Here is a 57,671-nt window from a genome sequence, read left to right as displayed (position 1 = left end):
TTGGCCACTTCGTAGGTACTGGATTTAATTCCTACCAAACTGTCCAGTTTGGCATAACCCTCCATAAAGTTTTTTGCAATTTCCGTATTGGAAGATAAGCTGGCATAGGTTCCCATCATTTTTTTGGAGGTTTGGTAATCGCCAATACTCTTGAAACTTTGGGCAGCCCTGTAGTAATAAATAGGGTCTACATCATTAGGGAATTTCTCCATCAATTTTTTATACCACTCCGCAGCTTCGGTATACTCACTATTAAAATAGTAGGTATCCCCTAATTTTTTAAGTACCTGTGGGGACTCATAACCGTCATCTACAATCTTTAGATAAATTTCCCGGGCATCTATGAAATAGTAGGAGTCAAAATCTTCATTGGCTTTTTTAATAACGCTTTTTTGAGGGTATGAAATGGATATGGTAAAAATGATACATAGAATTCCAAGGATGGTTTTGTGGTTCATAAGGCGAATTTTAAAAGAATCTAGGTGTAAGGACTTTGTCTGTTTTATGGAATAGGTCAAATCGGAGCAGTGCTTCATAGGAACCACTATTGTAATCTTTGATCGAGGTTGAGTCATAATCATAGGCCACTCCCAAGAACATGGATGGGGAAATCTGAAACCCTGCCATGGCACTTATGGAGGAATTCCACCGGTAAGACGCTCCCAAAGCAACCTTTTCATTGATCAAAAAATTGGCGGACATGTCCCATTGCAGTGGTGAGCCACTCACAAACTTTACCATGGTCGCGGGTTTGAACTTTAGGTTGGGGGAGAGGTCAAACACATAGCCCGTGATAAAAAAATAGTGCAATCGCTCTATGGCTATACTTTCCAAGTCCGCATCGTTCAATGAACCCTCATCAAAATGCGTTGAGTTCATGAAATTAGGTACAGAGAACCCGGCATAGAATTTTTGGGTATGGTAATAGATTCCGGCCCCGACTTGGGGTTGCAGTTTATTGTCCACTGTATTTTGAAAAAAGGGATCATTGGGGTCATAGATGTTCAACTTGGTGTAATCCACATCCAAAAGGTCTATCCCCGCCTTAAGTCCGAAGGATAGTTTGCTGATATTATGCCGGGCCAACTGGATGGAATACGAATAGTCCACAATGACATTGGACTCCGTGGCCGGACCAATTTGATCATAAATGATGGAGAGCCCAAGCCCCATATTCTTTGAAACACCAATGGGCGAGTTGAGCGTAAAGGTACCTGTTTGGGGAGCACCTTCCAGGCTCAACCACTGGGTACGGCCCAAAACCCCAATGCTCATCACCTCTCTGGAACCGGCGTAGGCGGGGTTTACAATCTGGGTGTTGTACATATATTGGGTGTATTGGGGGTCTTGTTGACCTTGAGCGTTGTATAGCGCCAATAGAAATAATAGTGCAATTAAAAATCCTTTCATATTGGGTATTCTGAATGTTGACGTCATTATATAATGGCTTGGTTGCATTAATCCCGGTTGATATAGAGGTACCCAGAATAAGCGGCCTCACCCGGATTCTCGGTTTCAAATTCCAGAATGTAGAAGTAAGTGCCACTAGGCAGGCTTCGGTCTTTCATGATTGTGGCCTGACCTTCGGATACACCTGTGAACACTTCATTTCCTATGCCGTAGCCATCGGCTTCGTAGACCAAGGCCCCCCATCTGTTGAAAATTCTAAGGGTATTATTGGGATAGGCCTCAATACCATCAATCCTAAAGAAGTCGTTGATACCATCCCCATTGGGCGTGATTCCGGTGTAGATTTCAAAATTGGGGTCGGTTCCCTCGCTAGGACAGGCATCACTGGGTACCATGGTTACAGTTTGATCGTTTTCATCAAGGCTGTTGTCATCGGATTGGTCAATGACCTGAGCTTCAAACCCTACGGGTTGCGAAGTAACCATGGCTTGGTTGGTCACCGAACCGTTGTCTATATCCTGTTGGGTAAGGGGGTGTGAAGTTCTAAATGTCCAACTTTCGCCTATGGACAATATGCCATCATTGCCATCGTCCGTTCCAGGGACCGGGCCTGCAATATAGCCTCCCAGTTTTTCATCTTCCAAAAGCAATTCCTCAAGGTCTACCTCTCCGGTATTGGTCACGGTGAACGTATAGGTAATGGAATCCATACAACCATCCCCTTTGGCATCTGCCAAATCACCTTTTTTGATCAGTCCTATTCCTGCGGAGCCGTTGGTACAGGCATTCGCTGGGACATCCGTAATGGTGGGGCCATCGGATAAGGGGTCGCTGGGGTGCGAAGTATCCTGAACGCCAATGGCCGTATTGATTAACTCTGCGGTTACTTGGGCCGTATTTTGGACAAAGGTGTTGTTGATATCGGTATCAAGGATGGCATACAAGGCTTGGTAGGTCCAACTTTCACCTATGGACAAGATACCATCATTGCCCTCATCTTCGCCCGGCAGGGGTTCATTCAAGGTTACACCAAGGACATTGTCCGTGATTTCAACCGTGTCCAAATCCACCTCACCGTTATTGATCACCACAAACGTGTACAGAATACTCTCAAAGCACCCATCTTGGTTCACATCGGCGAGAGCACCCATCTTGGTCAAGCCCAGACTGGCCGAACCTGTGGTACAGGCATTATTGGGCACGGTGGTACTGGTGATGTCATTTTCCAACAGGCTATCGTCATCGGAGTCATCCGTTATTTTTATATCCAGTCCTAGGGGTTCGGCGGAAACCGTAGCTTGATTTTCTTTAGATCCGGCATCGATATCTTCTTGGACCAATTCATATAGGAATTCATAGGTCCAGGTCTCGTTGGGGGAAAGCACGCCGTCCTCATTCTCATCGGTTCCGGGTACGGGACCGGGAATTGCTCCACCCAAGGCGTCATCCATAAGCTCTACGGTATCCAAGCCAACGTCTCCGTTGTTGGTCACGGTAAAGGTGTACAGGATGCTTTCAGGGCAGTTGTCTTGGTTCACGTCCTGAATTATTCCTGTTTTGATAAGGCCAATGCTGGCATTGCCATCCGTACAGGCATCTGCGGGGATTTCTATTTGGGTGGGGTCGTCTTCCGTATTGGAGTTGTCATCCGAAGTATCTACGGCCTGTGCCGTGGCACAGAGATTGGACAGGGTCACGGTAGCGGTGTTCTCCACAAAACCGTTATCGATATCCGTTTGGACAATGTTGTAAACGGCTTGGTAAGTCCAGATTTCGCCTACGGAAAGGATACCGTCTCCGCCATCATCACTTTCTGGGGTAGGACCGGGCACCTCGCCGTTCAGCATATCATCATTTAATACGGCTTCATGCAGGTCTGCATCCCCGGTATTTTCCAAGGTAAAGGTATAGGCCACACTTTCTGGGCAACCATCGTTGTTGATGTCCAACAGTTCGGCTTGTTTTATGAGACCCACGGCCGGGTTCTGGCAACCGCTCAGATCCACTTCGGTGACATCGTCCTCATCGGGGCTATCATCATCCGAAAGGTCTTGCACGGGTAGATTTACAAAGCCCAGTACATTGGCTGTCACTTGCGCTTGGTTGTGGAAACAGCCAAAGTTAATATCGTCAGGGCTTATGGGTTGGGTGGCGGTATAGGTCCATGTCTCATCAGGATCTAGTAAGGTATCGTTGTTTAAATCCCCCACAGGACCATTGATGACCAAGGGCAGGTCCAAATCCGTGACGACCACATTTTCAAATACTTCACCGGTATTACTTTCATTGGTTACCGTAAAAGTGTAGTCTATGGCCGAACAATCTGCATTGACCATGCCTGTTTTGATCAAAGCGATTCGGGGTTCACAATCGGCAAGCAAAGTGACAGTGGGTCTATCCTCGGTGGTGTTTTCAAAATCCGAGGTGTCCTCCACTGTAATTTCTGGAAAGCCCACCATGGTGGCCGTAACTAAAGCTGAGTTATTTACTTCCCCAGCAATACGATCTTCCGTGGTCAACTGATATTCCACGGGATCATAGATCCAGATTTCACCGGGATCGAGTTGTCCAGGGTTAATATCATCTCCAGAATTCGGTAGAGCTGGAACTACAATAGGCAAATTTAAATCAGTAATGACTACATTGTTCACCGCTAGCCCATCTGCACCTAGATTGGTTACACTAAAAGTATAATCAATATACGCACATCCACCTTCTCCACCTTGGCCATCTTTGGCAACTCCGGTTTTAAGCAAGGCTATTCTTGGTACGCAATTGGAAATATCTGTAACCGTGGGGCGGTCTTCATCCACATTTTCAAAATCGGACCAATCTTCTACAGTAAGGCCCAATAAAGGATCTTCTCCCGAAACATGTGCTGTATTTTCTACCTTTTTTGCTGCAAGATCTTCTGGGGTAATGGCATAGAATCCAGTATATTCCCATGTTTCACCAGCTTGCAGAATGTTATCACCATTGTCTCCCGAAGTATAACCAATATTCCCCACCAAATCATCCGTCAGGGTTATGTTATGCAATGGATTGCCATTTTCGCCTTCATTGGTCACCAAAAATGTATATCGTATTCTAAAACAGCCACCATCATTGCCCATATCGTCTTGGGCAATACCCGTTTTAACAATGGCAATGTCTGGAGCACAGGCAGACAGGTCGGTAACAGTTTCCCGGTCTTGGTTAGGGTCACTGGGGTCGGAGGCATCTACGGATATAAGAGGAGGGATAATATCTTTGGTTTCTGCCTTTACATAAGCTTGGTTGAGTACTTCCCCGTCTATGATGTTATCTGCAGTTACATTGTACACCTTGAAGTAAGTCCAAGTCTCCCCTGGCTCTAGCACGTCATTGGTTGTAATACTTTCAATAGGGGCATCTAGGAAAACCCCACCAAAAGCTGGGTCTTCAACAGTGATGTTGATATAACTATGGGGAACATTATTTAAATGTATTAGTGTAAACGTATAAGTAATGTTATTACAGGAATCATTGTCTTCCGCAGTTTTAATAAGGGCAACAGCTCCTTTTTCACATTCAAGAACTATGTCCGTGGTGGCATCATCAAAAAAATCACTGGGATGGGATAGGTCACTGACCGTGGCTAAGGGATTACCATCCACTGTTGCGGTAATATCTACCTGTTCAGCCAGCGTATTGGGGTAATAATCATTTTGGTCCAAGGGTCGGGTGGCGGTGTATTCCCAAGATTCACCGGAATCAAAAAGCGTATTGTTGTTTGCATCCCCAGTAACGAATGTAAAGTTCAAGTTTGGGTTTAAACTAGCAATCTGTACATTGGTCAAGGCTTGGGCTACTGCACTTAAGTTTCTGACTACCAATTGATATTCAACGGTCTCACAGCCTGGGGCATTGCCAAACCAGTCTTTGGTCTCAACAGAGAGTACCGCACCTATGCTCCGGCAGCGCGAAATATCGGTAAGGGTGGGGTCATTACTGCCCGGTAAAGCCAAATCATCCGAGAGAAAATCTGTGCCGCCAGCGGTAATCGTAGCTTGGTTTTGGATTTGGTCCAAGTTTAAATCTATTGTGCTAATGGCCCGGGTCGCGGTGTATTCCCAAGAATCCCCGGGGTCAAAAGATGCAGGCGTGGCATCCCCGGTCTTATCCGAAGGCACCATGTTAACTATGAAAAGAGGGTCATTGCTATCTCCAATGGTGATTTGGTTCTCGGAGAAAGATTCACCTGCTGTACTCGCATTTCTAATGGTTATGGTATAATCTATCGCACTGCAATCCGAGTTAACGATTCCCGCCATAAAGACCAATAGATTGGTTACATAAAGATTCTCTGCCTTGGCACTCAGGTTAGGTGTAGTGGTGGAAAGAGTTCCTTTGGGTTCCATAGCACCTCGGCCGAGATGAAAAAAGCTTAGTCCAAAAAAGGCCAGCAACAGCCCAACAAGACTTTTTCTATACGGTATTAGATTGCGTTTTAGGGAGTACATAGTTTTTGAGTTTGTAGGTTTTGGGGGTTGAGAAGCCTCCATCTGAAGGGAAGTGCCCCAGATGTTTTCGTTTCCAATAGGTGTAACATAAGGTTGTTGATCATGGATAGATCATTTTGTCCGCTTTTAACCTACTATATTAAGGTGTGGGGGTATTTTTACAGGGTGTAAATTGATGGATGCCCCTTACGAATTGACGAAATGGGGTTTTGGGTTGATGGGAAAAATCAACCTATATGAAAAAGAGGGGTGCCATGACCTAGGCTTTTACCAAAGGATCATGCAATAGGGAAACGTAAATGGATCAGAGCTTTTCACGCAAATAGACCGCAGTATGGGAGGCTTGGTTTTGGACGACTTCCTCGGGTGTGCCTTCGGCCACCAGATGCCCCCCGTTTTCCCCGCCTTCGGGACCAAGGTCTATCAGGTAGTCGGCACATTTGATGAGTTCAATATTGTGTTCGATCACAATCACGGAATGCCCCTTGGCAATGAGTTCGTCAAAGGACTTCAAGAGTTTTTTAATGTCATGGAAATGCAATCCCGTGGTAGGTTCATCAAAGATGAACAAGGCTTTCTCCTTGGTGTTTCCCTTGACCAAAAAGGAGGCGAGTTTTATCCGCTGTGCCTCACCCCCGGATAGGGTGGAGGAGGACTGCCCCAAGGTCACGTAGCCCAACCCCACATCTTGTAGGGGCTGCAACTTGGTCACAATTTTGTCCTGCTGGTGGGCCTTGAAGTGTGCCACGGCATCATCAATGGTGAGATTAAGGATGTCGTCAATGTTCTTCCCTTCAAACTGTACTTCCAAGATCTCCTTTTTAAAGCGTTTGCCGTCGCAGGCATCACATTCCAGATGGACATCGGCCATAAACTGCATTTCCACCGTGATCTCGCCTTCACCCTTGCATTTTTCGCAGCGGCCTCCGTCCACATTAAAGGAGAAATGCTTGGCTTGGTAACCCCGAAGCTTGCTCAGTTTTTGTGATGCAAAGAGGTTTCGGATATCGTCGTACGCCTTGATATAGGTGACCGGATTGGAACGGGACGAACGCCCAATGGGGTTTTGGTCCACAAATTCCACATGTTTGATATGGGCATATTTGCCTTCCATGGAAGTAAACTGGCCCGCTTTTTCGCCATACCCCCCCACTTCCTTTAATATAGAAGGATAGAGTATTTTTTTGACCAAGGTACTTTTGCCACTTCCTGAAACTCCCGTGACCACTGTCAACATATTTAAAGGAAAGGTGACATCTATATTTTTAAGGTTGTTCTCCCGAGCCCCCTTGATTTGGATATAGCTTTTGGAATTGCGACGCTCTTTGGGTACTTCAATGGCCTTGGTGCCATTCAGGTAGTCCGCTGTGAGGGAATGGGCCTTGAGAATGGCCTCCAAACTTCCAGTGGCCACCACCTCTCCACCCAAGGTACCTGCCTCGGGACCTATGTCGATGACCTCGTCCGCGGCTTTCATGATGTCCTCGTCGTGTTCCACCACAATCACGGTATTGCCCAAATCCCGAAGGGATAACAACACCTCTATCAGGTTTTCGGTGTCCTTGGGGTGCAGACCAATGCTGGGCTCGTCCAAAATATACATGGAACCCACCAAGCTACTACCCAACGAAGTGGCCAGGTTGATGCGCTGACTTTCCCCGCCCGAGAGGGTATTCGATTTTCGGTTGAGGGTGAGGTAGCTCAATCCCACCTTGTGCAAAAAGTCCAAACGGGTGGTGATTTCCTTGAGCAACCGATTGGCAATGGTCCTGTCGTGCTCCGAAAGTTGTAGTTCCTCAAAGAAGGGGATCAACCGTTTGATGGGAAGTTCAATGATATCCGAAATGGATTTCCCGGCAATCTGCACATAATTGGCCTCGGCCCTGAGTCGTTTTCCTTTACAGACAGAACATTTTGTCTTCCCCCGGTAACGGGAGAGCATGACCCTGTTCTGGATTTTATAGCTTTTCTCCTCAAGCTGTTCAAAGAATTGGTTGAGGCCCGTGAAATGCTTGTTGCCCTCCCACACCATTTGTTTTTGGGCTTCGGATAGTTCAAACCAGGGTTTATGGATGGGAAAGTCAAATTTGTAGGCCGAGTTGACCAATTGGTCACGGTACCAACCCATACTTTCGCCCCGCCATGGAAAAATGGCATTTTCATACACCGAAAGTGCGGTGTTGGGGATGACCAAGTCTTCATCGATACCAATGACATCGCCATACCCTTCGCATTTGGGGCAGGCTCCGTAGGGATTGTTAAAACTAAAGAGGTGTACATTGGGTTCCAAAAACTTTAGTCCATCCAGTTCAAACTGGTTGCTGAATATTTTGGCCTCCCCATTTTCCAAATTTTCAATGGCACATTGTCCCTTCCCTTCAAAGAAGGCATTGTCCACCGCATTGGCCAAACGGTTGTAAAAATCCTCATCATCCTTTATAATGATACGGTCCACCACCAAATCAAAGGTGCGCCCGATATCTTCGGGTACTTGATCTATTCGGATGACCTTGCCGTTGTGTTTTATCCTTGCGTAGCCTTGCTTGGAAAAAAGTTCCAGAGATTTTACGGGGTCGCGGTCTTCCTTAATGGTCACTGGGGCCAATAACAATAGTTTGGCACCTTCCTGCAATGACTTTATATAGTTGATGACATCTGTTACCGTATGCTTTTGCACCTCTTTTCCAGAAATGGGGGATATGGTCTTCCCGATACGGGCATACAATAGTTTTAGGTAATCGTAGATTTCGGTAGTGGTGCCCACCGTAGATCTTGGGTTGGTGGAGTTCACTTTTTGCTCAATGGCGATGGCAGGGGCTATACCTTTTATATAGTCTACTTTGGGTTTGTCCAGTTTCCCCAAAAACTGTCGGGCATAGGAAGAAAGGCTTTCCACATAACGGCGTTGCCCCTCGGCATAGAGGGTATCAAAGGCCAAGCTGGACTTTCCCGAACCGGACAATCCCGTGATTACCACCAGCTTATTTCGGGGGATGACCACATCGATATTCTTGAGATTGTGCAGTTTGGCACCTTTAATGATAATATTCTGCTTGGGATCTACGTTTATAGGGGTTGCCATCTGTTAAAATTAGATCCCCAAAGATACGATACCCCCCACTTAATACGTATATTGTATCAGTTAACATATAAAAACGGGCAAATCACAACATAGATTTTTAGGTCACCTACCTAATTTTCTATATTTGGGATGTAATTAAAAATCTGATAGGCCTATACAGCGATAATTACTTTTTTACAATAAACTAAATACCTAAAGGCTTTCCTTGGAAAAGGGAGACCCTAGATGTTAACCAAAAAAAAGTAATTTGTATGGAACTACAGATTAATGACTCGATCTTAGTAAAGAGCTATATTGCCGGTGACGAAAAGGCCCTTGAGACCTTGATCAACAGGCACAACCAAAGAATCTCCAGTTTTATTTACTCCAAAGTTTTGGATAGGGATGTTGCAGAGGACATCTTCCAAGACACTTTTATCAAGGTGATCAAGACCTTGAAAAGGGGTAAATACAGTGAAGAAGGCAAGTTTTTGCCTTGGGTAATGCGAATTGCCCACAACCTGATCATTGACCATTTCCGTAAGAACAAACGGATGCCCAAGTTTGAGGGAAGTGATGACTTCAACATCTTTTCCGTGATCAAGGATGAGAAGCTCAATGCAGAGAAACAACTCATCAAAGATCAAATAGACAGTGATCTTACCCTTTTGATCGAGGAATTGCCCGAAGATCAAAAAGAAGTGTTGATCATGCGTATCTATAAGGATATGAGTTTTAAGGAAATCTCCGAAAACACTGGGGTGAGCATCAACACAGCCTTGGGAAGAATGCGATATGCCTTGATAAATCTTCGAAAAATCGTAGATCGTAAGAATATCGTTTTAACGAATTAATCGGGCATTACATCGAAGCCTGCAATATTTCCATTCTAGCGGCGTTATCTATTTGAAACATTAATGCTAGAATATGGAAAACATTTACTCTGAAGAACAAAAAGCCGTTACATCGGTAAGAGCTAGCCAAAAGACTATCGATTTTTTGCTTAGCTATTCCAAATCGATTCATGTAGTTGATTGTAAAAAACATGCATTTGAAGTTACCTTGAACTAAGTACTTCAAAAGAGAATTAAAAAGAGCCGCGATCAGCGGCTCTTTTTTGTTTTATAATAGTCGTCAAGAACCGTTTTTCTGCCAATGGTCTTGGTAATGATGTCTTTTTCCAGATTCCAGCCTCTTGCCGGTGAATATTCCCTTCCGTACCAGATAACCTGTAGATGCAAACGGTTCCATATTTCCTTTGGAAACAGGCGTTTGGCATCCCTTTCGGTCTGGACCACATTTTTTCCGTTACTGAAGCCCCAACGGAACATCAGCCTGTGAATGTGTGTATCCACAGGGAAAGCGGGTATCCCAAAAGCCTGGGAAACCACTACACTGGCGGTTTTATGCCCCACACTGGGCAACTCTTCCAAAAGTTCAATATTTCTGGGTACCTCACCGTTGTATTTTTCAATCAGGATTTGGGACAGCCCATGGATTCCCTTGGATTTCATGGGAGAAAGCCCCACGGGTTTTATGATCTCCCGTATCTCGTCCACGGAAAGTTTTACCATATCAAAGGGATTATCGGCTCGTTCAAAAAGCAGTGGAGTAATCTGGTTGACCCGTACATCCGTGCTTTGGGCCGATAACAATACCGCAATCAACAGCGTATAAGGGTCTTTATGGTCCAGAGGAATGGGAATGGTAGGGTAGAGCTCATCCAAGGTTTGGATAGTGAAATCAACTTTTTCCTGTTTAGTCATTTTTGTTTAATTTTGAAATATAAATATTAAACAATAAAATTAAGACCATTCGCATATGAACATGTTAAAAGTAGGGGATAAAGTACCTGAATTTTCTTCAAAAGACCAAGATGGAAACACAATTAATCTGAGCGACTACAAAGGCAAAAAGCTGGTGGTCTTCTTCTACCCGAAGGCCAGTACGCCAGGTTGCACCATGGAAGCCTGCAATTTACGGGACAATTACAAGGTCTTGACCGATGAAGGTTATGAACTCTTGGGCGTAAGTGCCGATACCGAGCGCAAGCAGGCCAATTTTAGGAATAAGTACAAATTTCCGTTTCCCTTATTGGCCGATGTGGATCATACCGTGATCAATACCTTTGGCGTATGGGGACCCAAAAAATTCATGGGGCGGACTTTTGATGGTATCCATAGAACCACTTTTGTCATTGACGAGCAAGGTGTCGTGGAAAAGGTCATTGAGAAAGTGAAGACTAAGGACCATGCGGCGCAATTGCTGGATGAAGGATAGATTTGTCGGGTTCAAATATCGGATGTCAGACTTCTGATAAAAGACAAAAGGTGCAGGAACCAAGAAGAATTCCAAAAATATAAAATACCAACAATCCAAATTCTACCTCATAGCTCAACTTTTGAATATTCTGGAGGGAGAGTGAATCGGTGTTTGTTATAGCAGGGAATTATGCTTTTTCCTTTTCTTTTTTCTGTTCCGGAGATTCTCCTTCGCTAAGTTCCTTTTGGGAGAACAGGTGTTTTTCCTTGATGATTTCAGCAATTCCTTCCGGAAGCTCATCTTCCCAACCTGGTTCTCCGTTCATGATTTTCTTCAAAACATCCCTGGAGAAAATGTGCATTACATCAGGATCATAGTCAATAATGTCCATTACCTTACCGTTGTACTTGAAGAACTTGTAGAGTTCCTTCATCCGCGGATGCACCTTGACATTGTTGCTGGTCATGATCTGTCCGGTTTCTGGATCTTTCATGGGGTAGAGGTACACTTTCAAATCCTTGAAGAACAATTTTCCAAAGGCCTCCAAGATACCACCACTTAAGTGGCGATAGTATTTTTCATCAAAAACGTCCACCAAATTGTTCACACCCATGGTAAGACCAATTCGGGCCTTGGTGTAGTTGTTGAAATACTCCACCAACTTGTAATATTCCTGGAATTTGGAAATGAGAACCGTATGGCCCAACGAGCACAACAGTTCTGCACGGTCCATGAAATCTTGTTCGTCAATTTCCCCAGCAGCCTTTAGATTGGACAGGGTTATCTCAAAGACCACAATAGTGTTGTCCATGTCAACCGTCTGTTCCCGGATAAAAATATCGTAAGACTTCTGGAACATGTCCATATTCACCTTGGTCACAGGTCTAAAACTTCCCCGTAAGGCCAAGATGTTCTTTTTATAGAGGGCAGCTGCAGGCAACAGGTTGTTGCCATCAGGACCAAACATCACGGCATCCGTCATGTCGTTCTTGATCAACTGCAAGCTCATCAATCGGTTATCGACTTCTTTGAAATTGGGACCTGTAAAATTGACCATGTCAATTTCAACGGTGTCCTTGTCGATATGATCGTAAAGATATTTTAGAAGTTTTTTGGGCTTGTTGAACTTAAAATACGCCCCATAAATAAGATTTACCCCCAAAATTCCTAGGGTTTCCTGCTGCAAACGGGCTTCATTCTGCTTAAAGCGAATGTGCAGGACAATCTCATCGTATTCTTTTTGATCGGGATCCAATTGAAATCGGATACCAACCCAACCATGGCCTTTGTAGCGTTTGGAAAAATCAATGGTCGCCACGGTATTGGCATAGGTAAAGAACAAATAATTGGGGTTGTTATCCCTACTGATACGCTCCTCAACCAGCTTCATCTCATGGTCCAACATCTTTTTCAAGCGGGACTGGGTCACATACCGTCCGTCTTCCTCAATCCCGTAGATGGCATCACTGAAGGATTTGTCGTAGGCACTCATGGCCTTTGCAATGGTCCCTGACGCACCACCGGCCCTAAAAAAATGTCTTGCGGTTTCTTGCCCCGCACCAATTTCGGCAAAGGTTCCGTAGATGTTGGGGTTAAGATTTATGCGCAGCGTTTTTGCCTTTATCGAAGGGATGTTTTCAAAAGCATCTTCTTTGCTGAGTACAGTAGGCATATCCGGTATTTTATTGACCACAAAGTTACACTCTTCATTCAATCTATTAAATAAATAAGTTATAATTTTGATTTTAATGGACGACGTGATGACCATCACCTTTTTGGGCACCGGAACCTCACAGGGAATACCTGTCATTGGCAGTAACCACCCCGTGTGCCTAAGCCAGGACCCCAAGGACAAGCGATTGCGGGTATCGGTCTTGGTTTCTTGGAGGGATTACCATTATGTAATAGACTGTGGCCCCGATTTTAGGCAGCAAATGTTGACCAACCCCATAGATCGTTTGGATGGTATTTTTTTTACCCACGAACATGCCGACCATACCGCAGGAATCGATGATATCCGTCCTTTTTTCTTCCGGCAAGGCGATATTCCCATTTATGCCCATGAGCGTGTCATAGCTTCTTTGAAAAGACGTTTCGACTACATTTTTGCCGATGAAGACCGATATCCCGGTGCTCCCGCGGTTCAAGTAATCCAAGTATACAAGGACACCCCCATTCAATTGGAAGACATGGACGTCATCCCCATAGAAGCGTACCATAACCGACTGCAGGTTTTTGGTTACCGTTTTAAAGATTTTGTATACCTGACTGATGTAAAACGGGTGGATGCCCATGAAATGGCCAAGATGAAAGGCGTTAAGGTTTTGGTGGTCAATGCCTTGCGGGAAGAGCCCCATCATTCCCATTTCAACTTGGAGGAAGCCTTGGCCTTTGCCGAAGAAGTAGGAGCGGAAAAAACCTATTTGACCCATATTAGCCATATGTTGGGATTTCATGCGGAAGTGGAAAAAAAACTTCCCAAGAACGTACATTTGGCCTACGATAATTTGAAATTGAAGATTTAATCCATGAAGAACAAGCTTTTTTTATATCTATTTGTATTTGCAGCCCTTTTGGCCCTGTATCAATTTGTGAGTGCCAATAACCTACAAAAAGCCATGACTGCCGATGTGAATGAGTTGCAAGCCAAGGTGGAGCAGCTTGAGGATTCCATTCAAAAAACCCAGCTGAAGTTATTGGACATGCAGTACTTTTCCTTGGAAAACAATGATGATGCCTTGGCCTATTATGATCATCTCAACCTGGAACACCCTGCCCGCTACATCGAGGACAAGCTTTTGGAGACCAATGAAAAATCCGGCGACAATCCACTGATTCCTTATGCAGGGATGGAAAGTGATTTTAAAATCAATAAAATCAAGGTATTGAATCATAAATGGATCTTGGCCGATTTCTCGGATGGGAAATACTGGGGAGATCTCATCATCAAGTATGAACTTAAGGACGACCTGAGCGTAGACTTTACCCTATTGGATCATTTGTTGTACACCCGTAGCAATTAAAGGTGCTCCACCAACCACTTCCGGAAGGAATAAAAGTTTTGTTGTGAAACCCCATGCCCAATGGGGAACTCTTCGTAGGTAATGTCTATGGAAAGTTCCTTTAAAAAATCCGGGGTCCTTTGGGCCCATTCCAAGGGGATTACCTGATCTACCTGACCGTGGGAAGCATAGATGTGTAGATGGTTAAAGTCGTTGTTGACATACCCCTGCTTTATTATTTTTTCATCGATATAACCGCTTAGAGCGACTACATTTTTCACTTTCTCAGGATAGGATAAGGCCACGGCATAGCTCAGGATACTCCCTTGACTAAATCCCAAAAGAGTAATGTTTTTTGGGTCGATATCATAGGCTTCAATGGCCTCATCGATGAACGCAACGATTTTTTCACGGGATTCCGAAGCTTGTTCCACATCATTCCATTTGCCATGGGTCGCATCAAAATTGATGGCATACCAGGCATATCCAAAAGGATCTAAGTGGTAGGGTGCCCTTACTGAAATCACCAAAGGTTCCTCGGGGAGTTCAGAAGCAAAGGAAAAGAGATCTTCTTCATTGCTGCCATACCCATGAAACATAAAAATAGCGGGCTTTTTACCAGATTCAACAGATGATGGGCGTATAAGATATTCCAGGGACAATGGGGTGGGGGACATGGTATTGTTTTAGGAAATAAAGGTAAACCATTTTTGAAAATGCTCCCCAAGAATAGGCAGGGGATTGCTCTTTCCGGATGAGGCTTGGGTGATTCCGTATATGAGTCCTACAATATATAATCCATAAAGCGGGAGGGTCAGAAAAACAATCTGGCTGAAGGAAAGCACGATGGCCATGGCGTGGAACACCAAATGCATACCAAAGGCCTGTCTAATATGAAAGCGCGCAAACGTATTTCGGGGTTCCATGTTCCTACTCATGGCAATCAAAAAACCCACCAAGGTGATGTAGGCTATTACTGCAGTGGTCTTACCGGATTTGGTTTCGTTCAAAATATCAGATTAAAATATGACTGTTGTTGATGATACCGTATACCTTACCCTTCAAAGGTGCTCCCAAGAACATACTGTTTTTGGAAGTGGACAGAATGTCTCCCATCCCAAAGGTGTATTCCGTTTCTGGGTCGAACAAGGTAAGGCAAGCTTTTTGGCCTTCTTCCAAGGAAGGGGATTGTATACCAAATCGCTCATGGCCTTTGGTCAATAACGCCACAGTTTCCTCCACACCAAATAAGGGGTTCAGGGCCCCAAAAGCCGATTCCAGACCCAGGGTTCCATCGGCGGCATTGTCAAATTCCACCCGTTTTTCCTCAACATCCATGGGAATGTGGTCCGTAGTGATATAATCAATCGTCCCATCCTTGAGTCCTTTGATCAACGCTTTGATTTCTTTTTGTGTCCTCAGGGGAGGGGATACCTTGTAGTTGGTATCAAAATCTTGTAAACTTTCATCCGTGAAAACTAGATTATGAACCGCAACACTGCAGGTTACATCCAGTCCTTTTTTCTTGGCATTGGCAATCAATTTTACCGATTCTGCTGTGGAAATCGTTGGGATATGTAGTTTTCCGCCGGTATATTCCAAGATAAAGAGGTCACGGGCAATCTGAAGTTCTTCGGCCAAAGCCGGAATGCCCTTCAGTCCCAAGGTAGTGGAAACTACTCCTTCATGGGCCACACCTATCCCTTTAATGGAACCTTCTTGTGGAAAGGAAAAGACCAATCCACCAAAATTCTGGGCGTATTGCAGCGCTATTTTCAGTAGATTGGGGTTACTGATCTGTTGTTTAAAATCGTAGTAGGCCACGGCTCCGGCATTTTTCATGTCGAACAGTTCGGCCAAATCGTTTCCTTCCGAGTTCTTGGTCAAAGTTCCCAAGGGATATAGGCTGGTAGCTTTTCCTTGTCCACGTTCCTTCAAAAAGACCACATCCGAACTGGTGTCCGGTACGGGGCTGGTGCTGGAATACAGTACAATATCGGTAAAACCGCTTTTGCCGGCCACATGAAGCCCGTGGGAAATGGTTTCCCTTTCCTCATGGCCAGGCTCCCCAAAACTTACCCCGGTATCCAACCACCCCAAGGAGACATGAAGATTTTTCAGGTCAACCAATTTGGTATTGGACGGTGGATCAATGGATGCGGCAATCTTTTCGATGATGCCTTTTTTTATAAGGATGTCGCGTTTTTTCAAGTGCAGTTCCCTGTTCTCGGGGCACACTATTTTTGTGGACTTCAGCAGAATGTTCATGGGATTATTTTTTGGATGATTACCTCTACCAGTGCCAAAAGCAACGCTAAAATAACAAACCATTTCCAATAAGCGGCAATGTTGTTTTCAGCTTCCAAATAGGTAAAAAGTGAGTCAATGGATTCTTGGGTATCGGTCTGGTTCAAACTTTCCACATCCATATAGGCCAATTGGCTCTCGGATCTTGGATAATTAAAGCTTATGTTCGTTAAGGCCTGCCCATTTTGGGTGATGGTGTAAATGCCATCGGTGGTAGGGTTCTGTTCAAAAACAAGTCTCACTTTATTGGGGAGACTCTGTTGTAGTGGAATAAAGGTCTCATCCCCTTTGGATACGCTTAAAATGGCATCATTGGTCAATTGGGTGGATATGTCAACCGATTCCACTTGGCCCAAAGTATGTTGAATCTGGGGTAGTTTCAAGCTGGAGGTGGCCATGTTGTAAAACGTGGGAACAATCAATGGGGAAGCCGTAAAATTTGTGTTTTCCGGTTCCAAGGATGCGGTGAAGCAATACCATCCATCACTTCCCAATAAAAATGGTTCATTGTTATCCAAAGACAGTATCCGTGGTAAATTGGAACGGATTCTGAAATACTGCTCTACCTTCGGATACTGGAAATTGGCCACTTCCTTTTCAAACACGTTTTTGTATAAAGGATGGCCAAATGAAATAGCGGTGATGTTCACACTATTATCTACTTTTTCAAGAAATTGGATATTGGAAAGCTGGGAAAACAGGCTATTGTATGAAGTGAGATCACTATTTTCTGAAGGCGCCACTACCAATGTACCCCCATCCTCTTTAAAAGAGGCAAGCACATTTTGCAAACTATTGGGAATGGTGTTCAAATTATCAAGAATAACCATATTTTGTCCTTCGACGGTACTATAGTCCAATTGGTCCAGAGTTACCTTGGTCAGGTCAAAATCTTCTTCGGGAAATAAGCGTTCCAAATAATCACCAGTGCCAGCACTTATGGCCAACACCTTTATTTTTTCCTTGGTGTTGATATTGAAATAGAACTGGTTGTCGTAGCCCAAACCATTGTCTGTGATGATGATCCGCCCATTGATCTCTTGTCCACTGGGAATAGAGAACATCACTTCAGATGTATGGGCAGTGTTGAACTTGGCGGCAGTTTTTGCAATCAGGGACGAGCCATTATAGAGCGAAATGGGCAAGTTTTGCCCATCGGAACCGCCACTCAAGAGAATATGGAGTCGGGTCTGATCTGAAAAATCATCCTCAAGGTATATGGAATCTATGGAAACATTGGTGCGGTCCTGTGGTCTGATCGGTACGTAATAGGAATGGACGGTGGAATCCGATGGGATTTGTCCAGCCGCCATACGTTGCTGAAAATCGGAGATGACGATCAAATTTTTTATGGTGGCGTTGGAGTTGGAAAACAAGGTATTGGCCTTCAACTGGATATCTTCAAGGTTCAATTGCCTATCCGTATAAGGAAGTGACAATAGCTGGTTTTGAATATCCTTTACAGAAACATCCCTAAAAGTGTTTTCATTGGTGAACAAACTAAAAACAGTCTCTGCATCCATGTTTTTGATAAGATCTTGAATGGCCTTTTCCATCAGCGAAAGACCATTGTTCTTGGCCTGCATACTAAAGGAATTGTCCAAATAGACCACAGTTTCCTTTTGCTGTAATGCCGTAACTGTGGAAGAAAAGGGTTGGGCAAAGGCTATGATCAAGGCGGCCAATAAGAATAAACGGGTTATAAGCAACAACCATTTTTTTAGGGTATTGCTCTTTCGCGATTCAGAGACCACCTTTTGTAGCATGGCCACATTGGTAAAGGGTGTTTTTCTAAACCGTCTTAACTGAAATAAATGGATTAGAATGGGAATACTGAGGAGAAAAAGGGCCCAAAGGATTTCTGGATGTTTAAACTGCATTCCCAACTTTGATTGGACAAATATAGGGATTAAAATAGTGCAGCCCCATAAATTTCAATGTTAAGGGAGTGGTAAATGTGATTGAAGGTTAGGGGAGTTGCTTAACAAAAGAAATAATAATCCTCCATGGGGTTTAGGCCCATATTGGAAAAATATGCTGTGATTTCCCGTTGTGCTTCCTCGTTGGCTACGGTAACAATACTTTGGGGTTGTTCCAACGCTTTAAGCATCTTAAAATGGACCAATACTTTCCCATAGATTTTTTTTCCGATTTTTTTTGGGTTATCGCACAACCATGTAAAGTCAATATGCCGTTCCAAAAGGGTTTTGGCAATGGTTTTTCCCTTGAATCCGGCACCCCATATGACCAATGGGCGGTTGGACTGATAATCCAATTTTAGAAAATAATGGAGTTTGATGTCCAAAAAATAGTTTTGGGCATAGTGCTCATGGGTACGGGAAGTCCTGGTATCATAATCGCGCCATAAATGGAGTACTTCATGGCAAGGAATGATTTTCAAATCGTTTTCATAAAAACGAAAAGTAAGGTCATAATCCTCTGGATATCGGAGAGGGCGAAATGCACCGCTGGTCTCAAAATCTTCCCGATAGGTCATCCAACAGGGAGAGGGAATGACACATTCCTTATAGATTTCACTGTAATTGGAACCCGTGGACGTCAATTGGTTCAGCCAAGCTTCATAGCGTTCATAGCCATTGCTGATACCACGTTCAGAGAAATAACGGACCTGCCCAACGGCCACATAACCTTTTCCCGATTCCAAAAGAGATTGCACCATGACCTCCAAACGATGGGGTTTCATAATATCATCCGAATCCATTCGGGTTACAAAATCGCCAGTACTTTGGGCATAGGCGGTCTGCAAAGCCGGAATGATGCCTTTTCCTGAATTGTTGAATACTTTTACCCTGGAGTCTTTTTGTCCATAGGAATTCAAAAGTTCAAGGCTATCGTCACTGGAATGGTCGTTTACGGCAAGGATTTCCCAATGGGGATAGGTCTGTGCCCGTATGCTATCCAGACATTCAGGAAGAAAATGTGCGGTATCCTTAAAGGGTATCACAATGCTTACCTTGGGATTTTGCATACTGCAAAGAAACTAAATTCCAGAGGCAAATGCACGGCATCAATCAAAAGGAAGCAAATCTGGAGGAATATAATCCGTTTTTGCCTTTTCATGGGTCAACACTTCAGGGGTGTAATGTTGCTCAAGCAATTCTTTGAAAGCAGTTTTCAATCGTGGAAACGCTTCCATAAAATCGAAAAAGTTGGTGGATTTTGATTTTTTGTTGAAATGATGTACCGCCTTCACGGCTGCAACGGTTATGGTAGCGTGAAATTTATCCCCATTGCCATATATAGCATCAAAATGCGCTATACCCGCGCAAGTCTTCTCCACAGCCTTCTCTTCCCCGTACTTTTGAAGATACACCCATGCCAATCGAATATGGGCCTCATGGTTGAACAGCTTTGGGTGCAAACTGGCTTTTTCAAAAGCTTCCACAAATTCCTCATCACTGAGTTGGGAATGATGGGTATAATTTTTACCATGCCATGAATTTGGACGGGTGCAGGACATATGATTATTTTTTGATTGTGTCATATGCGGCTTCGGTAGCAGCAATAAGAGTATCACCACAGGAAATCAACATGAGATGCAATTGCCTGTGGCGATATATTCAGAAGGTTACGCTTTCTCTGAAACGTCCTTAAACGTCAGCATTTCCCAAATTCGTTTGGAGGCCCCGTTGTAAAATCCCGTTTCGTGCTTATATCCTTTTGGATTGTTGAAGGTTCCAAAAATGATATCAAATAGGGAGATGTCCGAATAGTTATAGGCGTGTATCCCTTTAGCATGGTGAATGGTATGGGCTTCCGGCCTTTGAATGATATAGCCTATCCACGTTGGTGTGGTAATATTGGCATGTTGAAATATGGCCAAAAAGGTAGTAATCAGAATGAACAAGGTTGCCGCTTCCGGGGTAAACCCTGCCACGACCACCAAGCATAGGCTTCCCAATAGGGTAAACCCAATCATGTCCATCGGGCTAAAATAAAAGGCACCATAACTATCCATGCGTTCTGCACTGTGATGCATCTGATGGAAAATCTTCCATAAGGTATCATTCTTGTGCATGGCATAGTGCCAAATGTACAGTCCAAATTCATAGATCATGACCGCAACAAACGCTCCCCAACCGGCCCCCAAAGCGGTAAGGTCAAATAGTTGGTAATCCACCAAATAGGTATCCCATACCAAGGGAAAATAGGTGGATAAGTAAAAAAATACGCCGAAGGATGCCAGCCCCCGTAGTTTCCAGTTCTTTACTTTGGGCAGTTCCCTGGCTGGAAATAAGGCCTCCCAAAGCATCAATACGCCGTACATGCCCAATACGATCAAAGAAATCGGGTCTATGAGCACTTCCCATGGATTGGGTAAACTTTTAATGATTTCAAACATCTTGTCTAGTTTTAATGTGTTGTTCACCCTAATAGGCAAAAGTTTCCGCCTTACATTGTAAGGAAAGTGTCGTAAGGGCCATTAAGTGGTCCACTCATGCGGCGTTTCCGGCTCGTAACTACAACAGGTGCCCGTCTTGATGGAGTTGGTCAAATGCTTGGCCAATTGAGGGTGTACCTTTTCAATTTTCTTGATGGAACTCCGAACACGCCAAGTTACGGCCGCTCTTGCCTTTTCTATGGAGGACCCTGTTTTTCGAATGGAATTGGAGAGTCCGGTTACTTGGGACAAGTGTTCTACCAAGGCATCGTAATCCCCTTTTAGTTCATCTGCCTTTTGGTACAACCCCATTTCTTCGGCATCGCAAATTTGGATTTTTAGGGACCGAAGCTTGGTTTTGTACTCTTTCATGGCCTGCTCATCGATCAGTGAAGTTCCTCTGGTCTCCAACACCACACCCATCAATTCGGCACAGTGGACCTGTTCTTCGGGCTGTTCCAATAATTTGGCAATATCGTGGAGTCCCTTGGAATCTTTTAGGGTTGCTGACTGGTTTAAGTAGTGGAGTTCCCAAAATTCACCATTGTCCAAGAAACTTCCTTTTATGGTAGAGCCGGTTTCTGATTTTGGAAAAGATGTTGCATTAATTTTGGAGGAAGCTCCCGAAATGTATTCCCAGAAAGGTTCCAAATTATTTTTGACCTTATACGGATTCACCACTTTTTGCCATTCCACCGCCTCTTGGTCGGTAGGCTCCTTTCCTTTGTTGATGTTTTGTTTGTGAAGTTCCAAATACTTTTTCCAATAGACCTTCATCTTGTCATACATGGAAAGGTGATAATATGCAGCGGACAAGTACGCCGGGAAATCGGTCCAAATGGAAAGTATGGCCACTTTTTCACCCAACTCTATGGCTTTTTTATAATCTCCCTTTTCAAAATAAACCAACATGCCAATGGGCAGATAGGCTTCGGGTTGTAATGGGTTTAGGTTACGTGCCCTGAGATAAAGTTCCTCGGCTTCCTTCAAATGGCCCAGCCAAACAAAACAATTGGAAATCAAGATCAGGTTGTCCGCATCATTCGGATTCATCCGCAATGACTTTCTCAAAAGGTGTTCGGACTTGTCGTAATCCCCCAAATACAGAAAGGTTCTTCCCAAAACGGCCAGAGACACATAATCATTTTCATCCAAGTCAATGGCCTTAAGGGCATAATCATGCGCCCCTTTATGACTTACTTCCCAACGGTCCCATAACTGGCAACTCCATTCATTGAAATAGGAAAGGGATATTCCGGTATAGGCTCTGGCGAACAGAGGGTCTATTTGCAAAGCGGCCTCAAAATATTCCCTAGCGGTAAGGTCGCTTTCAACGGTTCCTTTTTTTAGTTCCTTGATGCCCAAAAGCCAATTTTCATAGGCAGCGAGCTCAAAAGATTCTTTTTTGTAGGAGTAGGAGAGCAGATCGTGTTCTATCTGTTGCTGTAACACACTGACCATCTGTTGGGTAATAGTGTCTTCGGCATTCAGCAGGGTCTCAAGGGTCTCAATATGATTCCCGGCAAAGACCACTCTATTGTCCCGGGTCCGTATTAGTTGCACCCCAATTCGGTATCCATCATTTGAAGGTCTAAAACTACCTGTAATGATATAATCAGCGCCTAATTGGGCAATGGATTCGGTATCGGAAATATCTGAAATACCCAAAGTGGAGTATTGGGAAATGACCGATAATCCCACAAATTTGGAAAAGTTAATGATAAGATCTTCCGTGAACCCTTTTATGATAGGGCTCATGTCATTTTTCACCCCAATAATCTGAAAGGGCAATACTGCAATTGTAGTTTCCTTGTTGCCAACTAGTTCCACCAGAAAATAATTGTATGATCAAAGATACAAAAGATCACCTATGGTGTACAGAAGAGCAGTATATCCCCAAAGTTTTTGTGTGTTTGGCGTACACGGTTATATAAATGGATAGGAATTCTGTGGCTATGGTCGTAATAGGGCATCGTCTATATTGGCCTTATACAACCTGCTGTTTCCATTTTCGTAGGAATTCAGAAATTGTATAAGTTGCCCCATGGTTTCCAATGTTCCTTCCGGGTTTTGGGTGCGCCGGCTCGTAAAATACAGCACACCTTTAACTTCATCCACATAGGGGCAGTAGTCCATATAAGGCGAGTTAATGGGTTGGGGAAGGGGTTGGGCTTTGGCCCATTGCCCTTCATTTTTAAAACTAATGTACAGATCGCCGCTTCCTTGACCATCCTCACGCGCATATCCCCCAAAAATCAAATAAGAGTCATCCTTGGAGATGTACCCATTGTATTCGAATCCCTTGGAATTGATATTCTCGTCCAGCGAAATAGGCTCACTATATTCCCCATTTTGAAATGCGCTGAAAAAAATATCATCCTCACCTTTGGAGTCTGGACGGTCACCGGTGTAATATAGATTCCCGTTGGACGCTATTGCAGGATAAAACTCGTTATGCTCCGTATTTATCGGTGCTCCAAGATTTATAGGGTTGGACCATTTCTGGTCAGGACCCTTTCGCTCTACATACCAAATATCATAATCTTTGGTTTTGGAAATGGAGTCATGCAACGGGCGGTTCGACACAAAATAAAGCCGAAGACCATCAGGTGACATGAAGGGTTCCATATCCTTATATGTTCCTGAAAAGGATGCAATCTGGGGAGAATCCCATCCATTTTCAGTTTTTGAAGAGATGGAAATCACGGAAACCTCTTCAGTTTGGGATTGAACGGTAAAATAGGCCTCGGTACCACTTGCATCCATGGTAAAGTCCCTAACCTTGTTAAACTCCTTAAGGACATCCATAGCAGGACTTACGGTTATTTTGGCTTGACCAAAAATGGTCAGCGAACAAATGGAAAAGAAAACAAAGAGCCTAGTTTTCATTTTGGATTACTTGAGTAATCGCTTTATTGACCAACTTTTCCATCACGGCATAACCTTCCTTGGTGACATGGACTTCATCCGTGGTGTAGGCTTTGGGAAGTCCGTTTCGTTCATCGGCCATTGTTGAAAAATAATCCAGATAGGTTACATTTTGCTCAGTGACCATTTCTTTTAGGAGTTGGTTGAGTTTAGGAATCTTGATATTGGGCTGTAATCCAGGTCGCCACGGATAATCATAGGCAGGAAGTACGGAGCAGACAATGGAGTGGATTCCATTGGCCTTGGCCAATTGTACCATGGAGAGGATATTGTCCCTAATTTGTTCCAAAGTCATGGGACCCGTATTACCGGCAATATCGTTGGTTCCCGCCAGAATAACCACCGCTTTGGGGTGCAGATCAATGACATCTTGTTGAAACCGAAGCAGCATTTGGGGAGTGGTCTGCCCACTGATTCCCCGATTGATGTATGGATTATCAGTAAAGAATTCTGGATTGGCACTGGACCAGCCTTCGGTAATGGAATTTCCCATAAAAACTACGCGGCTTTCCAAATTTTTGGTCTTTAGTACTTCGGCATTGGCTTCCTGAAACTTTTGAAGATTAGGCCAATCCTGGGCCTGAACAGCTATGGGGAGCGACATTATTAAGACTAAAAGGATGAATTGGATTTTGATTTTGTACATCTATGACAGGTTTTGCTAAAAATAAGCAAATAATCATATTCCAAAATCAGAAGAACAGGTAATAGATCACTATACCCATCGAAATCATGATAAAGATGGCAAGGAAGGTTGCATTTTTTTCCTTTCTTTTCCCCTGGGCTATTTTTCTTCGAATGCGGAGCATATCCAATGGAGTGGACTTCTTCAAGTTCAATTGGGTCTTTACTTCAGAACCATACACATCCCCTTTACTTTTCAACTTGCGTTTCTTCAGTAAATCCCGGTTGGCCTTAAAAGACTTTACCGCATCCAACATGTAACCACCGCCACCCATAGTATTGTAGTATACCTATTGGTAGTAAGTTACAGATTTTTGTTACAAAAAAGCGATAAAATCAACTTAATGTCGACTTTACCGCTTCGAATGTTTTTTTATGATTTACACCCTAATACTTGGCACTCTTTCCATTGGCCTGCGTCCGTACAATGAAGGCTCGGATATCATCGTTGGCCTTTTTTAGATCTTCCCGTCTTAGGTACATCATATGCCCGGAACGATAGCCTTTGAATTCAAACCTATCCTTCATGCGGCCACTAGGGTCTACTTGCGACATGCTATACTTTGCGGCAAAATAGGTGCAGGCCCCATCATAATACCCAGATTGTACCAATACGTTCAAATAAGGGTTTTGGGCCATGGCCTGACGTAGATTATCGCGTACGTCGTCATCGTCGTTGTTCCATGGATGAACGGGGCCGAACATATTGTATTTGATATCTGTTTTAAAATTTAATTCTTCTTGTAGATAGTAGTTGATGGCAGGAGTGAAACTATGCAACCAAGAAGTCAATTCTGGCGAATAATCCGGACTATCACCAAAAACCTGCTTGTCTATACCAAGGTATCTACTATCCAAGCGACCCACCGTATACGCACCTCTTTCCTTCATCAGGGCTTTCCAGAAAAACTGTGTAGGCACATCGAGATTGTGATCTAGGATATCCTGTTCTTTAAGCCCCGTATAATAGGCCATCTTTTTGGCCACGGCCGTTTTTTCGGCATCAGCAATAAAACCCCCTTTGGCAATGGCAGGCAATAAGGTATTTAGGGTATAGTCTTCCACTTCGGGCAAGACCTCCAAAAGATCTTTGCCTTGCAAAGCAGATGGTAAAGCCTTATGGTGCCAAGCGGTGGCGGCGAAATAAGGTAAGTTCAGGGCACTGGAAACGGGATCTTCGGTACGGAACACACGATAGTCTGCGGGAGATACCATAATTACCCCATTGAGGTACATCCATTGTTGATTTTGAAGCGCTAAGGAAAGTCCCATCACCCGGGTTCCTCCATAGCTTTCCCCAACAATATATTTGGGTGATCGCCATCGATTGTTACGTGTCACGAAGGTATTCAACCATTCGGCCAAATAGGCCGTGTCGGCATTGATGCCGAAAAATCTTTCACGATCTACTTTCTCACCCGTTTCAGGAATGGTCCTGGAATACCCGGTATTGGCAGGGTTTACATATACGATATCGGTAACGTCCAAAACGGAGAATGGGTTTTCCTTTACCCCATAAGGTTGAACAGGGTATCCTTCATCATCGATCTTAAGGATTCTGGGACCGGTATAGGCCAAGTGCATCCAAACCGAACCGGAGCCTGGACCACCGTTGAAGGAGATCAAAAGGGGACGGCTGGCCCTATCCTTTACATTGTTCCGGGTGTAATACGTATAATGGAGTGCCGCTATGGGCTCGCCCATTTCATCCCAAACAGGTTGTGTTCCCGTTGTGGCCGTATAGCTAATATTGACACCGTTTATGGTAACGGAATGTTGCGTGGTCACCGTAGTGTCAACAGGTATTTTTCTGTTTTGTGCAAAAGCAATCGATGAGCATAGGACCATGCCCAAGAGAAGATGGATATTTTTCATTTTTAAGGTTAATTAGTCTAAGCCTAAAAATAGGTATTTTGGGTAACATGGGTTGCCACACGACCAAAAAAGAAGGGATTAACATTAAATTCAAATCCTAGAAACACAGAAGCCCCCCAAACTTTACATGCTAACATTGATTTAAAACAAGCATAAACCAATCAATATATAGGGGTAACCCAATCCTAAAGGTTCATATATAGTTTTGGACAAACAGTAACCTTAAAACTAAACTTTATGAATTTGAAAAAATTATTTCTAGGATTGGTATTGACTTCGGTGGTCGCCATTGGCTTTACCAGTTGTGACGGGGAAGACGGAAAAAATGGTATTGATGGCGTGGACGGTGTCGATGGAGTTGATGGTGTCAACGGAGCGGACGGGGAAGATGGCGATGACCTTACCGTTGCCGATTTGGTTCCCCTTACCAGCTCCGTGACCCCAAATACCGTATTTGAATTAAAAGGTGAATTCAGTACCTCGGCCCAATTGGAGATGATCATGTCTTCTGCGGATATCCTTGAATCTGATTCCACTTTCGTTTATGGTGCTTATATGGATGGTGCCGCATTGTATCCGTATGAAGATGGTACTTATGCCTTCATCAACAATTTGGAAGCTGATTATTCCATTGCACGTATCCGAATGAACTCCGATCTTCAACCATTGGAAGGGGATTATATTGTAAACTCTGCAGCCACCGCTTTTACTGCAATGTGCTCCGGGTCTTCCATCACTATGGAAGAGCATGGATTTGGACCTCTATATCTTTCTGGAGGTGAATGGGGAGGAAATGCCAAAGGAGTATATAAAATCAATCCATTTCGTTCCCCTGATGAAAGGGTAGAGGCCGAAAGACTGCCTGCTTTGGGTGAATGGGCCACTGAAAATGCCGTAGCTATCGGTAAAGATGCCTACCCAACCCAAACCGTGGTTTTTATGGGTGATGATGACAGTAACAACACCTATCCCCAAGCGCATTTTGGAATGTACGTAGGCAACAGAGGCGATTTGTACAGTGGAAAGCTATATGTGTTGAGAGGAAAGAACACTACCGAAACCGCCATTGGAGGTGGAGGCCTTAAATTTGAAATGGGTATGGCCGAAGATATTGAATACGATGTGGAGTGGGTTGAAGTCACTGAACGTACCCTTGCCGAATTGAACCAAGAGGCCATCGATTCCGTTGCCATTGGATTCCAGAGAATTGAGGATATTGACTGGAGAAGAGGTTCTGCCGAAAACAACAGGACCGTGTTCTTCAACGCTACAGGAAGAATCCGTTCGGATAATCCTGATTTGGCCAATAGAGGTACTTCCTTCGGAAGGGTATACAAATTGGAACTTGATCCAAGTGATCCCACTGGAGATGCAAAATTGACCGTTGTCGTAGATGGTGATTTGGAAGGTGGAAAAGGAGATGGGATGCACTCTCCCGATAATATCGTGGTAACCGAGAACTACGTATATGTTCAAGAGGACCCTAATGGTTATGCAGATGCCAACCCAGATATACAAGGTTATGCCAAGTTGTGGCAATATGACATTGCTACGGGAACTTTCAAGGAAGTGATGGAGTGTAACCAAACGGTTGCTGCCGGACTTGGTATTGGGAATACCGATTCTTACTGGGAGATCACCGGTATGATCGATGTGACCGATATCATTGGAGCTTCCGAGCCAACTTTTGTGGGTGGAGCACAGGTACACGGATGGTCTTTTGACAGTGGTAACCCCATGACCTATAGAGCAGACGGAAAGAAATTTGTGGATCCAACCGCCATTGATGAGGCAGCGGCCACCTTGGAAGGCTCCTTCCTTTTCAAATTAACAGGGCTTCCCAGATAATCCATTGATTTCGCATCATAACATTTTTTAAAATGAAGAGGTTCCCTGTTATGGGGAACCTTTTTGTTTCCATTTTTAAATTCATCAACCCATGAAATCATCGATATATACTATCTTCTTTGCATTCCTTTTTTTGATGGTGGGATCTTGTAAACAACAAGAAGGAAATCCAAGTCGTACCACTTCAATGGATAAGGAATCCGTATTCAATGAAGACATTAAAAACTACTATTTCCAGACATTGGATAGTGCGGCATACTACATTCAAAAAATGGACACCACCCAAAGCTTGGAAGTAAACCGGGCCAATTTTCTGAAAAGTAGGGAATGGTACAAACGGGCAGAACCCATGATCATCGCTTACGATTATGAAAACTACCTCTCCATGAACGCCCCCAATCTCCTTAAAGTGGAAATCGATGATTACACGGACATTAAAAAATTGAAGCCCAAGAGCTATCAGGTCTTGGAAGAGCTGTTGTATGCCGAAGAACCCATCTCCAATAATGAATTGGAATTGGTATTGACCTATTTACAGGTTCGTATTCCCTATATCCGTAGAAACCATATGCTGTATACCCAAAGGGACCGACATCATCTTAAGATGATGCGTGATGCCATTGTGAATGTCGCCACCAAGGGTATTACCGGTTTTGATTCCCCCATGTTGGCCAATTCCCTGAATGAAGCTATCTATAATTATGAAACCATTGCCCAAATATTGGAAATTTATAAGGAGGCGTTCAAGGACAGATCCCTTATGGATCAGTGGTCCGCTGAAATAGAGAGTACTATGGCAACCTTACAATCTGGGGATTTTGACCATTTTGACCGATACACTTTCATTAAAGACCATACGAACAGGCAATTGGAGTTGATCAATGCAACCGCAACAGATTGGAACATTGCCTTGAATACATCAAGATCATTGAACCCCAAGGCCACCAATCTTTTTGATAAGGACTTTTTCAATATTGCCCAATTTTCCACACCAGGCTCCCCTGACATTACCCCTGAACGCATTGACCTCGGGAGAAACCTGTTCAATGATCCTTCCCTTTCCAGTAGTGGGAACATAAGCTGCGCCACTTGCCACATCAAGGAAAAGGCATTTACGGACGGACATCCCAAAGCTTTGGGTATCAATGGGGTGGAATTACAGCGAAATACCCCTACCATGACCTATGCCGTATATCAGACCACCATGTTCTATGATGGTAGGGCGGATGGCTTGGAGGACCAAATCGTGAATGTGGTCAATGATGAAAATGAGTTTCACATTGATTTGAACACCATTGAAAAGCGAGTAGGGCAGAACACGTTTTACAAAGCCGCTTTCGATAGCTTGTATGGAGGGGAAATCAATAATTTAAACGTACGCCATGCCATTGCCACCTACATTCGGAGTCTTGCCCCGTTCAACTCCAAATTTGACCGAAATATACAAGGAAAGGAGAACTCACTGACCCAGGAAGAAAAACTGGGTTTCAATCTTTTTATGGGGAAAGCGGCCTGTGCCACTTGTCATTTTCCACCTGCCTTCAACGGATTGGTGCCTCCCAAATATGCCGAAACGGAATTTGAAAATCTGGGCCTTCCCAAGAACCCAAGCTTTGAACATCCCATTTTGGACGACGACCCGGGCATGTACCATCCATACAAAGTAGAAGAAAAACGAAATTTCTTCAAGACGGCAACGGTCCGAAATGTAGAGTTGACAGCACCTTATATGCACAATGGGGTGTACAAAACCTTGGAAGAAGTAATCACTTTCTATAATGTTGGGGGAGGGCAGGGAATGGGTCTTGACGTACCCTACCAGACCTTGCCGCCCGATTCATTGAACCTGAGCGATGGTGAGCAAAAAGCGTTGGTGGCTTTCATGAAAACGCTCACGGACAAAGAGTTTGTTGATGGAAAATAACGGTTATAGTCTCGACTAAAACTTTTCAAATACGCCAAGGCCGAAAAGGGCAAAATCATATTTTACCGGGTCCGAGGCATCCAACCTTCGTAGGTTTTGGTCCAATTCAGCCAAAGCTTTGGCATCGTTCTGTTTGCGTTTGAGCAGTTTCAGCTTTCGGGCCACATTGCCGGAATGTACGTCAAGAGGGCAGGAAAGTTGACTTGGTCTCAAGCTTTTCCACAGGCCAAAGTCGACCCCGGTGTTGTTGTCACGGACCATCCAACGTAAAAACATATTGATGCGTTTGGCGGCGGAACCTTTCACAGGGTCCGAAATGTGTTTTGTGGTCCGGGTAGGGTGGGGCAGTTCAAAAAATACCTTCTTGAAACTGGAAATGGTGGGTTGCAGGGAGTCTTTTTCGCTGTTTTGACTGAATATAGGCTCCAATCCACCATGGTTTAGGTAGATATGCCGAATGCCGCGGATAAAATATTGCAGGTCGATTCCATTAAAAGTGCGATGTACAAAGGGAGAAAGCTTTTCCAGGTCATCTTCGGAGTGGTTCATTACAAAATCGTACGGGGTGTTCCCCATAAGTTCCATCATCTTGGAAGCATTGTTGATGATACTTTTCCGATTGCCCCAAGCAATGGTCGCCGTTAGGAATCCACTGATCTCGATATCTTCTTTTCGGGTAAACCGATGGGGTATTTGAAGGGGATCATCCTCCAAAAAACGAGGATGGTTGTATTGGACGACCTTTTCATCCAAAAAAAGTTTTAATTCTGATTTTGTCATGGTACGCTAGGAAACTATCAAACCATCCACCATGGTCAACTTACGATCCGCCATATTGGCCAACTCCAAATTGTGGGTTACCAATACAAAGGTCTGTCCAAACTCATCCCGAAGCTTAAAAAAAAGCTTGTGCAGGTTATCCGCACTTTCCGAATCCAGATTTCCGCTGGGCTCATCGGCCAGTACAACAGATGGTTTGTTCATCAAGGAACGTGCTACGGCCACTCTTTGCTGTTCCCCTCCGGAAAGCTCGTTGGGCTTGTGATGGTACCGGTCCTTCAGACCCAAAAAGTCCAAAAGCTCCATGGCTCTCTTTTCTGCTTCCTCCTTGGGTGTTTTTTTGATAAAAGCAGGAATACAAACATTTTCCAAAGCCGTGAACTCAGGCAATAGTTGGTGAAATTGAAAAATGAAACCAATATGTTCGTTTCGGAAACGGGCCAAGTTCTTATCGTTCAATTGGGTAACCTCGGTATCATTGATCAGGAGTTGGCTTTCCTGTGTGTTCGATGGTGAATCCAAAGTGCCCAAAATTTGGAGCAAGGTGGTTTTCCCCGCTCCTGAAGCCCCAACAATGGATACCACTTCCCCTTTTTTGATTTCCAGGTCGACCCCTTTAAGTACTTTCAGGTCGCCGTATTTTTTTTGAATGTTTGTTGCCTTGATCATGAAAACAGCTTCTTCCGGTGAACGTAACCATTGCACCATGCGGTAACAAAGATTGGAATTTTTACTAAGTTTTTGGGCATCTTTCCGACTGATGTCAGGAAATTAGTTTTTTATCTGGATTGCGGGATACTAAACTTTACCTAATTTTGAAACTTCATGGACAAACAAGTCAACATGGATTGGGAGACCGCCATATTCGCTGGCGGTTGTTTTTGGTGCACTGAAGCGGTTTTTCAGCGCCTCAATGGGGTGATGGAAGTTGTTTCTGGCTATACTGGGGGAACCATTAAGAATCCGGCCTACAGGGAAATCTGTACGGGGCGCACAGGACATGCTGAAGCCATCAAGATTACATTCGACCCTTCAAAAGTTTCTTATGTGGAATTGTTGGAAGTGTTCTTTGCCACCCATGACCCCACTACCTTGAACCGTCAGGGAAATGATGTGGGCACCCAATATCGGAGTGAAGTCTTCTATACAAACCCTGCACAAAAGCAACAAGCGGAGGAGTTCATTGCATTGTTGGAAAAGGAGCAGATTTTTGCTTCACCCGTTGTAACGGCCATTTCCGAAGAGAAACCTTTTTACAATGCCGAGGAAGAACACCAAAATTATTATAATGACCATACACAACAACCCTATTGCCAGGTTATTATAGAGCCCAAGATTAAAAAGTTGAATACTTATTTTTCAAAAAAAATAAATACTATCAAGTAAAGCCTATGGCACCGTATCGCAATCTGGAAGAATACAATATTGAAATTACAAACGAGGTAAAAGACCACTTTGCCAAGATCATGGGGGACATTGGGGAGGATATATCCCGTGATGGTTTGGTGAAAACCCCGGAAAGGGCTGCAAAAGCCATGCTGTTCCTTACCCAAGGGTACAAACAGGATGCTACGGAAATCCTTAAAAGTGCCATGTTCGCAGAGAGCTATGACGACATGGTGATCATTAAAGACATCGAGGTGTATTCCCTTTGCGAACACCATATGCTCCCTTTCTTTGGGAAGGCCCATATTGCCTATATTCCCAATGGACATATTGTAGGACTCAGCAAAATACCCCGTGTGGTAGATGTTTTTGCCAGAAGGCTTCAGGTTCAGGAAAGATTGACCCATGATATTTTGGAGTGTATAAACACTACCCTTAAGCCCAAAGGAGTGGCCGTGGTTATCGAGGCTGCCCATATGTGCATGATGATGCGCGGGGTTCAAAAACAAAACTCGGTCACCACAACATCTGGATTCCGAGGTCAGTTTGAAAAACAAGAGACCAGAAACGAGTTTCTAAAACTTATTAGCTCCGATTTGTCTTAAGGCATTTCTTCAATTCATTTGGATTTTCTATTTTACCACAATGACAGAAGAAAAAGACCCCAAGTACCGTAATCTACTTTTAGGACTTTTGTTCGACGGCATCGGAATGCTGTCGTTCGCGATTCCCGGAATAGGGGAGTTTTCGGATGTAATCTGGGCTCCCATTGCAGGGTGGCTCATGACCCGATTGTATAAGGGCAGGGTAGGGCAGGCTGCAGGTCTCATCACCTTTGCCGAAGAGCTGATTCCCGGTATGGATATCGTGCCCACCTTTACCTTGACATGGATCTACACCTATCTATTGAGCAAAAAAAAGAGCGACAAATCGTAAAAACTATCTGCCGCTCTCCAAATTTTAATTCCGTTTTTACAATCCAATACTCAGATTAAAGGCAATGTTACGGCCAATATTGGCAATGCCATCAGTCTTTAATCGGGATAGGTGTGAGATGTAGGTTTTATCAAAAAGATTATTGCCACTTATCTTGAAACCCACCAGTTGGTTGAAAATGTTGATTTCACCCCCAAAACCCATATTGAATAGGCTATATCCAGATGTAGGTGTCTCAAAAGTGGCCACTTTATTCTGGTCAAACACGGATTGAACCGTGGCAAAGGCATAACTTTTGGATTTCGTCCCTTTTGCCGTGTTCCATTCTACCCGTAGTGTATTGTTCCATCGGTTAGCAGGAATCAACGGAAGGTCGGTCTTGTCTTCCAGTTCCCCAAAGACCATATCAAAACTGCTTTCCAAATGCAGCCAATCCAAAGGATGGGGGTGTAAGTGGAACCCGAATTCCCCTCCGTATAGCTTGGCATCCTGTTGTTGGAAAACGTATATGGGGTTATCATCCCTAAACTCTCCAGTAGGTTGCAAATAAATATAATCACTCACATTGTTATAGAATGCATTGGCATACACCTCAATATGTTGATTGCCATATTCAAGGGCCAGATCTACCTGTACATTTTGCTCGCTATCCAGATCTTGGTTTCCTATCTCAACGCGATTGGCGCCACTGTGGAGGCCATTGGAAGTCAATTCGGATAGGTTGGGTGCCCTGAATCCCGTGGCAATGTTCAAACGGAACAAAATATTGTCCGTTAAATCTGCCCTATATCCAACGGCAGCATTAAAACTATTAAAGTTTTTGTCCAAACTGGGAATATATTCCTCATCGCCAACAATGCCACTTTCTTCCCCATTTATTGACCTTAAATCATATCGTAGCCCAAATTGCAGATCACTTTTATTAAAATGGACATGCGAGGTGGCCAAAACCCCAAAATCATTGGTGATGGCATTGGGAATAAGCACTTCTTCCCCAAAATTCTCGTTCTTTTGATGCATGCCCTGCACACCAAAGATAGTGGTCATGCTGCCCCATTGGGGATTGAACTGCAGGTTGTAGTTAAACGTGCTCAAGTCCATGTCCAAGGCGGGACCCTCTTCCTCTTCATGCTCTTCCTCTTCCAAAGGTTCTTCGCCTTCATGTTCGTGGTGTTCCTCGAACTCTTTCCGATTATTCAAAATGTACCCCAACGTAGCCTCTAAACTCGATTTTCTAAAGAAAAAATTACTTTTTGAGCTTAATATGTGGGTTGCGATTTCTTGATTGGGCAATAGTGGGTCCCTACCATTGTCTTGTACCCCAATTTCTTCGGGGATGCCCAAATTGGATTCGTTGTAATTATACCTCAATTCCGTCTTGAATTTGGTGGCCTGATAGGCTAGTCCGGTCTTGATATCGGCTTCCTTGAATCTGGAGTTGGTCACACCGGTACCATCCCCAGTTTCATAATCGACATTGGATGAATAGGCACCCCTGACCAAAAATTTGAGTTTTTCACCGGAGGTCTTAAAACCCGCGTTGGCCCCATAACCCAAAGTATTGGTAAAATAATTTAGGTTGATGTCACCCGAAGTTTGGTTAGGGAGTTCAAAATTTTCTGGATTTAGGTAGAGTACACCACCTAGGGCATCCGAACCGTAGAGTAGGGAAGCGGGGCCTTTGATGACCTCAATGCTGGAAATCCCGGCGTCATTGACCCCAAGACCGTGTTCCCCTCCAAATTGCTGGTTCTCCAACCGCACGCCTTGGGTATAGACCAAGACCCTATTGAAACTTAGTCCCCTAATAACAGGTTTTCCAATTCCTACCCCCGTGGAAACGGAGGTTACGCCCGGTACTCTGGTAATACCATCGGCCAAGGTAATGGCACCTTCACTTTTGAGTTCTGCGATGGACTTTTGTTCAACTTTCATCACGTTTTCCCGCTGAAGTTTGTGAAAAGGAGTGGAAAGGACAACCTCGTCAATCTCTATGGCCGAGGGAGTCATGGCATAATTGTAGGTGTTGTTGCCCGAGTGGATTTCCAAGGTTGTGGAATGGGTTTCGTAGCCCAAGTAGGCCACTACGAGTTTATAGGAACCTTCAGGAAGGTCTTTTAGGGTGTATGAGCCATCGGTCCCAGTAACGGCTCCTTTCTCCAATTGGGGAATATAAACGGATACCTGTTCCAAAGGTTGTCCATTTTCTGAATCCGATATGTTACCTGTAACTGTGCTCTGCGCAACTATATATAGTGGGGCCAATGCCAAAAGCATTGACGTGAACAATTGTTTCATTATAAAAATTACTACGTTATTGAATGTGTTGAATGGAAAGGAAAACTATAATGAAACAGTAGGGGGACCTCGTAAGGCCAGATATTCTTTTTGGTAAGGCTTAAAAAAGGAGTTGTGAAAATTGTGCTGATGCCCAATAATCGGTATTTCCAGACTCACGTATTCATAGGAAGATGCCACAAATACTTTGGAAACCAGCGTGAAATCATGAAACTCACAATGAATATCCGCCTCATGGATGTGCTTTGTGCCCTCAGCAATGCAACGTTTTTCCTTGGAGTGCCCAAAGAGCGCATGCGATAGCTTTACTGCGGATGGGGTAAGTATCCCCAAGGCAAGTACAAAGGAAACTACAGCAATGATGCGTTTAGGAAGCAGTGAGGTCATCTTCGCAAAGTAACCTATCCGAATACTTTTTCTGTGTTAACAAAACCATAAAACTATGAAAGGAGAAATCCTAATCCCATGCGTCTCAACATTTTCTTTTCAAATTCCCAGAAGAATTTGAACTGCCCAAACAGCCACCCAACGAAGACCAATATGCATTGGTATATGGGAAATATCAGAAGAATTCGTGCGGTCCAATAGATGGCGCCATGAGTATTGTTTTCTCCAAGTCCGATCCATTCAACCAAAGGGCCAGCAAGCTTTCCGGAGAGACTTCCGGTTATGGCGAAGACAATGAAAATGGCTATCATCTCCCATTTATGGGCTACCTTCCACTTATGCTCCAATTTTTTAAAGCACCAGAGGAAAAATCGAATCATAACCACTGTTAACCCAATGGTAGACCCTAAAGTAAAAACCCATTCCACTAGTGTATTGTTAAGCCCGAAAGTGTGTAACAAACGTCTGGAAATCCAGTAGGCGGTAAGAATCACCAAGGAGAACCCCAGAAAGGGAAAGAAAAGTTGCCAGTTTTTACGAATTTCCCAGCGGTCCTTTATTTTTTTCATCGGCAAGAGTGTTCCGATGCAAAAATACGGTTTTAAATCCTTGGAAGAAAGGGACCAAGGCGCTGTTTGTACTTCCGCTGGAAATAAACGAAGTAATTATAGAGCTTATAATTTACCTCATAGCCATAATCAATGTTTGGATCGTAATCGATTTGAAACATATACAGGTTTGGATTAAAGTTTCCGGGCTGCACCACACGTCTGTTCCATTCCATTACAAGAAGTTGATTCCTGTTTTCCAGAAAAGATTGGGAGTAATAGCCTTCGGGTCGGGCAATACTCTGCAACCAAGTGTAGAATCCAGGTTCAATGATAATGATTTCATACTCACTCTCCTCATCTTTGATTTCTACTTCCTTTTCTTCCTGTGAATTGAAAACGGCCTGTTCTTCGTTGGAAATGTCCAAGGCCTCTTTTTGTGCAGAACAGGACACCAATAGGCCAAAAGCGGCCATAAAGGCCACCAATAAGGATAAAATTCTCTTTTTCATAGCTTTAAGATACAAAAAAGCCATTTGAAAATTCAAACGGCTTTGTTAAATATCGTTAAGTAGAAAGACTATTTTCCAAAAAGTCCGCCCAGCATTCCGCCAAGGCCGCTTTTTTTCTGTCCGCCACTGTTCAATACCATTCCGGCCAAGTCGTCAATAACGCTACCATCGCCATCCGAGTCAAGAAAAGTCTCAATAAGGGATTGTTGTTTGGAGGCACTTCTACCGCCGCCCATCAGTCCCCCCAAAAGACCATTCAGTCCATCAGGGCTACTTACATTTTGTTGACGCGTTTGTTTCCCCAAATAACCCAATAGGATAGGGGCCGCAATTTTAAGGATTTGGGAGATGGTCCCCGCATCCAGACCCGATTTGCTGCTCAAGGCATTTTCCACTTGGGGCTGTTTTGTCCCTAAGATATGGCCCAAGATTCCAGCGCCATCGTCCATTACGTTTTGGTCCACTCCACCTCCGAAGAAACCACCCATATCATCCAAAATGCTACCATCATGTTTGGAGGACAGCGCATTCATAAGTCCTTGGGCTCCCCCAGGGGTAGAGGTATTCTTTTTCATGGCGCCCATCAATAAAGGCATGGCCATACTTAAAACGTCGGCCGTCTTATTCTCCGATTGCCCGGTTTGTCCGGCCACCCCGCTGATCAATTGTTGGCCCATGGGGCTATTTAGTAAATCCAATAATCCTGACATTGTATTTGTGTTAAGGTTAGGAAGACAATGTAGTGAAAAACTAGGTTTTGAACCCGTACAGGGGCTAAAAAACCAGTTATTTTAGCAATTTGATAATCTGTTCCGCCAATTCCAGACTTATTCGTTGCTGTGCCTCTAGGGTTGATGCCCCAATATGCGGGGAAAGTGATATTTTGGGGTGCATCAATATTTTGATTTCAGGCTGGGGTTCAGATTCATATACATCCAATCCTGCAAAGGCCAATTTATCTGCATCCAAGGCTTCTACTAGGGCCACTTCGTCCAAAACTCCACCACGTGATGCATTGATGATTCCTGCCGTGGGTTTCATCTGGGCCAATTCTTTTTTCCCGATGACATAACCATTTTGGGATGGAACATGGATGCTGACAAAATCAGAATTCTTTAAAACATCCTCAAGTGGGCTATCGGCTAGATTGAATTGTACGGTCTGTCCGTCATAAAAAGAGAGCTCCAAGCTTATTTTTTTGGTATGATGATCATGGTACAGCACTTTCATGCCCAAAGCAATCGCCATTTTTGCAGTAGCCTGTCCTATCCTGCCCAAACCGATTATACCCATGGTCTTTCCACGTAGTTCCATTCCGGAAGCATAGCTTTTTTTGAGCTGCTTGAACTGACTATCGCCATCCAAGGGCATGTTCCGATTGGAATCATGTAAAAATCGAGCTCCGTTGAGCATGTGGGCAAAGACCAGTTCGGCCACCGACCCCGCGGAAGCTTCAGGCGTATTGATCACATGGATGCCTTTGGATTGGGCATAGTCCACATCAATATTGTCCATACCCACACCGCCCCGGCCGATCAATTTGAGGCCAGGGCAAGCGTCGATAGTTTTTTTTCTTACCTCAGTGGCACTTCGCACCAAAAGGACCGATATGGAATTGGCGTTGATGAAATTTGCCAACTGTTCTTGGGCCACCCGGGTGGTAACCACCTCAAAACCTTCTTTTTGAAGTGCATCTATTCCCGATTGGGCTAAGCCATCATTGGCCAGTACAATATTCATAGGCTTAAATTCTAAGTCTTAAGTTTTAAATAGTTTCTTGGCTGGTTTTGACAATTTTGGTCAAAATTTTGATGATTTGCTCTATTTCTTCTAAGTACTCTTTCAAATCAAGGTCAGATAAATTGGCTTTATGAATCAATCGTAACCAATATCTGGATTCACGTGCTTCTTTTGAAGCTATGGCATTTTAGAAATGAAATCTTTTTTGAATTGACCTGCACCTGCTTCGGCTACATTTGCTCCAATGCTGGTGGATGAACGCAATAATTGATCGGCGAAGACATACTCGTTGTTTTCCTTCAAATTTTTAACCAACTTGATGATGCGCAACGAAAATTCAAAACTTCTTTCTTCGATCAATATTTACGATTTAGAACTAAAAACTCAACACTAATCTATCCTTTTTTCTCCAATTCGCTCATGATGTCGACCAAAACCCCTACACTTTCCAATGGAAGTGCATTGTACATGGATGCTCGATACCCTCCAACGGAACGGTGCCCATTGATTCCACTGATACCAGCTTCCTTGCACATAGTATCGAAAAGCTCTTTTAATCCATCGTCTGTGATGTTGAAGGTGGCGTTCATGGTAGAACGGTCTTCCTTGGCTGCAAAACCAGAGAATACCGGATTCAATTCTATTTCGGAATAAATAAGGCTGGCCTTTCGCTCATTGATTTCCTCAATGGCGGCTATCCCTCCCAAATCCTTTAACCACTGCATGGTAAGCATGGACACGTATACCGCAAATACAGGAGGTGTGTTGAACATACTCTCTTTTGATACATGCACGGCATAATCCAACATGGACGGGATTTTACGGGAAACCTTGCCTAAAATATCTTCTTTAACCACTACCAAAGTGGCTCCAGCAGGGCCCATATTCTTTTGCGCCCCGGCATAAATCAAGTCAAACTGGGAAAAATCGAGCTGGCGGGAAAAAATATCGGAGCTCATATCACAGACCAAAGGCACATCCGTTTTGGGGAATTCCTTGATCTGGGTTCCAAAAATGGTATTATTGGAGGTAAGGTGCAGGTAATCCAAATCTGAAGGGATATGGTATCCCTTTGGGATATGGTTAAAATTTTCCGCCTGCGATGAGGCCACTTCCACAATATCCCCGAACAATTTGGCCTCCTTGATGGCTTTCTGGCTCCAGGTCCCTGTGTTGACATATCCCGCCTTTTTGTCCAAAAGGTTATAGGCCGCCATCAAAAACTGCATACTGGCCCCTCCTTGTAAGAATAGGGCTTGATATCCCTTTCCTTCCAAGCCTAAAAGTTCAAGGGCCAACGAACGGGCCTTTTCCATGATGGCCACAAATTCCTTACTGCGATGTGAGATTTCTATAAGTGATAGACCAATACCGTCCAGTTCCACTACGGCTTCGGAAGCCTTCTGCATGACCTCTTTGGGTAAAATACAAGGTCCTGCGCTAAAATTGTGTTTTTTCATTCCCTTAATTTAAAGGGTAAAGGTCTAAAAAAAACTTGGATCTAAAAACGGTTTCCGCAATGGGTTTTTTTATAATTGAAGTAAGAATTCCATAGTGTCCACACCATCCGCATAATCGCCCAGTTTGGGTTTCTGGGTCGCCCCAAAAGGAATATCGTCGGATTGGCTCTCTGCAGACACGACACATTGGATTTGCTCTTCTTGTCCCAACAACTGTTCACGTAGTTCTTCCAACGAATCGTAATGGGAATAAAATAATGCCGCGATAGGGGAAGAGAATCCCTCGTCTTCCTTGAGTACCAAAAAACCATTGTCCAAAATCTTGAAATCGCTCATCAGGTACACTGCCTTGTTGTAGTCGTAGTTATTGGCATATTTATGATGATGGATAACCTCCTGAAAAGTAAACATGGCCTTGTAAAATGTATCAAAATCATATCCTTTGGGCACAAAAAGCTTGGCTACATTCCGGCAACCCAACCCATAATATCTAAAAATATCCTCACCCAAGGCTTCCAGCTCAGCTTGGGATTCGTTCCCCGTTAAGATGGCCACCGAACTTCTGTTTTTTCGGATGATATTCGGTCTTTTACCAAAATAGTGTTCAAAATAGCGTCCGGTATTGTTGCTTCCCGTGGCAATGACCGCATCAAAGTTTTCCAGTTTACCTTCGGTGAATTCAATCCGCTCAGTCAATAAGGGCTCTTGTTTGATCAAATAATCGGAAAGAAAGGGGAGCAACACCTTATCATTGGATGAAAGCTTCGCCAATACTTTATTTCCGGAGAGCAGCACGCACAAAAAATCATGGAATCCCACCAAGGGAATATTTCCGGCCATGACAATACCGATGGTCTTTGGAGCGTTATCAACCGTAAGCTCATACTTGGAAAGCCATTGGGATAGGGTTTCTTCGGTCAACAATTCGCTCCATTGTTTTAGCGCAACGATGATGTTGTCCCGGGTAAACCACCCATTTTGCTGTTCAGCCTTGGTCAGGGCCTCTTCAAAAGAAGCCGATGAACCATTGTCATTTTCACAAAAATCGGCAAGGTAACTTCCAAGTTTAACAAAAGCTTTCAATATTGGGAGATGTGCCCTCATTATATTTGTATACTAATTTGGTAGGGTTTATTTTTGCCAAAAATACGCATGCTGAAATGAATCAGCACCACGGAAAAAGAAAATTATGGCGATAATTATAACAGACGAATGCATTAACTGCGGGGCCTGCGAGCCAGAATGCCCCAATACAGCAATATACGAAGGAGCCGACGAATGGCGATATGGTGACGGTACTTCCTTGGAGGGCGATGTGGTCCTTCCCAACGGAAAGGCCGTGAATGCCGAGGAGGTCCAGGAACCCGTCAGTGACGAAATCTATTATATAGCACCCGACAAGTGTACCGAGTGCATGGGCTTCCATGAAGAACCCCAATGTGCGGCGGTTTGTCCTGTGGATTGCTGTGTGCCGGACGAAGATCACGTGGAAAGTGAAGAAGAGCTTTTGGGCAAACAGAAGTTTATGCACCCCAACGGGTAACCCATAAAAAACACGTAATTTAGCCCCGAATTTATTTCGGGGTTTTTTATGCAGGAAAAAGAAAAAACATACAATGGTTTTTGGAAGCAGGCCGGGTGTATTTTGTCACTTGTGGCCATTTTTGGAATAATCGGTCTTTTTGCCATGGGGTTTTATTTCCTGATAAAAGGGTTTTAAAACGTTCAAAACAAAACTTCAACTTATATTTGCAGCCTTAAAATACACCTGAATAGATGAAAGCCGGTATCGTAGGATTGCCCAATGTGGGAAAATCCACCCTCTTTAACTGTTTGTCCAATGCCAAGGCGCAAAGTGCCAACTTTCCTTTTTGCACCATTGAACCCAATATTGGGGTGGTAAACGTACCCGATACCCGCTTGGAAAAATTGGAGGAATTGGTGAACCCTGAGCGTGTAATACCCGCCACCGTGGAAATTGTGGACATAGCCGGTTTGGTAAAAGGTGCGAGCAAAGGTGAAGGGCTCGGCAACCAATTTTTGGGCAATATCCGTGAAACAGATGCCATTCTTCATGTCTTACGCTGTTTTGACAATGATAATATTGTACACGTAGATGGTTCCGTAGACCCTATCCGGGACAAAGAAACCATAGATATGGAACTCCAATTGAAAGATTTGGAGAGCGTGGAGAAAAAATTGGACAAGGTAAAACGTGCCGCCAAAACCGGAAACAAAGAGGCCCAGAAGGAAGAAGCTGTTCTTTCTGCCTTGAAAACAGGTTTGGAATCCGGCACATCGGTACGGGCCATTCAACTCAGCGATGAGGATAGGCAGGAATATGTAAAACCTCTCCAATTGATCACGGACAAGCCCGTGATGTATGTCTGTAACGTAGGGGAAGAAGCCGCAGCTACCGGGAATACCTATGTGGAAAAAGTTAGGGAAGCCGTGGCCCAGGAAAATGCAGAGGTCATCTTTTTGGCCGTGGGTACCGAGGCCGATATCACCGAACTGGAAACCTACGAAGAACGCCAGATGTTCTTGGAAGATTTGGGTCTTTCTGAACCGGGTTCTGCCAAACTCATCCGCGGAGCTTACCGCTTGTTGGATTTGGAGACCTATTTTACCGCTGGGGTCAAGGAAGTCCGTGCATGGACCATCCCTGTGGGAGCTACGGCACCCCAAGCCGCTGGTGTGATCCATACCGATTTTGAAAAAGGCTTTATCCGTGCCGAGGTCATCGCTTATGATGACTATGTGAAACATGGCAGCGAAGCCAAGGTCAAGGAAGCTGGCCGTATGCGGGTGGAAGGCAAGGAATACATCGTTAAGGATGGCGATGTGATGCATTTCCGCTTCAACGTGTAACTATTAAAAAAATCTTGAGAGGATAAAATTTCCGTCAACTCAAAACCCGCATCCGTCAATTCATAGGACCCATCAGTATATTGATGGGTCTTTTTTTGTTCCGGAGTATCGATTTTAGGGGCTAACTCTAATTAGTAACCCAATAAATGTTTTGATTATGAAAAAAGCGATATTGATGGGCCTTCCCATAATGAGTATATGCCTAATTCTTTCCTGTGGCAAGGATGATGGGCCAACTCCTGATCCAGAACCTCAAGAAGTTGAAATTACTAGTTTTTCCCCCACATCCGGAACCGTGGGCACCGAAGTGACCATTAATGGTAAGAACTTCAGTTCCACCAAGACCGAGAACAGTGTCTCCTTTAACGGAACTGCCGCCACGGTAAAAGAGGCATTGGCTACCCAGCTTACGGTTGAAGTCCCCAGTGGAGCCAGTACGGGACCAATTAAGGTTACCGTGGGCAGTAGTTCGGCCACAAGCGCCACGGATTTTACGGTGATGGAACCTGTTGACCCTCCCACAGTGGATGGTTTTGAACCTACTTATGGAGTGATTGGCACCGAAGTCACGATCACCGGAACCAATTTTGGTGACCAAGCCAGCGTAAAATTTGGAGATATAGCAGCGGAAGTGACCGATGTGACGGCTACGCAACTAATCGTCACGGTACCCGATGGAGCCGAAACAGCACCCATAAATATTGCCGTGGGGTCCCAATCGGTTACTACCTCAGATGATTTTACAGTGTATGGCCCCGCATCCATGACCATGACCCCCGATGCAGCTTATGATGAGAACCCGGCATTTGAGATTGGCGAAGAAATATCGCTGTTTGTTGATGCCGATGTTCCTTCAGGCATAAGTGAGTTTTTGGGGTATAAAGCCGTTAATGGAGATGAGCCTGTATTGATAGGAGAAATTACAATCTTTAATGGCTATGAAGGATTTGTTAATGAACAACTTATACCTGAAGTAACGGAAGCGATCGGAGATGAGGTGGAACTTATTTTTAAGATAAAAGGCGAGGCGGATATTGATTATGCCATCGTTAGCTTTTCCTACACCGTAGCGGCTCAAGGCCAAGGGGGCGGTGGAAAGTATCCCACCTTTAGCATTTACAACAATGTTAAATTGGGCAGCCAAGGAAATGTGGAATTTGGTAGCTATTACAGTTCTTCGGCCAATGCAGTTTACTCCAATCCTGGAGCACTTACCGACATTGAACAACAACAGGTGGACATTACCTTTGGTGTGTTACTCAACTTACCCAATCTAATCTCACCGGATGAACGGGCCATAAAAGGCTTAAATAATCCATTGGGTGACAATGCTACCGGCACCACATTTATAAACAAGGGCAACTCCCTGGTCTTCTCTGAAATCACAGCCACCGATGTAGGCAAAATAAACCATACAGTGGGAACAGTAGTGCCCAATTTGCTCATAGCAGAAAACGTGTTTTATAGTTTTGTAAACGCTTCAGGAAAGAAGGGATATATTTTGGTGAACACCATTACGGACAACGGTGGTGATAATAAAGTAGTGGATTTTGATATAATTGTTCAAGACTGACCCATTTTAGATTCCAAGTTTAAACGGCCCGTTATACGGGCCGTTTTTCTTTGTGCTAAAAGTTTCCGTCAACTCAAAACCCACATCCGTCAACCCATATGGCCCATCAGTATATTGATGGGTCTTTTTTTGTTCCGGAGTATCGATTTTAGGGGTTAATTATAATTATTAACCCAAATTTTTGACATGAAAAAAGCAATTTTAATCGGACTTTCCCTGGTAAGTATGACGTTTTACACATCTTGTAATGAAAACGAGGATGTAGTCCCTGAACTAGAACTTGAAGATGTCCAGGTTTTAGGGGTTTCCCCTGAAGCAGCACAGCCTGGAACCGTAGTGACCATAACCGGCAAATACTTTAGTAGGGTATGGCGCAATAATATTGTCAAATTTAACGGAGTGCAGGCCGAGGTAAATAGTGCTTCCACAAGAAGACTCGATGTGGTTGTTCCCGAAGGGGCCAGCAGCGGCCCCATATCGGTTGCTTTTCGGGCCAATTCTACCACTTCGTCGTTTGACTTTACCGTATTGGAAAAAATCCCGACCATTTCTAGGTTTTCACCCACCTCTGGCGCAGCAGGTACCTACGTGAGTATCGAAGGGACCAACTTTAAGGCCAATCCCCAAGCTAACATTGTAAGATTTGGTGATGTGGAGGGCGTGGTCATCAAGACTGATTCTGCTGCCACCAAGCTAAAAGTAAAAGTGCCCGAGGGGGCTGTTACTGGAAAGATATCAGTCACCGCTGATTCACTCACTGGTGAATCTGAGGAGGATTTTGTTGTACAGTAGGAGAAAGAATATTTTGTTTTGTTTAATGGCCAAACATATGTTTGGCCATTTTTTTTCCTGTGGCAGAATTTCCGTCAACTCAAAACCCGCATCCGTCAACCCATATGGCCCATCAATATATTGATGGGTCTTTTTTTGTTCCGGAGTATCGATTTTAGGTGCTAATTCTAATTAGTAACCTAAAAAATTTTTGATATGAAAAAAGCGATACTGGCCAGCATCTTCATCTTGGCGTTGCTGCTATACATTTCCTGTGACAAGGACGACGACCCAACTCCTGATCCAGAACCTCAAGAAGTTGAAATTACTAGTTTTTCCCCCACATCCGGAACCGTGGGCACCGAAGTGACCATCAATGGTAAGAACTTCAGTTCTGCAAAAGAAGAAAACAATGTAACTTTCGGCTCATTTAAAGCCCCGGTTGTTGAAGCTAGTCCAATTAAGCTCGTTGTACAGGTGCCTACAAATGCAGTTACAGGTAAAATTACTATTACTGTTGGCAGCAGCTCCGCCACGAGTGCCACAAATTTTGAGGTTTTGGAGACCGCAGAACCGGTGTCCATTACAGGTTTTGCGCCAAAGAATGGTGATTTTGAAACTATTGTAACCATTGATGGTTCCAATTTCAGTGAAACATTAGCGGAGAATATTGTGAAATTTGGAGAAATCCAAGCCGAGGTTACTGGCGCGACCACTTCTAAACTCAACGTAAAGGTTCCCAATGGAGCCAATACCACTCTGATTTCAGTAACCGTGGGCGAAAATACAGCAGAAACCCAAGAATATTTTAAACTACCCATCTGGCGTAAATTGGATGACTTCCCGGGCACCGCAAGAAGAAGTGCATTTTCATCTGTTGTAGATGGAATAGCATATGTTGGAATGGGAATAGGGGACGGCAACTTATACGATATCCGGTCGTACGACTATATCACCAACACTTGGCAAGAAGTGGCCCCATATCCCGGGGAAGGAAATATAGCCCCAGCTGAGTTTGTAGTGGACGGTACGACCTATGTCTTGGATGGTCTACTAGGAGGAGAAGGGCTCTGGAGCAATGAATTTCGTTCGTATGATGTGGAGACCAATGAATGGACAGACTTACAGGATTTTCCCGGCCTCGTAAGGTATAGGGCCACTAGTTTCACCTACCAGGAAAGAGGGTACGTTGTAGGTGGATTGACCGACACCAACACTAGCCTGGCAGATGTTTGGGAGTATAACAATAATGATGGCACTTGGATTGAAAAGCAATCCTATCCCCAGCCTGATGGAATCTATGATGCAACATCTTTTGTAATAGATGGTCAGGCCTATATGGGAACAGGCGGGCTCGGCACCGGGTCTGAATCAAGTAGTCATTTTTACAAATTTGATGGGACCAATTGGACCGCCATAGCTAATTTGCCGCAATCCGCATATTCTAGATCTGGTGCTGTCGGCTTTGCCATTAATGGCAAAGGTTATGTTGGTCTGGGAAGAAATCATGAAAACTATCTTTATCTTCAGGATTTCTACGAATATGATCCCGTTGCGAATAGCTGGACTAGGCTAGATGATTTTCCTTCCCATGGCAGATCTTCGGCAACCGCTTTTGTATTGGATGGAAAAGCCTATGTAGGCCTGGGGGATGCGGGCGGCGATCTGGATGAGCAACAAGATATATACCTGTTTGACCCTGCCAATATTGCGCCGGAATAATCCGTTGGACGAACGACCTTTTTATGCCAACAACATCCTTGTTTTAGCTAGCGTCAACCCAAAACCAGTATTCGTCAATTCATATGGGCCATCGATAAATTGATGGCCCTTTTTTTGTTCCGAAGTATCGACTTTAGGGTCTTGTATAATAGTAACCCAATAAAATTTTGATTATGAAAAAAGTGATACTCATCGGACTGTCCATTTTGGCTTTGCCCCTTAGCACTTCTTGCGGTAAGGATGATGGTCCAACCCCGGAACCACAACCTAAAGCTGTGGAAATCACCGGTTTTTCCCCAGCATCTGGGGAGGTAGATACAGAAGTGACCATAAATGGGAAGAACTTCAGCACTACCATGACAGAAAACGTCATAACCTTTAACGAAACCACCGCCACTGTAAAAAGTGCAACGGCCTCAACACTCAAGGTAGATGTCCCCTCCGGGGCCACCACAGGAAAAATCAAAGTTACTGTGGGAAGCAGTTCGGCCACAAGCGCAACGGATTTTGAGGTACTGGAATCAACACCTGCTCTTACCATTGGAGGGTTTACCCCTACAAAAGGAGAATGGGGCACCGAAGTTACCATAACTGGCTCAGGGTTCAGCCTTACAAAAGATGAGAATGAAGTAAGTTTCAATGGTACCCTAGCTGAGATTTCCAGCGTAACAGCCAATCAATTGGTTGTACTGGTTCCCAATGAAGCAACTTCAGGGGTCATCTCTTTATCTGTAAATGGGCAGGCAGTCCAAAGCAACAATGATTTTGATGTATATACGGTTGCCAACTGGACCAAGCTTGATACTTCCTATCCAACTAACCACAGGGCTCATGGGGTTAGCTTTGTCATTGATGGGATTATCTACTCAGGTCTTGGTCAGACCTCGGACGAATTAAAAGAGCAAGAAATTTGGGCCTATGATGCAAATCTGAACACCTGGGAACAAAAAATGGATTTCCCGGTACAGGAAAGGTTGACATCATCTGCTGTTTTTGTACTTAACGGCAAAGCCTACGTTGTTGGTGGAGCCTATGTGAACAACGGGGATTCGTCCGAGGTATGGGCTTTTGATCCCAACTCTGGCGATTCAGGTACATGGACACTGATGGATACACCGTTTCCTGGTTCTGGAAAGGTTGGTGGAACTGGCTTTAGCATTGGAGAAAAAGGATATGTTGCAGGCGGAGGATATGATACAGGTGAAGGGTCTGAACTAGTAAATGAAGTTTGGGAATACAATCTATCCGATGATAGTTGGACCCAGAAAAACAACTTTACCGGCCCTACCTTTCATAGAGGGTTGGCTATGGTTTTGGGAAGCAAAAGCTACGTACATCTAAGCAGGACCGGAACAGACGGAAATGGTTCTTCAGATTGGTGGGAATATGATCCAGCAAGTGATGTTTGGTCCAAACGAGCAGATATACCCGGAAAAAGAACCGGAGCCTTTGGCTTTTCAATCAATGGTAGGGCATATTTAGGTTTTGGTAGTTATTATGATCAAAATACTAATACCTATTATCAGGATTTTATGGAATATGACCCTGAAACTGATTCATGGAGCACTTTGGTCAGTCCGTCGTACACCAGCTTAGTTCTTGCAGAAGGGAACGGCTTGGAACAAACGGGTATTTTGGGGCTTGGCATAACAGATGAAAATGGTCCATCAGACGATTTTTGGAGGTTTACTCCCTCAACTAAACTTTAAACCATTTTAAAAAATGAATTGTGGAGTCGGTCTATTTTGGATCGACTCTTTTTATTTCATCTCCCATATCAACACCTCTTGTTGATTACTTTCTGCAACACATTCTTTTATTTTTGCCCCTAAATTTTATATTAGCAAGGATTAACCCCTTTACACATGGCAGAAACCCAGTATACAGAAGACAATATCCGTTCACTGGATTGGAAAGAGCATATTCGTATGCGCCCCGGGATGTACATTGGTAAGTTGGGCGATGGTTCCTCTGCGGACGATGGTATTTACATCCTCCTCAAAGAGGTGATCGACAACTGTATTGATGAGTTTGTCATGGGGGCTGGGAAAACCATCGAGATCAACATCAAGGAGAATACCGTGCATGTTAGGGATTATGGCCGTGGCATTCCCTTGGGGAAAGTAGTGGATGTGGTCTCCAAAATGAACACAGGTGGTAAGTACGATACCCGTGCCTTTAAAAAATCCGTGGGATTAAATGGGGTAGGGACTAAGGCGGTAAATGCGCTGTCCGCTTATTTTAGGGTGGAGTCCAACCGGGACGGCCAATCCAAATCCGCAGAATTCGAGGCAGGAAACCTGACCAATGAGGAGCTTTTGGAAGAAAGTTCAAGACGTAGGGGGACCAAGGTAAGTTTTGTTCCGGACGAAACCATCTTTAAAAAATACAAATACCGTAATGAGTATGTGGAACGCATGCTCAAAAACTACGTATACCTAAATCCTGGGCTCACCATTGTCTTTAACGGGGAAAAGTACCATTCGGAAAACGGATTGAAGGACCTGTTGGAGGACAATAACAACGAGGAAGATTTTCTATATCCCATCATCCACCTAAAAGGTGATGATATTGAGGTGGCCATGACACATAGCAGGACCCAATACAGTGAAGAATATCACTCCTTCGTTAATGGGCAGCACACCACTCAGGGGGGAACACACCAAGCAGCGTTCCGGGAAGCCGTGGTCAAGACCATTCGGGATTTTTACGGAAAGAATTACGATGCCTCAGATGTAAGGAAATCAATCATTTCCGCTATCTCCATTAAAGTAATGGAGCCCGTTTTTGAGAGCCAGACCAAGACCAAATTGGGCTCTACGGACATGGGAGGGGATTTGCCCACCGTGCGTACCTACATCAACGATTTTCTGGGAACACAGTTGGACAATTACTTGCACAAAAATCCGCAAACTGCTGAAGCCCTACAACGTAAGATTGTTCAGGCAGAGAAGGAGCGCAAGGAACTTTCGGGTATCCGAAAACTGGCAAGGGAACGCGCCAAAAAGGCCAGCCTACACAACAAAAAACTTAGGGATTGCCGTGTACACCTCCAAGACATGAAAAAAGACCGGAGATTGGAGAGCACCCTTTTTATCACCGAGGGAGATTCAGCCTCAGGTTCCATTACCAAGTCCAGGGATGTTAATACCCAAGCCGTTTTTAGTCTTCGCGGAAAGCCTTTGAACTCTTACGGCATGTCCAAAAAGATTGTCTATGAGAATGAGGAGTTCAATCTACTTCAAGCAGCACTGAACATTGAGGAGTCCATGGAAGATTTGCGGTATAACAATATTGTCATCGCTACGGATGCCGATGTGGATGGGATGCACATCCGGTTGTTGCTGATTACCTTTTTCCTGCAATTCTTTCCGGAACTGATCAAGGAAAATCATTTGTATATCCTGCAAACCCCACTTTTTAGGGTTCGGAATAAAAAAGAGACCATTTATTGCTATAGTGAGGAGGAGAGACGAAATGCCATTGAAAAATTGAGCGGGAAGCCAGAAATTACCCGATTTAAGGGATTAGGTGAAATCTCCCCAGATGAGTTCAAGCATTTTATTGGGGATGATATACGATTGGAACCTGTGATGTTGGACAAGACCATGAGCATAGACAATCTTTTGCAGTTTTACATGGGGAAAAACACCCCGGACCGTCAAGAATTTATTATAAATAACCTTAAAGTCGAACTCGACTTGATAGAAGAAAACCAACTACAAACCAAATAAATACACATCCTTCTAGATGGAAGAGAACGAAGAACTGAATGAGGAAGGTTTAGAGAGCCAAGACAGTCTGGTCAAGGTAACCGGAATGTACAAGGATTGGTTCTTGGATTATGCTTCGTACGTAATCTTGGAACGTGCTGTCCCCGCCATTGAAGACGGTTTCAAACCGGTACAGCGCAGGATTATGCATGCCCTCAAGGAATTGGACGACGGCCGTTACAACAAAGTGGCCAATGTGGTAGGACATACCATGCAGTACCACCCCCACGGTGATGCCAGTATCGCGGATGCCATGGTTCAAATTGGCCAAAAAGACCTGCTCATTGACACCCAGGGAAACTGGGGAAATATCTTGACCGGGGATGGGGCCGCAGCATCACGATATATAGAGGCCAGGCTTTCCAAGTTTGCCCTTGAGGTAATCTATAGCCCTAAAATCACGGAATGGCAATTGTCCTATGATGGCCGAAAGAAGGAACCGGTGCACTTGCCCGTCAAATTTCCGTTGTTATTGGCCCAAGGGGCGGAAGGAATCGCCGTAGGTCTTTCCACAAAAATATTGCCCCACAACTTTAACGAGCTTATAGACGCCTCTATAAAACATTTAAAAGGACAGCGTTTCACCCTGTATCCAGATTTTCCCACAGGTGGAATCATAGATGTGGCCAATTACAACGAAGGCCTGCGTGGCGGAAAGGTTAGGGTAAGGGCCAAAATTTCGGCACTGGACAAGAACACCTTGGTCATCACCGAAATACCGTACGGCACCAACACCTCCTCTTTAATTGATTCCATTTTGAAGGCCAATGACAAAGGGAAAATAAAGATTAAGAAAATAGAGGACAACACCGCCGCCGAAGTGGAAATTTTGGTGCATTTGCCCAATGGTATTTCTCCAGATAAGACCATTGATGCACTTTATGCATTTACTGCTTGCGAATCATCCATATCTCCTTTGGGCTGTATCATTGAAGACAACAAGCCTTTATTTATAGGGGTCAAGGAAATGCTGGAGCGTTCCACCGAGAATACCGTGGAATTGTTGAAGTCCGAGCTGGAAATTCAATTGGGAGAACTGGAGGAACAATGGCACTTTGCTTCCTTGGAGCGTATTTTTATTGAAAACCGAATCTATCGGGATATTGAAGAGGAAGAAACCTGGGAAGGCGTGATTGCCGCTATCGATAAAGGCCTGAAGCCTTTCACTACAAACCTGAAAAGGGAAGTGACTGAAGAGGACATTGTGCGTTTGACCGAGATTCGAATCAAACGTATTTCCAAGTTTGATTTGGAAAAAGCCCAACAACTTATTGATAGTCTGGATGAGCGTATTGCGCAAACAAAGCACCATTTGGAACATTTGGTGGAATATGCCATAGACTATTTCAAGGAGCTTAAGAAGAAATATGGCAGCGGTCGTGAGCGACAGTCCGAAATTAAAGTATTTGATGATATTGAGGCTACCAAAGTGGTGATCCGCAATACCAAACTCTACGTAAACAGAGAGGAAGGCTTTATTGGGACATCGCTGAAGCGCGACGAATATGTTACGGATTGCAGCGACATTGACGACATCATCGTTTTTACCCAAAAAGGAGAAATGATGGTCACCAAGGTAGACTCCAAGGTTTTTGTGGGTAAGAACATTATCCATGTTGCGGTATTCAAGAAAAAAGACAAGCGCACCACCTACAATATGATCTACAAGGATGGCAAAGGCGGGGCCAGCTATATCAAACGATTTAATGTCACCAGCATTACTCGGGACAAGATTTACCCGCTGTCCGGCGATAAAGCCTCCGCAGAAGTACTTTACTTTTCTGCCAATCCCAATGGGGAGGCCGAGGTGATCACCGTATTGTTGCGGCAATCGGGCAGTATCAAGAAACTCAAATGGGACTTGGATTTTGCCGATGTTCTCATCAAAGGTCGAGCATCCAAAGGAAATTTGGTCACCAAATACAGCGTTAAGCGTATTGAACTGAAGGAGAAGGGAGTTTCCACCCTAAAACCCAGAAAGATTTGGTTCGATGAAGTGGTAAGTCGACTCAATGTGGATGGCAGGGGAGAACTGCTGGGCGATTTTAGGGGAGATGATTTATTATTGGTAATAGATCAAAAAGGAACGGTTCGGACCATTCAGCCTGATTTATCCACCCACTTTAACGAGGATATGATCGTATTGGAGAAATGGAACCCCAAAAAACCCATTTCCGTGGTCCACTATGAAGGTGAAAAAGAGCGCTATTATCTTAAGCGTTTTCTAGTTGAGAATCCAAATAAGGAAGAACTGGTGATTTCCGAACACCCAAAATCCTTTATGGAACTGGCCACGACAGATTGGAGACCCATGATGGAGGTTGAATTTGTGAAGCCACGCGGCAAAGACCCCAAACCCAATCTTGAAGTGAACGTGGAAGACTTTATTTCTGTAAAGGGCATCAAAGCCATCGGGAACCAGCTCACTGCGGAAAAAGTCAAGAACATCAACCTTTTGGAACCCCTGGTTTTTGAGGAACCTGAAGAACCCAAAGCAGAAGATATGGAAGTGGTGGACGAGGAAAATGTAGATACCAATGAAAGTGATATCGAGCCTAAAAAAGATAGTTCCGACCAAACTTCTTTGTTTTGATTTATATTCTACCTATATTCTCACCTGAACAGTAATATGCACTCCTAACCTCATAGCTAATACATTTTATGGATTTTACCAACCCGCTGGTTTACGGCGTACCAGTTTTTATTGCCTTTATTTTATTCGAACTCACGTATAGTAAGACCCATGGGGACGACCATCTTTATAACTGGAAGGATTTAGCTGCAAGCGGTTTTATGGGAATCGGTTCCGCAATCTTGGGTCCATTTTTCAAAGTGGTTTTTGCCATTGTTCTTTTTAATGCCACCTATGAGTTCTTCAATCCTATGGAAAATGGCACAAGACAAAATATTCTGGGTTATGCGTCTTTTGGATATGCATGGTATGTTTGGATAATTTGCCAATTGGCTGATGATTTTACCTATTATTGGTTTCACAGGGCCAATCACGAAATCCGTATTTTATGGGCAGCACATATTGTGCACCATTCTTCCGATAATTTTAATTTGGGAACGGCTGTTCGCAATGGTTGGTTTACCATTTTGTACAAACCCTTGTTCTACATGTGGATGCCGGCCATAGGATTTCCACCTGAAATGGTCGTGGTTTGTTTGGGCATTGAAGCATTATGGCAGTTTCAGTTACACTCTGTGTACATTCCCAAACTGGGCTTTTTGGAGAAATTCCTCAACACCCACACCATGCACCAAGTACACCATGCGCAAAACGTGGAGTATCTGGACAAAAACCATGGAGGCTTCCTAAATATTTTTGATAAAGTTTTTGGGACGTGGAAGGAATTGGATGATGACATCGATGTAAAATACGGTGTAATACATTCCCCAAACTCCTTTAACCCGGTTGTGATACTTACCCATGAATTCAAGGACATTTGGAACGATGTAAAGAAAGTGGACAAGCTATCCCACAAACTGATGTACATTTTTGGCCCTCCTGGCTGGAGCCATGATGGAAGCACCCTTACCGTAAAACAGCAGCAAAAGTTGTTCGAGGAACATAAGGAAGCGCATCCTGAGTTGGCGTATCAACGCCCAAATTAACCTTTACTCAACAGCTTCTGCTTCAGGATTCTTGTTTTTCTGCATCCTGAGGTTCAAAAACTCCACCATTAAGGAGAATGCGATCGCGAAGTACAAATACCCTTTGGGTATGGCACCTACCTCATTTCCAAATACCACAAGGTGGGATAAATGGGCCGCTTCAGCAATCAGCATGAATCCAATAAGAATCAAGAAAGATAGCCCCAACACCTGTATGGATGGGTGCCGGTTGACAAATTCCCCTACCGGACTGGCAAACAGCATCATGATTACCACAGAAATGACCACCGCTGTGATCATAAGAATCAAGGCATCGGTTGGGTTGGGAGAGATGCCGTTGGTCATCCCTATTGCCGTTAATATGGAATCAAATGAAAATACAATATTGATCACGGTTATCTGAACAATGGCATTCATCAAAGAAGACGACCGCGACTTTTCCACCTCACGCTCATCGTGCCCACGATCTTCAACTTTCTCATGGATCTCCTTGGTACTCTTGTACAGCAAGAACAATCCACCAGAAAAGAGAATGACCGCCTGCCAGCTTATCCCACCGGTAATCCAGGATTCATCCAAAAGCATGAAGGGTTTTTTCATCTTGGTGAGCCATGTAATCCCGAACAACAATATGATTCTCATGACCATGGCCAGTACCAGACCGATATTGGTGGCTTTTTTTCGGTCTTTCTTCTCCAATTTGCCAGCAGCAATGGAAATGAAGATAATATTGTCGATTCCTAGGACAATTTCCAAAAAGGTCAAGGTAATCAATGCCATCCAGGCATCCGGGCTGGTAAAAATTTCAAACATGGTCAGTTTATTTTGTGGGCGGTCCCTCTAAATCTTCGTTTATCCCCAACAGCGTTATACTCAAAGGTATACGAAGAATCGGAAGTTGTCAATATTTTAATATGGATTGATTTTTCCTCTGCTTTGCTCTTCGGGTTCTTGTTTTTCAGGATGTACTCGCAATCATTGATCCAGCGAACGGACGAAGTATCCCTTTTTCCGTCATAAAAATCCACTTCAGTGTCCAATGTCCTATGGAACGTGGTTTTCTTTTCCTCCCCATCAATCACTGTGGTAAACGTGAATTCACCTGTTTTAAAGTCTGTGCAATTGCGTTGGGGCGGCTGCCCACATGCCCAAAAAAGTAAAATGAGCACTCCTGAGAAGAAATAGTTTACCATAGTTACAAAGTAACGGAAAGAACTAAAGCGGGTCAATCCTTTTTTGCTTGAAAGGACTCAAAACTGCCGTCGGCATAAAAAACAATCACTTTTGTGGGTTGGAGGGTGTCTTTGTCCTGCGCAATGGAGTTGAATTCTGTTTCGGCTTGATCAGATTTCGTTTTTCCCGGAACAGCAATCTCTTTTTTGATTTCCCCTTCTTTTATAGATGACGGAAATTCCCCGACCCCTTTCAATAACCAGTACAGGTTTACTTCGGGGTAGGTGTCCACCAACTTCATTACAAAATCCAGACTGGGTTTGTTTCGTCCATTCAACAAATGGGAAACACTGGAACGCTGCACGCCAATTTCGTCCGCAAAGGCAGAAACCGTTAGACCATAGTGGTCCATGATGGTTTGTATTCGCGGAATTACATCTTTATTCACAATTGTAAATTTGTTATTTTAAAGCTAGTGAAAATCATAGGAACCAGAAAGGATATTTTATAAACCAGATTATAGAATCAAAAGAAAAGGATTAAATAGTTAACCATAAACTACTGTTTTTGAAATAATTAATTGTATTTGCGAAAATTCAGATTACAATTGTATTCAAACATCAAAAGTATCCGCCATATCTATTCACAAATGTATCTAAAATAGTGTCGATTAATTTACATTTGTAAACTTTGTGTGGGTTATTTTTGTGACTCATTTATAATGCAACTATGACTGATCACTCCCTATATAAAGAGCGTAGCGTACAAAACCGATACATTACTTTAGAGACGTTGGAGACCTGCCTTAAAAAAAGACCTGCAGCCTCTTCAAAGATTTTGGGCAAGTCTGTGCAGGGAGAACCATTATACGCATTCACATTGGGGAAAGGGGAAACCCGAATCTTGATGTGGTCACAAATGCATGGAAACGAATCCACCACCACCAAGGCGGTTTGGGACATGGTAAATTATCTGGAGTCCAGCGAGGGGTTGGCCATTTTAGAGATCTGCACCTTAATGATTGTGCCAATGTTGAACCCTGATGGCGCCAAAGCTTATACAAGGGTCAACGCGAATGAAGTGGACCTGAACCGGGACGCGCAAGAACTCACCCAACCCGAAAGCCAAGCACTGAGGGATTTGTTCGAAAAATTCAAGCCTGATTACTGCTTTAACCTGCATGACCAGCGCACACTGTTTTCCGTGGGGCAATCAGCAAACGTGGCCACGGTATCTTTTTTATCCCCTGCCAGCAATCAAGAGAGAGAGGTTACCCCAAGTAGGGAGGTGGCCATGAAATTGATTGTGGCCATGAATGAAACCTTGCAGAGAATGATTCCCGAACAAGTAGGACGATATGATGATGGCTTCAACGCCAATTGTGTTGGGGACACCTTTCAAATGCTCAATGTGCCCACTATATTGTTTGAGGCAGGGCATTCCCCAAAGGATTATATGCGAGAAAACACCCGAGAGTATATTTTCCATGCCTTGATAAAGGCCTTGACCACTATTTCAAAAGGGGAAATAGAAAATTACTCCACATCGGATTATTTCAAAATTCCGGAGAATGGGAAACTATTCTATGACATTTTGGTGCATGACCCGCAGGTTTTGAATCCAGATTTGGCCCCAGGAATTTCGCTTGGGATACGTTTCAAGGAGGTCTTGGATGGAAACAGGATTTTGTTCAAACCGGAGCTGGGAGATATGGGTAAACTAGATGGATTCTATGGACATGAGACCGTTAACTGTTTAAATCAAAAGGATTTGGAGCTACTGTCTGGACGCGATGAAATTTTGGATTTTATCAAAAATGTTGGGAAATAGACAAGGAACTTTCTTTGCTTCTTGCATTTTATTTAAAAAAGAACCATTTTTATTACGTTAATTTCTTTATTTAACTAATTTTGCTGAAAAATTCAATATAATGACCAAA

General features: G+C 44.0%; 51 protein-coding genes and 1 pseudogene (2 of these 52 cut by a window edge). 20 read left to right on the top strand and 32 right to left on the bottom strand.

Annotated elements, in window-relative coordinates; translation table 11 throughout:
- The 4 genes from DN53_RS11100 to uvrA all read right to left on the bottom strand — a co-directional run.
- A protein-coding gene (locus DN53_RS11100; RefSeq protein ID WP_129654355.1) for an OmpA family protein crosses the window boundary here: on the bottom strand, window positions 1–458 show its 5' portion. It extends 1,477 nt beyond the left edge of the window; the window shows 458 of its 1,935 coding nt (coding positions 1–458); its start codon is at window positions 456–458; its stop codon lies off the left edge, out of view.
- A 10-nt stretch (window positions 459–468) separates the two neighbouring features.
- Window positions 469–1,410: a PorP/SprF family type IX secretion system membrane protein gene (locus DN53_RS11095; RefSeq protein ID WP_129654354.1), complete on the bottom strand. Its 942-nt coding sequence runs from the start codon at window positions 1,408–1,410 to the stop codon at window positions 469–471.
- A gap of 47 nt (window positions 1,411–1,457) precedes the next feature.
- Window positions 1,458–5,891, bottom strand: coding sequence for a T9SS type B sorting domain-containing protein (locus DN53_RS11090; RefSeq protein WP_165357390.1), 4,434 nt, complete (start codon window positions 5,889–5,891; stop codon window positions 1,458–1,460).
- Window positions 5,892–6,195: 304 nt separating this feature from the next.
- On the bottom strand, window positions 6,196–8,973 hold the full coding sequence (gene uvrA, locus DN53_RS11085; RefSeq protein WP_129654352.1) for an excinuclease ABC subunit UvrA: 2,778 nt from the start codon (window positions 8,971–8,973) through the stop codon (window positions 6,196–6,198).
- Window positions 8,974–9,224: 251 nt separating this feature from the next.
- On the opposite strand from uvrA, the gene DN53_RS11080 reads away from it, so the two are divergent.
- On the top strand, window positions 9,225–9,806 hold the full coding sequence (locus tag DN53_RS11080; RefSeq protein ID WP_116218873.1) for an RNA polymerase sigma factor: 582 nt from the start codon (window positions 9,225–9,227) through the stop codon (window positions 9,804–9,806).
- 249 nt (window positions 9,807–10,055) lie between these two features.
- Here DN53_RS11080 and DN53_RS11075 read toward each other — a convergent pair whose 3' ends face one another.
- On the bottom strand, window positions 10,056–10,718 hold the full coding sequence (locus DN53_RS11075; protein ID WP_129654351.1) for an endonuclease III domain-containing protein: 663 nt from the start codon (window positions 10,716–10,718) through the stop codon (window positions 10,056–10,058).
- Between the two features lie 55 nt (window positions 10,719–10,773).
- Here DN53_RS11075 and bcp point away from each other — a divergent pair, with 55 nt between their 5' ends.
- Entirely contained in the window at window positions 10,774–11,232 is a 459-nt protein-coding gene (gene bcp, locus DN53_RS11070; RefSeq protein WP_129654350.1) for a thioredoxin-dependent thiol peroxidase, read from the top strand.
- 169 nt (window positions 11,233–11,401) lie between these two features.
- Here the strand turns inward: bcp and DN53_RS11065 are convergent, their stop codons facing one another.
- The gene (locus tag DN53_RS11065; protein WP_129654349.1) at window positions 11,402–12,886 is read right to left on the bottom strand and encodes a TonB-dependent receptor; all 1,485 of its coding nucleotides are present in this window, start codon (window positions 12,884–12,886) and stop codon (window positions 11,402–11,404) included.
- Window positions 12,887–12,974: 88 nt separating this feature from the next.
- On the opposite strand from DN53_RS11065, the gene DN53_RS11060 reads away from it, so the two are divergent.
- Together DN53_RS11060 and DN53_RS11055 are read left to right on the top strand one after the other, a co-directional pair.
- The gene (locus DN53_RS11060; protein ID WP_129654525.1) at window positions 12,975–13,739 is read left to right on the top strand and encodes an MBL fold metallo-hydrolase; all 765 of its coding nucleotides are present in this window, start codon (window positions 12,975–12,977) and stop codon (window positions 13,737–13,739) included.
- A 3-nt stretch (window positions 13,740–13,742) separates the two neighbouring features.
- Entirely contained in the window at window positions 13,743–14,237 is a 495-nt protein-coding gene (locus DN53_RS11055; RefSeq protein WP_129654348.1) for a hydrolase, read from the top strand.
- Here the strand turns inward: DN53_RS11055 and DN53_RS11050 are convergent.
- The 12 genes from DN53_RS11050 to DN53_RS10995 form a co-directional block, all read right to left on the bottom strand.
- Window positions 14,234–14,893, bottom strand: coding sequence for an alpha/beta hydrolase (locus DN53_RS11050; RefSeq protein ID WP_129654347.1), 660 nt, complete (start codon window positions 14,891–14,893; stop codon window positions 14,234–14,236). The genes DN53_RS11055 and DN53_RS11050 overlap by 4 nt on opposite strands.
- A 9-nt stretch (window positions 14,894–14,902) precedes the next feature.
- Complete coding sequence (locus tag DN53_RS11045; protein WP_129654346.1) at window positions 14,903–15,226, bottom strand: magnetosome magnetite crystal formation protein family; 324 nt, start codon at window positions 15,224–15,226, stop codon at window positions 14,903–14,905.
- Window positions 15,227–15,230: 4 nt separating this feature from the next.
- Window positions 15,231–16,484 (bottom strand): dihydroorotase, encoded by a 1,254-nt coding sequence (locus tag DN53_RS11040; RefSeq protein WP_129654345.1) that lies wholly within the window; start codon window positions 16,482–16,484, stop codon window positions 15,231–15,233.
- Window positions 16,481–18,403 (bottom strand): BatA domain-containing protein, encoded by a 1,923-nt coding sequence (locus DN53_RS11035; RefSeq protein ID WP_242502121.1) that lies wholly within the window; start codon window positions 18,401–18,403, stop codon window positions 16,481–16,483. The genes DN53_RS11040 and DN53_RS11035 overlap by 4 nt, the downstream gene beginning before the upstream one ends.
- Before the next feature lie 101 nt (window positions 18,404–18,504).
- Window positions 18,505–19,512, bottom strand: a complete 1,008-nt coding sequence (locus tag DN53_RS11030; RefSeq protein ID WP_129654343.1) for a glycosyltransferase family 2 protein — start codon at window positions 19,510–19,512, stop codon at window positions 18,505–18,507.
- Between the two features lie 39 nt (window positions 19,513–19,551).
- The gene (locus DN53_RS11025; protein WP_207211115.1) at window positions 19,552–20,004 is read right to left on the bottom strand and encodes a hypothetical protein; all 453 of its coding nucleotides are present in this window, start codon (window positions 20,002–20,004) and stop codon (window positions 19,552–19,554) included.
- Window positions 20,005–20,112: 108 nt separating this feature from the next.
- Window positions 20,113–20,886: a sterol desaturase family protein gene (locus DN53_RS11020; protein WP_207211114.1), complete on the bottom strand. Its 774-nt coding sequence runs from the start codon at window positions 20,884–20,886 to the stop codon at window positions 20,113–20,115.
- A gap of 81 nt (window positions 20,887–20,967) precedes the next feature.
- Window positions 20,968–22,755 (bottom strand): tetratricopeptide repeat protein, encoded by a 1,788-nt coding sequence (locus tag DN53_RS11015; RefSeq protein WP_129654342.1) that lies wholly within the window; start codon window positions 22,753–22,755, stop codon window positions 20,968–20,970.
- A 123-nt stretch (window positions 22,756–22,878) separates the two neighbouring features.
- Entirely contained in the window at window positions 22,879–23,814 is a 936-nt protein-coding gene (locus DN53_RS11010; RefSeq protein ID WP_129654341.1) for a TolB-like translocation protein, read from the bottom strand.
- Window positions 23,804–24,499, bottom strand: coding sequence for an SGNH/GDSL hydrolase family protein (locus DN53_RS11005; RefSeq protein ID WP_129654340.1), 696 nt, complete (start codon window positions 24,497–24,499; stop codon window positions 23,804–23,806). Before DN53_RS11005 ends, DN53_RS11010 begins: the two co-directional genes overlap by 11 nt.
- 46 nt (window positions 24,500–24,545) lie before the next feature.
- Window positions 24,546–24,812, bottom strand: a complete 267-nt coding sequence (locus DN53_RS11000) for a hypothetical protein (protein ID WP_129654339.1) — start codon at window positions 24,810–24,812, stop codon at window positions 24,546–24,548.
- 112 nt (window positions 24,813–24,924) lie between these two features.
- The gene (locus DN53_RS10995) at window positions 24,925–26,412 is read right to left on the bottom strand and encodes a S10 family peptidase (RefSeq protein WP_129654338.1); all 1,488 of its coding nucleotides are present in this window, start codon (window positions 26,410–26,412) and stop codon (window positions 24,925–24,927) included.
- A 237-nt stretch (window positions 26,413–26,649) separates the two neighbouring features.
- Here DN53_RS10995 and DN53_RS10985 point away from each other — a divergent pair, with 237 nt between their 5' ends.
- Together DN53_RS10985 and DN53_RS10980 are read left to right on the top strand one after the other, a co-directional pair.
- The gene (locus tag DN53_RS10985) at window positions 26,650–28,260 is read left to right on the top strand and encodes a PhoX family protein (RefSeq protein ID WP_165357388.1); all 1,611 of its coding nucleotides are present in this window, start codon (window positions 26,650–26,652) and stop codon (window positions 28,258–28,260) included.
- A 91-nt stretch (window positions 28,261–28,351) separates the two neighbouring features.
- Entirely contained in the window at window positions 28,352–30,184 is a 1,833-nt protein-coding gene (locus DN53_RS10980; protein WP_129654335.1) for a cytochrome-c peroxidase, read from the top strand.
- A gap of 15 nt (window positions 30,185–30,199) precedes the next feature.
- On the opposite strand, the gene DN53_RS10975 is transcribed toward DN53_RS10980, so the two are convergent.
- Both DN53_RS10975 and DN53_RS10970 read right to left on the bottom strand, forming a co-directional pair.
- Entirely contained in the window at window positions 30,200–30,964 is a 765-nt protein-coding gene (locus DN53_RS10975) for a TIGR02757 family protein (protein ID WP_129654334.1), read from the bottom strand.
- A 6-nt stretch (window positions 30,965–30,970) separates the two neighbouring features.
- A complete protein-coding gene (locus tag DN53_RS10970; RefSeq protein WP_129654333.1) occupies window positions 30,971–31,633 on the bottom strand; it encodes an ABC transporter ATP-binding protein in 663 nt (220 codons plus the stop codon).
- A gap of 156 nt (window positions 31,634–31,789) precedes the next feature.
- Here DN53_RS10970 and msrA point away from each other — a divergent pair, with 156 nt between their 5' ends.
- From msrA to DN53_RS10955, 3 genes are read left to right on the top strand one after another with little or no spacing between them, the layout of a single operon-like run.
- Window positions 31,790–32,350: a peptide-methionine (S)-S-oxide reductase MsrA gene (gene msrA, locus DN53_RS10965; RefSeq protein WP_129654332.1), complete on the top strand. Its 561-nt coding sequence runs from the start codon at window positions 31,790–31,792 to the stop codon at window positions 32,348–32,350.
- 5 nt (window positions 32,351–32,355) lie between these two features.
- Window positions 32,356–32,955 (top strand): GTP cyclohydrolase I FolE, encoded by a 600-nt coding sequence (gene folE, locus DN53_RS10960; protein ID WP_129654331.1) that lies wholly within the window; start codon window positions 32,356–32,358, stop codon window positions 32,953–32,955.
- 40 nt (window positions 32,956–32,995) lie between these two features.
- Window positions 32,996–33,286 carry a hypothetical protein gene (locus DN53_RS10955; protein WP_129654330.1) on the top strand — a complete coding sequence of 97 codons (291 nt, stop codon included), beginning with the start codon at window positions 32,996–32,998 and terminating at the stop codon, window positions 33,284–33,286.
- Between the two features lie 36 nt (window positions 33,287–33,322).
- On the opposite strand, the gene DN53_RS10950 is transcribed toward DN53_RS10955, so the two are convergent.
- From DN53_RS10950 to DN53_RS10910, 9 genes and pseudogenes are all read right to left on the bottom strand, one after another.
- Window positions 33,323–35,584, bottom strand: coding sequence for a TonB-dependent receptor (locus DN53_RS10950; protein WP_165357386.1), 2,262 nt, complete (start codon window positions 35,582–35,584; stop codon window positions 33,323–33,325).
- Window positions 35,585–35,629: 45 nt separating this feature from the next.
- On the bottom strand, window positions 35,630–35,971 hold the full coding sequence (locus DN53_RS10945) for a hypothetical protein (protein WP_129654329.1): 342 nt from the start codon (window positions 35,969–35,971) through the stop codon (window positions 35,630–35,632).
- Window positions 35,972–36,024: 53 nt separating this feature from the next.
- A complete protein-coding gene (locus DN53_RS10940) occupies window positions 36,025–36,540 on the bottom strand; it encodes a DUF6787 family protein (RefSeq protein ID WP_129654328.1) in 516 nt (171 codons plus the stop codon).
- 32 nt (window positions 36,541–36,572) lie between these two features.
- Window positions 36,573–37,031, bottom strand: a complete 459-nt coding sequence (locus tag DN53_RS10935; RefSeq protein WP_129654327.1) for a DUF6146 family protein — start codon at window positions 37,029–37,031, stop codon at window positions 36,573–36,575.
- 68 nt (window positions 37,032–37,099) lie between these two features.
- Window positions 37,100–37,741: a DUF937 domain-containing protein gene (locus DN53_RS10930; protein WP_129654326.1), complete on the bottom strand. Its 642-nt coding sequence runs from the start codon at window positions 37,739–37,741 to the stop codon at window positions 37,100–37,102.
- A 76-nt stretch (window positions 37,742–37,817) separates the two neighbouring features.
- Entirely contained in the window at window positions 37,818–38,771 is a 954-nt protein-coding gene (locus DN53_RS10925; RefSeq protein ID WP_129654325.1) for a D-2-hydroxyacid dehydrogenase, read from the bottom strand.
- 25 nt (window positions 38,772–38,796) lie between these two features.
- Window positions 38,797–39,074, bottom strand: a pseudogene (locus DN53_RS10920) (four helix bundle protein).
- Window positions 39,075–39,166: 92 nt separating this feature from the next.
- Window positions 39,167–40,231 (bottom strand): 3-phosphoserine/phosphohydroxythreonine transaminase, encoded by a 1,065-nt coding sequence (gene serC / locus DN53_RS10915; RefSeq protein ID WP_129654324.1) that lies wholly within the window; start codon window positions 40,229–40,231, stop codon window positions 39,167–39,169.
- Window positions 40,232–40,300: 69 nt separating this feature from the next.
- Window positions 40,301–41,335 carry an acyl-CoA reductase gene (locus DN53_RS10910; protein ID WP_129654323.1) on the bottom strand — a complete coding sequence of 345 codons (1,035 nt, stop codon included), beginning with the start codon at window positions 41,333–41,335 and terminating at the stop codon, window positions 40,301–40,303.
- A gap of 85 nt (window positions 41,336–41,420) precedes the next feature.
- On the opposite strand from DN53_RS10910, the gene DN53_RS10905 reads away from it, so the two are divergent.
- The 9 genes from DN53_RS10905 to DN53_RS10865 all read left to right on the top strand — a co-directional run bounded on the left by DN53_RS10905 (window position 41,421) and on the right by DN53_RS10865 (window position 54,559).
- Complete coding sequence (locus DN53_RS10905) at window positions 41,421–41,774, top strand: 4Fe-4S dicluster domain-containing protein (RefSeq protein ID WP_129654322.1); 354 nt, start codon at window positions 41,421–41,423, stop codon at window positions 41,772–41,774.
- A gap of 233 nt (window positions 41,775–42,007) precedes the next feature.
- Window positions 42,008–43,102 carry a redox-regulated ATPase YchF gene (gene ychF, locus DN53_RS10900; protein WP_129654321.1) on the top strand — a complete coding sequence of 365 codons (1,095 nt, stop codon included), beginning with the start codon at window positions 42,008–42,010 and terminating at the stop codon, window positions 43,100–43,102.
- 157 nt (window positions 43,103–43,259) lie between these two features.
- Entirely contained in the window at window positions 43,260–44,675 is a 1,416-nt protein-coding gene (locus tag DN53_RS10895; RefSeq protein ID WP_129654320.1) for an IPT/TIG domain-containing protein, read from the top strand.
- Window positions 44,676–44,861: 186 nt separating this feature from the next.
- Entirely contained in the window at window positions 44,862–45,467 is a 606-nt protein-coding gene (locus DN53_RS10890; RefSeq protein WP_129654319.1) for an IPT/TIG domain-containing protein, read from the top strand.
- Window positions 45,468–45,662: 195 nt separating this feature from the next.
- Window positions 45,663–47,168, top strand: a complete 1,506-nt coding sequence (locus DN53_RS10885) for an IPT/TIG domain-containing protein (protein ID WP_129654318.1) — start codon at window positions 45,663–45,665, stop codon at window positions 47,166–47,168.
- A gap of 173 nt (window positions 47,169–47,341) precedes the next feature.
- Window positions 47,342–48,877, top strand: coding sequence for an IPT/TIG domain-containing protein (locus tag DN53_RS10880; RefSeq protein WP_129654317.1), 1,536 nt, complete (start codon window positions 47,342–47,344; stop codon window positions 48,875–48,877).
- A gap of 156 nt (window positions 48,878–49,033) precedes the next feature.
- Window positions 49,034–50,902: a DNA topoisomerase IV subunit B gene (locus DN53_RS10875; RefSeq protein ID WP_129654316.1), complete on the top strand. Its 1,869-nt coding sequence runs from the start codon at window positions 49,034–49,036 to the stop codon at window positions 50,900–50,902.
- Window positions 50,903–50,918: 16 nt separating this feature from the next.
- A complete protein-coding gene (locus DN53_RS10870; protein WP_129654315.1) occupies window positions 50,919–53,534 on the top strand; it encodes a DNA gyrase/topoisomerase IV subunit A in 2,616 nt (871 codons plus the stop codon).
- Between the two features lie 68 nt (window positions 53,535–53,602).
- Window positions 53,603–54,559, top strand: a complete 957-nt coding sequence (locus DN53_RS10865; RefSeq protein ID WP_129654314.1) for a sterol desaturase family protein — start codon at window positions 53,603–53,605, stop codon at window positions 54,557–54,559.
- A 3-nt stretch (window positions 54,560–54,562) separates the two neighbouring features.
- Here the strand turns inward: DN53_RS10865 and DN53_RS10860 are convergent, their stop codons facing one another.
- The 3 genes from DN53_RS10860 to DN53_RS10850 are packed head-to-tail and all read right to left on the bottom strand — an operon-like array spanning window position 54,563 to window position 56,180.
- Entirely contained in the window at window positions 54,563–55,372 is an 810-nt protein-coding gene (locus DN53_RS10860; protein ID WP_129654313.1) for a TerC family protein, read from the bottom strand.
- Between the two features lie 2 nt (window positions 55,373–55,374).
- Complete coding sequence (locus DN53_RS10855) at window positions 55,375–55,752, bottom strand: DNA topoisomerase IV (protein WP_129654312.1); 378 nt, start codon at window positions 55,750–55,752, stop codon at window positions 55,375–55,377.
- A gap of 32 nt (window positions 55,753–55,784) precedes the next feature.
- Window positions 55,785–56,180 (bottom strand): helix-turn-helix domain-containing protein, encoded by a 396-nt coding sequence (locus DN53_RS10850; protein ID WP_242502120.1) that lies wholly within the window; start codon window positions 56,178–56,180, stop codon window positions 55,785–55,787.
- Between the two features lie 281 nt (window positions 56,181–56,461).
- Between DN53_RS10850 and DN53_RS10845 the strand changes: the two genes are divergently transcribed.
- Window positions 56,462–57,562, top strand: coding sequence for a M14 family metallopeptidase (locus tag DN53_RS10845; protein ID WP_129654311.1), 1,101 nt, complete (start codon window positions 56,462–56,464; stop codon window positions 57,560–57,562).
- A gap of 100 nt (window positions 57,563–57,662) precedes the next feature.
- A protein-coding gene (locus DN53_RS10840; RefSeq protein ID WP_116218835.1) for an Lrp/AsnC family transcriptional regulator crosses the window boundary here: on the top strand, window positions 57,663–57,671 show its beginning. The gene runs 471 nt beyond the window's last position; 9 of the gene's 480 nt are visible here — the first part of the coding sequence; the start codon lies at window positions 57,663–57,665; its stop codon lies off the right edge, out of view.

It is taken from the genome of Flagellimonas olearia (assembly GCF_004150225.1).
In the GTDB taxonomy this organism is placed as follows: Bacteria; Bacteroidota; Bacteroidia; order Flavobacteriales; family Flavobacteriaceae; genus Flagellimonas; species Flagellimonas olearia.
This window is presented reverse-complemented; position numbering and strand designations above follow the sequence as displayed.

What these genes read in the sequence shown, in the direction of transcription:
- DN53_RS11095 (WP_129654354.1), bottom strand. Translation starts at nt 1,410, where the DNA reads ATGAAAGGATTTTTAATTGCACTATTATTTCTATTGGCGCTATACAAC.
- DN53_RS11090 (WP_165357390.1), bottom strand. Translation starts at nt 5,891, where the DNA reads ATGTACTCCCTAAAACGCAATCTAATACCGTATAGAAAAAGTCTTGTT.
- uvrA (WP_129654352.1), bottom strand. Translation starts at nt 8,973, where the DNA reads ATGGCAACCCCTATAAACGTAGATCCCAAGCAGAATATTATCATTAAA.
- DN53_RS11080 (WP_116218873.1), top strand. Translation starts at nt 9,225, where the DNA reads ATGGAACTACAGATTAATGACTCGATCTTAGTAAAGAGCTATATTGCC.
- DN53_RS11075 (WP_129654351.1), bottom strand. Translation starts at nt 10,718, where the DNA reads ATGACTAAACAGGAAAAAGTTGATTTCACTATCCAAACCTTGGATGAG.
- bcp (WP_129654350.1), top strand. Translation starts at nt 10,774, where the DNA reads ATGAACATGTTAAAAGTAGGGGATAAAGTACCTGAATTTTCTTCAAAA.
- DN53_RS11065 (WP_129654349.1), bottom strand. Translation starts at nt 12,886, where the DNA reads ATGCCTACTGTACTCAGCAAAGAAGATGCTTTTGAAAACATCCCTTCG.
- DN53_RS11060 (WP_129654525.1), top strand. Translation starts at nt 12,975, where the DNA reads ATGACCATCACCTTTTTGGGCACCGGAACCTCACAGGGAATACCTGTC.
- DN53_RS11055 (WP_129654348.1), top strand. Translation starts at nt 13,743, where the DNA reads ATGAAGAACAAGCTTTTTTTATATCTATTTGTATTTGCAGCCCTTTTG.
- DN53_RS11050 (WP_129654347.1), bottom strand. Translation starts at nt 14,893, where the DNA reads ATGTCCCCCACCCCATTGTCCCTGGAATATCTTATACGCCCATCATCT.
- DN53_RS11040 (WP_129654345.1), bottom strand. Translation starts at nt 16,484, where the DNA reads ATGAACATTCTGCTGAAGTCCACAAAAATAGTGTGCCCCGAGAACAGG.
- DN53_RS11035 (WP_242502121.1), bottom strand. Translation starts at nt 18,403, where the DNA reads ATGCAGTTTAAACATCCAGAAATCCTTTGGGCCCTTTTTCTCCTCAGT.
- DN53_RS11030 (WP_129654343.1), bottom strand. Translation starts at nt 19,512, where the DNA reads ATGCAAAATCCCAAGGTAAGCATTGTGATACCCTTTAAGGATACCGCA.
- DN53_RS11025 (WP_207211115.1), bottom strand. Translation starts at nt 20,004, where the DNA reads ATGTCCTGCACCCGTCCAAATTCATGGCATGGTAAAAATTATACCCAT.
- DN53_RS11020 (WP_207211114.1), bottom strand. Translation starts at nt 20,886, where the DNA reads ATGTTTGAAATCATTAAAAGTTTACCCAATCCATGGGAAGTGCTCATA.
- DN53_RS11010 (WP_129654341.1), bottom strand. Translation starts at nt 23,814, where the DNA reads ATGAAAACTAGGCTCTTTGTTTTCTTTTCCATTTGTTCGCTGACCATT.
- DN53_RS11005 (WP_129654340.1), bottom strand. Translation starts at nt 24,499, where the DNA reads ATGTACAAAATCAAAATCCAATTCATCCTTTTAGTCTTAATAATGTCG.
- DN53_RS11000 (WP_129654339.1), bottom strand. Translation starts at nt 24,812, where the DNA reads ATGGGTGGCGGTGGTTACATGTTGGATGCGGTAAAGTCTTTTAAGGCC.
- DN53_RS10995 (WP_129654338.1), bottom strand. Translation starts at nt 26,412, where the DNA reads ATGAAAAATATCCATCTTCTCTTGGGCATGGTCCTATGCTCATCGATT.
- DN53_RS10985 (WP_165357388.1), top strand. Translation starts at nt 26,650, where the DNA reads ATGAATTTGAAAAAATTATTTCTAGGATTGGTATTGACTTCGGTGGTC.
- DN53_RS10980 (WP_129654335.1), top strand. Translation starts at nt 28,352, where the DNA reads ATGAAATCATCGATATATACTATCTTCTTTGCATTCCTTTTTTTGATG.
- DN53_RS10975 (WP_129654334.1), bottom strand. Translation starts at nt 30,964, where the DNA reads ATGACAAAATCAGAATTAAAACTTTTTTTGGATGAAAAGGTCGTCCAA.
- DN53_RS10970 (WP_129654333.1), bottom strand. Translation starts at nt 31,633, where the DNA reads ATGATCAAGGCAACAAACATTCAAAAAAAATACGGCGACCTGAAAGTA.
- msrA (WP_129654332.1), top strand. Translation starts at nt 31,790, where the DNA reads ATGGACAAACAAGTCAACATGGATTGGGAGACCGCCATATTCGCTGGC.
- folE (WP_129654331.1), top strand. Translation starts at nt 32,356, where the DNA reads ATGGCACCGTATCGCAATCTGGAAGAATACAATATTGAAATTACAAAC.
- DN53_RS10955 (WP_129654330.1), top strand. Translation starts at nt 32,996, where the DNA reads ATGACAGAAGAAAAAGACCCCAAGTACCGTAATCTACTTTTAGGACTT.
- DN53_RS10950 (WP_165357386.1), bottom strand. Translation starts at nt 35,584, where the DNA reads ATGAAACAATTGTTCACGTCAATGCTTTTGGCATTGGCCCCACTATAT.
- DN53_RS10945 (WP_129654329.1), bottom strand. Translation starts at nt 35,971, where the DNA reads ATGACCTCACTGCTTCCTAAACGCATCATTGCTGTAGTTTCCTTTGTA.
- DN53_RS10940 (WP_129654328.1), bottom strand. Translation starts at nt 36,540, where the DNA reads ATGAAAAAAATAAAGGACCGCTGGGAAATTCGTAAAAACTGGCAACTT.
- DN53_RS10935 (WP_129654327.1), bottom strand. Translation starts at nt 37,031, where the DNA reads ATGAAAAAGAGAATTTTATCCTTATTGGTGGCCTTTATGGCCGCTTTT.
- DN53_RS10930 (WP_129654326.1), bottom strand. Translation starts at nt 37,741, where the DNA reads ATGTCAGGATTATTGGATTTACTAAATAGCCCCATGGGCCAACAATTG.
- DN53_RS10925 (WP_129654325.1), bottom strand. Translation starts at nt 38,771, where the DNA reads ATGAATATTGTACTGGCCAATGATGGCTTAGCCCAATCGGGAATAGAT.
- serC (WP_129654324.1), bottom strand. Translation starts at nt 40,231, where the DNA reads ATGAAAAAACACAATTTTAGCGCAGGACCTTGTATTTTACCCAAAGAG.
- DN53_RS10910 (WP_129654323.1), bottom strand. Translation starts at nt 41,335, where the DNA reads ATGAGGGCACATCTCCCAATATTGAAAGCTTTTGTTAAACTTGGAAGT.
- DN53_RS10905 (WP_129654322.1), top strand. Translation starts at nt 41,421, where the DNA reads ATGGCGATAATTATAACAGACGAATGCATTAACTGCGGGGCCTGCGAG.
- ychF (WP_129654321.1), top strand. Translation starts at nt 42,008, where the DNA reads ATGAAAGCCGGTATCGTAGGATTGCCCAATGTGGGAAAATCCACCCTC.
- DN53_RS10895 (WP_129654320.1), top strand. Translation starts at nt 43,260, where the DNA reads ATGAAAAAAGCGATATTGATGGGCCTTCCCATAATGAGTATATGCCTA.
- DN53_RS10890 (WP_129654319.1), top strand. Translation starts at nt 44,862, where the DNA reads ATGAAAAAAGCAATTTTAATCGGACTTTCCCTGGTAAGTATGACGTTT.
- DN53_RS10885 (WP_129654318.1), top strand. Translation starts at nt 45,663, where the DNA reads ATGAAAAAAGCGATACTGGCCAGCATCTTCATCTTGGCGTTGCTGCTA.
- DN53_RS10880 (WP_129654317.1), top strand. Translation starts at nt 47,342, where the DNA reads ATGAAAAAAGTGATACTCATCGGACTGTCCATTTTGGCTTTGCCCCTT.
- DN53_RS10875 (WP_129654316.1), top strand. Translation starts at nt 49,034, where the DNA reads ATGGCAGAAACCCAGTATACAGAAGACAATATCCGTTCACTGGATTGG.
- DN53_RS10870 (WP_129654315.1), top strand. Translation starts at nt 50,919, where the DNA reads ATGGAAGAGAACGAAGAACTGAATGAGGAAGGTTTAGAGAGCCAAGAC.
- DN53_RS10865 (WP_129654314.1), top strand. Translation starts at nt 53,603, where the DNA reads ATGGATTTTACCAACCCGCTGGTTTACGGCGTACCAGTTTTTATTGCC.
- DN53_RS10860 (WP_129654313.1), bottom strand. Translation starts at nt 55,372, where the DNA reads ATGTTTGAAATTTTTACCAGCCCGGATGCCTGGATGGCATTGATTACC.
- DN53_RS10855 (WP_129654312.1), bottom strand. Translation starts at nt 55,752, where the DNA reads ATGGTAAACTATTTCTTCTCAGGAGTGCTCATTTTACTTTTTTGGGCA.
- DN53_RS10845 (WP_129654311.1), top strand. Translation starts at nt 56,462, where the DNA reads ATGACTGATCACTCCCTATATAAAGAGCGTAGCGTACAAAACCGATAC.